This window comes from Pseudomonas sp. GD03862 (assembly GCF_029840855.1).
Lineage (GTDB): Bacteria > Pseudomonadota > Gammaproteobacteria > Pseudomonadales > Pseudomonadaceae > Aquipseudomonas > Aquipseudomonas alloputida.
The window spans coordinates 57,672-110,629 of record NZ_JAOCDI010000018.1 but is presented as its reverse complement, the minus strand read 5'-3'; the positions used below and the strand labels follow the sequence as shown (position 1 = coordinate 110,629).

Below are 52,958 nucleotides of genomic sequence, written 5' to 3'. Positions count from 1 at the left end.
GCAAGGCCGCTCCCACAGGGCTTGCGATATGGCTCACATGCGTGCTTGGCATGGCAACTTCGACCTCAGCCTTGGCCCTGGACCTGACCGACCACGAACAAGCCGGCAAACGCCTTTACCGCGAGGGCGTCTCCAGTAGCGACGCTCAATTGCAAGCCCGGGTCGGCGCCAGCGATATCACAGTCCCCGCCAGCGTGCTGCCCTGCGCCAGTTGCCATGGCAACGACGGCCGTGGCCGTGCCGAAGGCGGTGTGCGCCCCCCCGGCCTCGACTGGCAACGCCTGGCACTTGGTCAGGGCCCGCGCGAGGCCAACGGCCGCCGCTATCCGGCCTACACCGACAGCAGCCTGGCGCGGGCCATCCAGCAGGGCATTGACCCGGCTGGCAATCGCCTCGACCCGGCCATGCCACGCTTCGAACTGACCTTGGCCGACCAGCGCAACCTCACCGCCTATCTCAAACGCTTGGCCGATGAACGCGACCCTGGGGTGGAGGAGGGCATGCTGCGCCTTGGCACGCTGCTGCCTGCGAGCGGTCCGCTGGCCGAAGCCGGGCAGGTGGTGCGTGCCGTGCTGGAAGACGGCGTGGATCAACTCAATCAGCAAGGCGGCATTCACGGGCGGCGCCTGGAACTGGTCGTACTAGACCCAGGTTCCGACCCGGTCAGTGCCGAACGCGCCTTGCAACAGTTGCTCGAGCAAAAGCGGGTGTTCGCCCTGATCGCGCCATTGGCGCCCATGCTCGACCAGCGCCTGACGACCTTGCTGGCGCCACAGAACGTGCCGATGGTCGGCAGCACCCCGCGCAGCGGCGGCAGCGCACAGGTCTTCGACCCGCTACCCGGCTTGCCCGAGCAATTGCTGAGCCTGGCAGAGCACGCCCGTGTGGCGCTGGGCTTGGCCCCGGATGAGTTACGTGTAGTGTATGCCGGTAACGAACACGCCGCGTTGGCCGAGCAGGTGCGCGAACGTTTACGACAGCAGGGCTGGGCGCCACCCGCTATCCAGGCGTTCGACGGCCAGGCGGTGGACGGGCAGGGCATCGTCTTCCTTGGCCGCGCCCAGGCCTTTGCCGAGTTGGCGGCGGCGTTGCAGGTGGCCGGCCGCGAGCCCTACCTGTTCGCTGCTTCCAGTCAGGTAGCCGGCGCTGTGGCGCGCTTGCCGGCGCAGTGGTCGCAGCGGCTGTTTCTGGCCTACCCCTACGTGCCTGAGGACTGGACCGAGCAAGGCCTGGCGGCGCTCGCCGGGCTGCAGCAGCGCCAGGGCCTGGACCCGCGCCAGGCATCGTTGCAGGTCAATACGCTGTGCGCGTTGCGCCTGCTGAGCGAAGCGCTGAAGCAGATTGGTCGGGATGCCAGCCGCGAGCAACTGATCGCTGCGCTCGAAGGCCTGCACGATGTGCCCACCGGCCTGACCCCGGCACTGGGCTTTGGCCCTGGTCGCCGCCAGGGCATGGCAGGTGCCCATGTGGTGGCGGTGGCCCTGCCCGGGCCGCGCTTTACTTCGGTCAGCCCCTACCGGCCAGTGCCGGCCAGCCCTTGAGCGGAGGTTGTCATGCGGATCGTGTGGTTGTGCCTGTTGCTGGTGCTGACCAGGGCGAGCTGGGCCGATGTGCCGGCGGCGCGGGTCAATGGTGTCGAGATCGGGTTGATGCGCCTGGAGCGCTACTTCAGCGAGTACCTGGACGCCCAGGGTAGGGCGGTGACCAGCATCCGCAATCCAGGCCTGTATAAACGCCTGCGCGACCAAGCGTTGGACGAGCTGATCGACAAGGAGCTGTTGTGGCAGGAAGCGCAACGCCAAGGCATTGCTGTCAGCGATGAACAAGTGTCGGCGCAGGTTGGCGAGGTGGAAGCGGCATTTGGCAGCCCGGCGTTATTCGAAAGGCGGCTGGCAGAGGCAGGCTTCGATAGGGCACAGTACACTGAATACACCCGGCATGAGATGGCGGCCCAGCAGGTGTACGCCCTGCTCAGCGCAGTCGACGCGCCGAGCCAGGGCGAAGTGGAGGCATTTTATGATGCCAACCAGGAGAGACTGCAAGGAGCGCAGAACCAAAGTGATAATCCATCGGTCATACGCGAACAGGGCCTGGCGTTGGCCAGGGCAACGCTCATCGGTCAGCGGGAGGCGCAGGCGCGCCAATCCGTGCGCCAACGTTTGCGCGAGTCCGCTAAAGTGGAAATCGCCGACTGAGGCCGTTGAGGGCGCTTCCCCCAATGCTGGGGAATTAAGGTTTGGCAATGTGCCATCATTTTCCCCGGTTGTGGGGAACGGGTTGGGTGTGCCTGTTCAGCGTCTGTCGGTTGCTGGCCGGCACCTTAGTAAAATCAGTGGCTTACAGTGGTGCAACATGACTATTCACGCCTGGCACGAAGCCTGCTCAAGTCTCTACAAGGGCGTACTTCGCAGACCGGGGAACCGGGCAGTACTTGGGAGTCGACCTTGGTGAACAGAGTATTGGTAGTCGATGACGAACAGACTCTTGCGCAGAACCTGCAAGCGTATCTGCAGGCGCAAGGCCTGGAAGTTCATGTTGCCCACGACGGTGCCAGTGGTATCGAACAGGCTGAAAGCCTGGCACCGCAAGTAGTTGTGCTGGATTACCGCTTGCCCGACATGGAAGGTTTTCAGGTTCTGGAGGCTGTACGCAAGAACAGGCAATGCCACTTCGTGCTGATCACCGCCCACCCCACCGTCGAGGTGCGTGAGCGGGCCGCCGAACTCGGAGTGAGTCACGTCCTGTTCAAGCCGTTCCCACTGATGGAGCTGGCGCGTGCGATCTTCGACCTGCTGGGCATCGAGCGCCGGCGCAGGGCCACGGACAACCCGGCCGAAGGGTTCGTCGAACGACGCCAGAACAGGAACGAATCGTTCCCCCTGCAGTTGTACGATGGAAGCTGGGTGTTGGCCGACCGCCGCCGTAACGGCGCCAAGCCACCAGGGCCCGACGACGATCAACTGCTCACAGGGGAATAGCGGCGCCCGCACCCCTGGCCAAGCCAGCCTGCGACGCGCCCCTGAGCGGAGTCGCAGGCCATGCCAGAAGCATTCGATGCAACCCCGGAATCTGCAAAGCCTGCACCGACGTCTTCGCGGGCATGCCCGCTCCCACAGGATGTATGCAGCCCACAGACCTGTGATGTACCTGTGGAAGCGGGCATGCCCGCGAAGAACCCAGCAAAAATTTCCGCCTACCCCCGCGAACTGCTGGCCCAGGCCCGTCTGCAAGCCACTGACGAGCGCCTGCTCGACTGCCTGGAACGCCTGGCCTGCGACACCCCCGACACCTTTACCCAGCGCCTGGGCCTGACCCTGCATTACCCGGTACTCGACAGCCACAGCCTGCTGGCCAGCACCCCACGCTTCGACAAGCTGGCCTTGGCCCAGTGCATCAAGCGCGAATGTGTGCTGATCGAGCAAGGCGGCCAACTGCTGGGCGTGTTCGCCGACCCCTTCGACCCCGCTCGCCTGGCCTGGATCGACGACGTACTGCAAGGCGCGCCGCTTTACCTGGCCCACGCCGCCGACCTGGCCACTTTCCTGGCCCGTCATGAAGAAAGCTTCCACGCAGTCGATGCCCTTGACCACGACGCCGAAGCCAGCAGCGAGGGAGACCCGCTGCAACGCCTGTCGCTGGCCAGTATCAGCGAAGACCAGAGCCGCGTGGTCAAACTGGTCAACTCCACCCTGTACGACGCCCTCAAGCTGCACGCCAGCGACATCCACCTGGGCATGACCGGCCAGGGCCTGACCATCAAGTACCGCATCGACGGCGTGCTCAACGGTGCCGGCAAGGCCAGTGGCAGCGCCTTCGCCGACCAGGTGATCTCGCGCATCAAGGTCATGGCCGAGCTGGACATCGGCGAAAAACGCGTGCCCCAGGACGGCCGCTTCAAGGTGGCCGTGGGCGACCGGCAAATCGACTTCCGGGTGTCGATCATGCCGAGCATCTTCGGTGAAGATGCCGTGCTGCGGGTGCTCGACAAGCAGGACTTGTCCGACCGGGTCAGCGGCGTGCAGCTGCAAGCCTTGGGCTTTGCCGACGAAACCTTGCGCGCCCTGCGCCGGTTGGCGGCAGAACCCTACGGCATGATCCTGGTCACCGGCCCTACAGGCAGCGGCAAGACCACCACCCTGTACGCCATGATCAGCGAGATCAACCATGGCGTGGACAAGATCATCACCATCGAGGACCCGGTCGAGTATCAATTGCCCGGCGTGCTGCAGATCCCGGTCAACGAGAAGAAGGGCCTGACCTTCGCCCGCGGCCTGCGCTCGATCCTGCGTCACGACCCGGACAAGATCCTGGTCGGCGAAATCCGTGACCCCGACACGGCCCAGATTGCCGTGCAATCGGCACTCACCGGTCACCTGGTGTTCACCACCATCCACGCCAACAACGTGTTCGACGTGATTGGTCGCTTCAGCCAGATGCAGGTCGACCCCTACAGCTTCGTTTCTGCGCTCAACGCGGTGCTGGCCCAGCGCCTGATTCGGCTGGCCTGCCCGCACTGCGCCACGCCCTGCGAACACGATGACGACACCCTGTATGGCTCAGGCCTGACCCGCGAGGGGGTGGCCGGCTGGACGTTCGTCCGCGTCAAGGGCTGCGGCCACTGCCGTGGCAGTGGTTACCGCGGCCGCAGTGCCATTGCCGAACTGCTGCACCTGGATGATGACCTGCGGCAAATGATCGTGGAGCGCCGCCCGCTGGCGCAGATCAAGACGCTTGCCTGCCAGCGCGGCCTGCGCCTGCTGCGGGCCTCGGCCCTGGACCTGGTCCGCGATGGCCGTACCACCCTTGAGGAGATCAACCGTGTCACATTCATCTGACCGTTACTGCGCCGTATTGGGCGCCGAGGGTGTCGGCCTGGGTCGCTGGCACAAGAACCACCACCAATGGCTGGGCAGCCGCGCATTCAGCAGCGACGCCACCCAACCGACCTGGGATGCTGCTGTTGACGGGCTGGCCGCACAGCTGGCCGAGCATGCGGTACGTGGCGCCCAGTTGCGGGTGCTGCTGTCGGCCCGCTACAGCCGCTTCTGCCTGGTGCCCTGGAGTGACGCCATCGGCCACCCTCGCGAGCTGGACGCCTATGCCCGCGCTTGCTTCGAAAACCTCTACGGGCAGCCGTTGGACGACTGGCGCATCGTGCTGTCCCCGGAGCCTGCCGGTGCCGCCCGCATCGCCACGGCGCTGCCCGAAGCCTTGCTGCAGCGGCTGCAGGCACTGGGCCGGGAAAGCCGCCTGAGCCTGCGCTCGGTGCAGCCATACCTGATGGCTGCCTACAACCGTTGCTGGTCACAGCTGGAGCAGGGTGACTTCCTGTTCGTGCTGGCCGAGCCGCGCCGCAGTGTATTGCTGCTGGCCGCCGGCGGTGCCTGGCAGCAAGTGCTGGCGCAAGGCTGCGCTGACAGCGACCAGGCCCTGCAAGCGCTGATCGAGCGGACCTGTGAGCTGTACGGCGAGCACCTGCCGCGGGTGTACCTGCATGCCCCGGGCCGCTGCGACGTGCCGCAACTGGCGGCGGTGCAATTGTGCCAGCCAGCCAGCGAAGCCGACCCGCTGTGCGCCATGTGGCGGGCGGTGGCCTGACATGCGCCGCCTCGACCTGGAATTCCAGCCACGGCGCAGCGGCCCGTTGGTTTGGTCGCTGCTCGTCCTTGCCAGCGCCATGGTCGCCGGCCTGGTGCTGCTGCAGCAACGCTTGCAGACCGAGCAAGTGGCGCTGGAAGCCAGCGTCCATAGCCTGGAACTGCAACTTGGCCGGCGCCCGGCCATTGCACAACCCAAGAACAGCGCTGCCAGCCGGGAGCAGGCTGAGCGCCTGGCGCAAATGCGCAGTGTGTCGCAGCAACTGCAACGCCCTTGGCAGCAACTGTTCGCCATGCTTGAAGCCATGCCGCAGGACGACGTCGCGCTGCTCGGCCTGACGCCGGATGCGCGCAAGGGCCAGGTGCGCATTGCCGCCGAGGCGCGCAACCTCGAAGCGATGCTGCAGTACCACCAGCGCCTGGAAGCCAGCGACGAGCTCAGCGACGTGTCGCTGCTCAACCACGAGGTGCTCGCTGCGCGGCCCGAGCACCCGGTGCGCTTCACCCTCACCGCCACCTGGGAGACCGGCCATGCGCGCCCTTGAATCGTTCAGCAGCCTGATCCTCCAGGAGCGCCTGCGTGTTGTCGGCCCGGTAGGCCTGGCTGCCGTAGCCGTAGGCCTGCTCGCCATTGGCGTGGGGTGTGCCGGCGTGCTGCCGCAATGGCAAAGCGTACGCGAGCTGCGTGCCACCGAAGCGCAGGCCAGCGAACAGGTAGGGCGTGTCAAGCGGGGTGAGCTGAAGATTGCGGTCCAGCCCGAGCAGCAGGCCCTCGACAGCCTGCGCCAGCAACTGCCCGGTCAGCCCCAGGCCAGCGAGTTGATCGAGCGTCTGTACCGCCTGGCCAGCGCCGAGCGCATCAGCCTGGCCCGCGGTGAATACGCGTTGGGTATCGACCCCAAGACCGAGCTGGCCCGCTACCAGATCGTGCTGCCAGTGCGCGGCAGCTACCCGCAGATTCGTGGCTTTATCAAGGGCCTGCTCAAGCAACTGCCGACGCTGGTGCTGGAAGACCTTGAGCTGCAACGCAAGCGCATCGGCGACAGCGAGCTCAATGCCCGCCTGCGCATGACCCTTTATCTGTCGAGGTCGTGATGAACACACAACGTGCAGTCATCTGGGCCGGCTTCCTCGGCGTGAGCGCGGCGCTGGCCTGGGCACCGGACCATTGGTTTGGCCAGGACGATGGCGTCGCGGCCTTCACGGGTAAACCCGCTCCTACAACAGAAAGCGCTGCGTCCATTGTAGGCGCGGGCTTGCCCGCGAAAGGGCCGGAACAGGCCTCCCGCGACCTGTTCCCAACCCAGCAATGGACCCAACCCAAAACCCTGGCCACGGTCACCGAACAACCCGTGATGACCGCACCTGTCGTCGCCGCGGCCCCGACGGCCCCGGAACTGCCTTTCCAGTTCATCGGCCGCATGGGTGACCGCGACGACCTGCAGGTCTTCCTGCAGAGCGGCGAAAAACTCTACGTCGTGCGCCAAGGCGACGTGATCGAAGACACCTATCGCCTCGATCGGGTATCGGCCAACGAGCTGAACCTGGTCTACCTGCCTTTGCACCAGTCGCAGACCTTGTCTGTCGGGAGCGCACCATGAAGTCGTCAAAGCTGTGCAAGCCTGCTCCGTTTCTGCTCGTGGCGCTGTGCGTGGCCATTGCCGGTTGCGGCTCCAGTGCGGTTCGCCAGGACAGCGACCAGTTGATGAAAGAGGGCCAGTACGAGGCCGGCATCGCTCGCCTGGAAGAGGCCCTGCGCGAAGACCCGCGTGATACAGAGCTGAATATCGCCCTGGCCCACAGCCGCCAGGCGGCGGTCGAGGCCCTGATTGGCCAGGCCGACAGCGACCGCGTCCGCCATGACTTCGCCAATGCCCGGATGGGCTATGGCCGGGTGCTCACCCTGGAGCCGAACAACCGCCGCGCCCAGGAAGGCATTCGCCAGCTGGAGCTGATCCGCACCCTGGACGAACGCATAGCGCTTGGCCAGGCGGCGCTGCGCCAGGGCGACCTGTTCGGTGCCGAACGCTACATGCGCGAAGTCTTGCGTCTGGACCCGCAGAACCAGAAGGGCATGACCCTGCGCAGCGACATCGAAAACGTGCAGGCACGCACCGCGCAGCCGTACCCGCAATTGCGCAGCAAGCTGGAGCGGCCGGTCACCCTGGAGTTTCGCGATGCCAACCTGAAGACCATCTTCGAAGTGCTGTCGCAGGTGGCCGGCATCAACTTCATCTTCGACAAGGACCTGCGGCCGGACATGAAAGCCACCATCTTCGTGCGCGAGGTGCGCATCGAGGACGCGATAGCGCTGCTGCTGGAACAAAACCAGCTGCGCCAGAAGATCGTCAACGACAACACCGTCATGGTCTACCCCGATTCGCCGCAGAAGACCAAGGACTACCAGGAACTGGTCATGCGCACGTTCTACCTGACCAGCATCGACGCCAACACCGCGTTGAACATGGTCAAGACCATGCTCAAGACCCGCGACGTGTTCGTTGACGAGCGCCTCAACACCCTGACCATGCGCGACACTTCGGACGCGGTGCGCATGGCCGAGAAGCTGCTGCAGTCGCAGGACCAGTCCAACCCCGAGGTGGTGCTGGAAGTGGAGGTGATGGAGGTGGCCACCTCGCGCATCCTCGACCTTGGCCTGCAATGGCCCAACACCTTTGGCGTGCTGAGCGACGATGGCAACCCGGTCAGCGTGCTCGACCAGCTCAAGGGCATCAATTCCAGCCGCATCAGCATTGCGCCGGCGCCGCAGGCCAAGATCAACGCCCAGGACAAGGACATCAACACCCTGGCCAGCCCGGTGATCCGCGTCAGCAACCGCGAACAGGCGCGCATCCACATCGGCCAGCGGGTGCCGATCATCAGCGCCACCTCGGTGCCGTCGACCCAAGGGCCGGTCATTACCGAGAGCGTCACCTACCTGGACGTCGGCCTGAAGCTAGAAGTGCAGCCCACCGTGCACCTGAACAACGAAGTGGCGATCAAGGTGGCGCTCGAGGTCAGCAACGCCACCCCGCTGGAGGCCACCCGCCAGGGCACCATCCCGGTCCAGGTCGACACCCGCAACGCACAGACCAGCCTGCGCCTGCACGACGGCGAAACCCAGGTGCTGGCCGGCCTGGTGCGCAACGACCACAACGCCAGTGGCAACAAGATTCCCGGCCTTGGCGACATCCCGGGCCTGGGCCGGCTGTTCGGCAGCAACAAGGACGACATGAGCAAGAGTGAGCTGGTGCTGGCGATCACCCCGCGCATCGTGCGTAACCTGCCGTACCAGAGCCCGTCGGACATGGAGTTTTCCACGGGCACCGAGTCGGCCATGCAGGTGCGCCAGATGGCGCCACTGCCGCCGATGGACATACCTGGTAATGCGCCGACCACCGATGAACCGGTTGTGGACAGCCAGATGGCGGTCGCCCCGGTCAACGGGAGCCCCCGGCCATGAGCGCCCGGCGTCGCATGCACGGCTTCAGCCTGATCGAGGTGGTGCTGACCCTGGCACTGCTCGGCTTGCTCGCCAGCATGGCCGCGCCGCTGACCGAAACGGTGGTACGCCGCGGCAAGGAGCAGCAACTGCGCGAGGCGCTGTACCAGATTCGCGACGCCATCGATGCCTACAAGCGGGCCTTCGACGCCGGCTACATCGAGAAGCGCGTCGATAGCAGTGGCTACCCGCCGAACCTGCAGGTGCTGGTAGAGGGCGTGCGCGATGTGCGCAGTGCCAAGGGCGCCAAGTTCTACTTCCTGCGGCGCATCCCGCACGACCCGCTGGTGGCGGCAAAGGATGAAGACGAAGGCGGTTGGGGCCTGCGCGCCTACGACAGCAGCCCCGACAACCCGCGCGAGGGCGAAGACGTGTTCGACGTGTATTCCAGGGCCCGCGGCAAAGGCCTGAACAATATCCCTTACGGGCAATGGTGACAGCCATGAAACGCAGCAAAGGCTTCACCCTGATCGAACTGCTGGTGGTGATGGCGATCATCGCCACGCTGATGACCATCGCCATGCCGCGCTACTTCAACAGCCTGGAAAGCTCGCGTGAGGCCACCCTGCGTCAGAGCCTGGCAGTGCTGCGCGAGGCGCTGGACCACTACTACGGTGATACCGGCCACTACCCCGATTCGCTGGAACAACTGGTGGAACAACGTTACCTGCGCAACACACCGGTCGACCCGATCACCGAGCGCAGCGATGCCTGGCAGCTGGTGCCGCCGCCTGAGGGTGTTGCTGGCGGCGTGGCTGACATCAAGAGCGGTGCCACAGGGAGGGCGCGTGATGGCAGCCTCTTCGCTGAATGGTAAGGCCAACGGCGGCTTCACCTACCTGGGTGTGCTGCTGCTGATTGCGGTCAGCAGCGTGGCCCTGGCGGCCACCGGCACGATCTGGGCGAGCGCCGCCCAGCGCGACCGCGAACGCCAGTTGCTGTGGGTCGGCAGCCAGTATGCCCAGGCCTTGCGCAGCTACTACCGCGCCTCGCCAGGGCTGGCCCAGTACCCCCAGGATCTGGCCGACCTGCTGCAGGACAACCGCTACCCGCAGGCCAAACGGCACATTCGCAGGCTTTACCCTGACCCGATCAGCAACAGCGACGAGTGGGGCCTGCTGCGTTCGATCGACGGCCGTATCACCGGGGTGTACAGCCGTTCGGATGCCACCCCTTTCAAGCGCAGTGGCTTCAGCGCCGAATGGAGCGGTTTCGAGGGGATGGAGCACTACAGCGACTGGCAGTTCGTCGCCGAACAGGCCTTTACCGAAAGTGCACGCGGTGTGCAGACGAATGCAGGCCCGGGAGACACGCCATGAAACGCCTGGCTGCGCTGTGCCTGGGCCTGCTGCTGATGGCAGGGGTGACCACCTGCGCCAGGGCGGGTGCTGAAGACGAGATGCAGGGCTTTATCGTTGACAACACCATCTCGCACATCGGCCACGACTTTTACTACTACTTCGCCGACCGCCTGCGTGCCACCAGCCGCCTGGACTTCAACCTGGTGGTACGCGAACGCCCCGATGCCCGCTGGGGCAGCCTGGTGACGGTGGAGTTCGAGCGTGAAGTGGTGTACCGCCGCTTCCTGCCACCCAATACCACCGAGCTCAAAGACGAGGCCGTCGCCGCCGCCGACCTGGTCAAGCAGCAGATCATTCAACGCAAGCTGCAACGCCTGCTACAGGACACCACCGACTTGGAGAGGGACGAGCTATGAACCACCGCATTCCACGTTGCATTGCCGCCTGCCTGCTGGCCAGCGCCTGTGCTGCCCAGGCCACCGAGCTGGTGTACACCCCGGTCAACCCGGCCTTTGGCGGCAACCCGTTGAACGGCACCTGGCTGCTGAACAACGCCCAGGCGCAGAACGACTACGACGACCCGGACCTCAAGGACCGTGCCTCGGCCTTTACCGGCACCACAGCCCTTGAGCGCTTCAGCAACCAGCTGGAGTCGCGGATGTTGTCGCAGTTGCTGGACAACATCAGCAACGGCAACACCGGCAGCATGGCGACCGATGCGTTTCTCATCGACGTCATCGACGATTCCGGGGCCTTGAGCATCAAGGTCACCGATCGTGCCACAGGAGAAATTTCGATCATTGAGGTCAGCGGCCTGAACCCCTGAGAGGGAAGGGCTTTTATGTTGGGGAGAGAACACCATGAAACGTCTGCTGAGCACGCTGCTGATCCTCACCGCCCTGGGCCTGCAAGGTTGTGGCCTGCGCGAACCGATGCCCGCTGAACAGGACTCGGAAACCCCGACCCTGACCCCTCGGGCCTCGACCTACTACGACCTGATCAACATGCCACGCCCCAAAGGCCGGCTGATGGCCGTGGTGTACGGCTTCCGCGACCAGACCGGGCAGTACAAGCCCACCCCGGCCAGCTCGTTCTCCACCAGCGTCACCCAAGGCGCGGCCAGCATGTTGATGGACGCCCTGAGTGCCAGCGGCTGGTTCGTGGTGCTGGAGCGTGAAGGGCTGCAGAACCTGTTGACCGAACGCAAGATCATCCGTGCATCGCAGAAAAAGCCGGATGTAGCGGAAAACATCATGGGCGAACTGCCCCCGTTGCAGGCCGCCAACCTGATGCTCGAAGGCGGCATCATCGCCTACGACACCAACGTGCGCAGCGGCGGCGAGGGCGCCCGCTACCTGGGGATCGACATCTCTCGCGAGTACCGGGTGGACCAGGTCACCGTCAACCTGCGCGCCGTGGACGTGCGCACCGGGCAGGTGCTGGCCAACGTGATGACCAGCAAGACCATCTACTCGGTGGGGCGCAGTGCCGGGGTGTTCAAGTTCATCGAGTTCAAGAAACTGCTGGAAGCCGAGGTGGGGTATACCACCAATGAACCGGCGCAGTTGTGCGTGCTGTCGGCGATCGAAGCGGCGGTGGGGCATTTGCTGGCGCAGGGGATCGAGCGGCGGCTGTGGCAGGTGGCGGGGGATCCAGCTGATGGCAAGGCCACGGTGGACAAGTTCTTGAGCCAGAATCTGCAGCCTTGAAGCAGATTCAACGGCACCTGCGCGGTCGATGTGGGGCCTTGTGTCGCGATAATGCAGCCATCCACCGTTGTTCGCCGTTCGTTCGGGCGTGGATTACGAAGATGCGCTGGTGCACCTGTCCACGCTGCTGAAAGGGGCGTTTGCGACCAACCTCAAGGCGCTGGAACTGGCCAAGGGCACCTGCCGTGATCTGTTGTTGAGCAATGACCATGGGTTGGATTCGGCCAAGGCGGTGGTGGAGGCGTTGCTGGATGGGGTGGAGAGGCAGCAGCTGGCTGGGCGGAAGGCGGCGTCGAGTGCCTGACGGGGCTTGGCTATTGGTGATATCGATCGATATCCCTGATTGACCTCGAGGGCCTCTTCGCGGGCTCGCCCGCTCCCACAGGTACAGCGCAGTCCTCAGGGTTGGTGCGAACCCTGGCAAGCCAGCTTCCACAGGGATTGCGCCAGCTTCAAGTAACCTGGCCAGCTACACCCCAATCCATCCACTACCAGATGACGCCCAGCCATTTCTCCCGCACACTGCGGAAAATTCCCAAGCCCGTACCCCGTCACATTGCGGGGCACAGCCGGAGTAGAAAATGGCGCGACAACTAATAACAAACGCCCACGACCCGCTGCACGAATCCCGCGAGGCCCGCCTGAAGCTGGCCAGCGAAGGCGAACTACCGCTGGGCATGCTGCGCGACGAGATCGACGCTTCCTGGCGCCGCAGCCTGGGCCACGGCCTGGACTGTCTGCAGGGCGAACAGGTCGGCCTGGGCCTGGAACAGGGCCATGACCTGCGCCTGCTGCTGGAGCGCAACCGCCTGCTGATCGATGCCGTTACCCCCGAACTCGACTACCTGGTCGCGCGCCAGGGCAAGGCTGGCATCGTCATCCTCGGCGATGCCCAGGCCAACGTGCTGGCCATCGAAGGCCAGAAGCACGTGCTGCAACGCGAAGGCCTGCGCGATCTGCACCCGGGCAGTTGCTGGAGCGAATCGCTGCGCGGCACCAATGCCATCGGCACGGCCGTGGTCGAAGGCCGGCCGACGCTGATCAACTGCGGCGAACATTACCTTGACCGCCTGAGCCCGTTCTCCTGTACTTCCGTGCCACTGCGCGACCCGCGCGGCGAGGTGATCGGCGTGCTCGACATCACCCGCGAAGGGGTGATGGCGCAACCGCAGGACAGCCTGTCGACCCTGATGCTGGCGGCGGGCAACATTGAAAGCCGCCTGTTTGGCCTGTGCCACCCGGACCAGTTGGTGCTGGCCTTCCACAGCCGCCCGCAGTACCTCAACAGTGCCTGGCACGGCCTGTTGGCCCTGAGCCTGGACGGCGAAGTGCTGGCTGCCAACGACAGTGCCTGCCAGCTGTTGCAGGTGCCGCGTCACGAACTGATTGGGCGGCGCAGCACCGACCTGCTGGGCGAACGTTCCCCGGCCTTTATCGCTCGCCTGTGGCAGGGCGGGGTCAGCAGCGTGCAGACCGCCAAGGGCGAGTTCTATTTCCGTGCCCTACAGCTGCCGCGCCATGGCCGGGTAACCCCCAGCACACCATCCAGCAAGCCGGCCTTGAGCAAACAGTCGCCTGCACTCGATGCTCTGGCCGGTGGTGATCAACGCCTGGCGCGCAACCTGCGCATGGCTCGCCAGGGGCTGGGCAATGGTTTGCCAGTGCTACTGCTGGGCGAAACCGGTACCGGCAAGGAAGTGGTCGCTCGGGCCTTGCACCAGGCCAGCCCGCGTGCCGACAAACCGTTCGTGGCGGTCAACTGCGCGGCCATTCCCGAAGGGCTGATCGAGTCCGAGCTGTTCGGCTACCGTGAGGGCGCCTTCACCGGTTCGCGCCGGGGCGGCATGGTCGGGCGGCTGATGCAGGCCCATGGTGGCACGCTGTTCCTCGACGAAATCGGCGACATGCCGCTCGCCCTGCAAGCACGCCTGTTGCGGGTACTGCAGGAGCGCCGGGTAGCACCCTTGGGGGCGGGTGACGAGCAGGACATCGACGTGGCGCTGATCTGCGCCACCCACCGCGACCTCAAGCGCCTGGTCCAGGAACAACACTTCCGTGAAGACCTGTTCTACCGGGTCAACGGTGTGTCGCTGCGCCTGCCGGCCCTGCGCGAACGTGAGGACCTGGCGGCGATCATTCAGGGCCTGCTGGACAAGGCCGATGCGCGTGGCGTAACCCTCGACCCGGCGTTGACCGCGTTGCTCGAAGGCTTCGACTGGCCCGGCAACATCCGTCAGCTGGAAATGGTGGTGCGCACCGCGCTGGCCATGCGCGAGGATGGCGAGCAGGTGCTGACCCTCGATCACCTTACCGACTGCCTGCTGGACGAACTGGCCAGCAGCACAGCGCCCTCCGGCAGCCTCAAGGACAGTGAACTGGAACAGATTCGCGGTGCTCTGGCGCGCCACCAGGGCAACGTCTCGGCCGCCGCCGCGGCACTGGGTATCAGCCGGGCGACGCTGTACCGCAAGCTCAAGCAGTTGCGCGGCTGACGTGGGCGGCCTGTTCGCAAGGCTGGTGGATTCCAGCGACCCCGTACTCATGCGCCAGGCGTTGGCCTGGCTGTATGGTTTCGTGCGCCCCCATCGGCATGCCATCGGCCTGTTGCTCAGCTTGTCGCTAGGTGCATCGCTGCTGGCGCTGGCGCAACCCTGGCTGGTCAAGACCCTGATCGATGAGGGGCTGCTGGCCAAGGATTACCAAACGCTTTGGCACATGGCGGCAATCATGATCGGCGCGGGCCTGCTGGGCACGGTGCTGGCTGGCGTCAACCGCTACCTGCATACGCGCCTGTCGGGGCGCATCCTGTTCGCCTTGCGCGACGACCTTTACCGCCATCTGCAGCAGTTGTCGCCGACCTTTTACGGGCGGCGGCGTATCGGCGACATTCTTTCGCGGCTGGATGGCGATGTGGCAGAGATCCAGCGCTTTGCCGTGGACTCGCTGTTCTCGGCGGTGTCGGCAGTGATCGGCCTGGTGGGCGCGGTGACGTTGATGCTGATGCTGTCGTGGCAGTTGTCCCTGTTGCTGGTGCTGCTGGTGCCGATCGAGGTGCTGTGGCTGCGCTGGATGCGGCGCAAGGTGGAGCGCGAAGTGCGCAACTTGCGTGAGCGCTCGGCGGATGTGTCGTCTTTCCTGGTCGAGACCCTGCCGGCGATGAAGTTCATTCAGGCGGCCGGCCAGCAAGGCCGGGAAGCAGGGCGCCTGGACCAGCTTGGGCAAGGTTACATGCGTCAGCTGCTGAAGGTGCAGGTGACCGAATTCTTCACCCAGGCCATCCCCGGCACGCTCACCTCGTGGTGCCGCGCCTGTGCGTTCCTGGTCGGTGGCTGGTGGGTGATCCAGGGCACCTGGCAATTGGGCGCGTTGATCGCTTTTTCTACTTACATGGGCATGGCGGTTGGGCCGGTGCAGAGCCTGTTGGGCTTGTACGTGGCGGTGCAGCGCATGGCTGTCAGCCTGGGAAGGGTGATGGAATTGAAGCAGGAAGCGGTAGCGGTACATCAGACCGCCAACCCGCAGCCCATCCCCGATGGCCCCGGCGAGTTGCGCCTGGAGGCGCTGAGCTTTGCCCATGAGGGGCGTCAGGGTGCGGTACTGAACAATGTGCAGGTGAGCATCCCGGGTGGCGTGAAAGTCGCCATCAGCGGTGCCTCCGGGGTGGGCAAGTCAACCCTGATCGACCTGCTGCAGCGCTTCTACGACCCGGACGCCGGGCGCATCCTGCTGGACGGCGTCGACCTGCGCGACCTTGACCTGGCTGCGCTGCGCAGGCGAATCGCCGTGGTCAGCCAGGACATCGTGCTGTTCCGTGGCACCCTGGCGCAGAACCTGGCTTATGGCGTGCCCGAGGCCAGCCGTGATGAACTGGAACGGGTGGTGCGCCTGGCGCGGCTGGACAGCCTGGTCGACAGCCTGCCGCTGGGCCTGGATGGCTTGCTGGGCGAGCGCGGCCAGCAGTTGTCCGGGGGCCAGAAACAACGCATCGCCATTGCTCGTGCAGTGTTGCAGGCCCCCGCGATTCTGGTGCTGGACGAGGCCACTTCGGCGGTGGATGAGGCCACCGAACGTGAAGTGATCGCGGCCATCGACCAGCTGTTCGCCGGCCGCACGCGCATCCTGATCAGCCACCGGGCTTCGACCCTGGCCGATGCCGACCTGCATCTGCAACTGCATGACGGCCAGTTGCAGGTACTGGCGCAGGAGGTGATCAAACATGGGCACTGACGTGCGCGTTGGCATCATCGACAGCGGTTGCTCGCCGGAGCAGGCCAACGGCTTGCTGGACGCCCGCCGTTTCTGGCTGGAAGACGGCCAGTTGCGCGAAGGTGAAATGCTCCCCGACCAACTTGGGCACGGCAGTGCGGTGTTCGCCAGCTTGCAACACCAGGCTGGTCCTGTGTCTGTGTTGGTGGCCCAGGTGTTCAGTGCCCAGGCCAGCACCAGTGCGTTGCAGGTGGCTGCCGCATTGCTGTGGCTGGTGGAGTCGGGAGCCACGCTGGTCAACCTCAGCCTGGGCTTGCAGCAGGACCGGCCCGTGCTGCACCAGGCCTGTGCCGAGGCTTTGGCCGCAGGTGTGCTGTTGTGTGCATCTAGCCCGGCGCAGGGTGGGCCGGTGTTCCCGGCCAGCTACCCAGGCGTCATTCGGGTCACCGGCGATGCCCGCTGTGCACCGGGCCAGTGGTCGTGGCTGGGTACGCGACAGGCGGATTTTGGCGCTTACGTGGGCGCGGGTGAGCGGGCGGGTGCGAGCCTGGGTTGTGCGGCGTTGAGCGGGAAGATTGCCGCCTTGCTGCGTGATGCCCAGGGGATGGACCGCCAGCAGGTGCATGACTGGTTGCGTGAGCATGCGGCCTTCAACGGGCCCGAGCGACGGGGCCCCAGCCATGGTTGAGCCGCGCATTGTGGTGCTGGGTGCCGGCCCTGCGGGTGCCGCCACGGCCATTGGCTTGCGGCGGCTGGGTTACACCGTGACGGTGGTGTCGGAGTGGCGCCGTTTCGCGGCAGTTGAAGGTGTTTCGCAGCGGGTGCTGGAGGGCTTGCGTCACGCAGGCCTGGGCGGGGCCTTGAGCCAGGCGGCCATGCCGGCCACCCGCCAGGTGCACTGGAACGGCCAGCATCTGCAGATGAACCGGGAGTTTTTGCTCGACCGGCAACGTTTTGATCAGGCGCTGCGCGAAGACCTTCAGCGCGCAGGCGTGAGTGTGGTCGAGGGGCGGGTGCGTGAGGTCGTGCAGGGGGGCGGTCATCATGTGCGCCTGGACGATGGGCAGGTGCTGACCGCTGATTTCCTGGTCGAGGCCCGAGGCCGCCAGGCACCCCTGGCCGCAGACCGCCTGCGTGGGCCGGAAACGGTCAGCCTGCTCAATGTCTGGCAGGGTAGCCCCGGTGCGCCTGCGTCGGCGGTGGAGAGCCTGGAGGATGGCTGGGCGTGGATGGCACGGCTGGAAGATGGCCGCTGTTACTGGCAAGTCACCCAGGAGGCTGCCGGGCTGCCGGGGAAAGCTGGGTTGGCAGCTTACTGCGTGACGTTGCGGGGCCGCAGCGCGTTGGTCGCCGAACTGTTCGACGATCAGGCATTGATACCGGCACAGGTGCATGCACGCAGCAGTACCGCCATTCTGGCAGGAGAATGTGTCGGGCAGGACTGGATCCGGGTGGGCGATGCGGCGATGGCCGTTGACCCGCTGTCGGGCAACGGGATTTTTCAGTCGCTCTCTTCGGCATTGCAGGCGCCTGTGGTGATCAATACGTTGCTGCGCAGGCCTGAGCGGGCCGAGCTGGCGCGGCAGTTTCACCAGCAGCGGGTCGAGCAGCTGTTTTTGCGTTTTGCCCGCATTGGCCGGGACTTCTATGCCCAGGAACAAAGCCGGGTGGGGCAACCGTTCTGGGCCCGGCGCCAGGGTTGGCCGGATGCGCAACCCCTGCATGAGGCGCCTGATTGGCAAGCGGTGCGGGTTGAGCGGCGGCCTGTACTGCGTGATGGGCTGGTGGATGCGGCCGAGGTGGTGGTGACAGCGGATCAGCCGTTGGGGGTGTGGCACTTGCAGGGGGTGGAACTGGCGCCTGTGGTGCGACAAATACGCAGTGGGCGGCCTGTTGAGGCGGTGTTGTCGGGGCTTGCGGGTGAACAGCAGAGGAGGGTGCGGCGGTGGCTGGGGGAGCAGGGGTTGGTTTGAGATTGCCGGGGCCGCTTTGCGGCCCATCGCGACGCAAGGCCGCTCCCACAGTCCACAACCACACAACCCAACCATACAACCCTGTGGGAGCGGCCTTGCGTCGCGATGGGCTGCGAAGCAGCCCCAGGATGTCGGATCAGAAAAAGGTCCCGACAATCAATTGCAGGTAAGTCCCGGTATCCCGCCCACCTAGTTGCGTACCGCCATTGGCAGCACTGCGCTCCGGCTTGTAGAACCCCACCACCGGGCTGATCAGCAGGTGGTCGTTGACCATCCATTCCACATACAGGTCCAGCTCGCGCCCGGCAAGGTTGCCCTGGTCGGTGTCCAGCGTGTCGAAGTCGAAGTACAGTGCGCCGACGGTCAGGTTGTCCCGTGGCTTGCCCTTCAGCGCTACATGGTGCACTTGGCTGTTCTTGTTGAACGGCCCGGCATAGTTGGCTGCCACTTCACCCTGGAACCAGGTGCCGTAGCCCCGGCTCAGGCCATAGAACAGCGGGTCGAAGCCTTCTGAGAAGCGGCTGTAGCGGTAGGTGGCGGTAGGTGACCAGGGCAATTGGGAGAAGGTCCAGTTGCCCTCCAGGTACCAGGCATTCTCGCGCCCGCCGGTCTTGTCCTGAGTCACGTACTCGGCGGCCAGCTCCAGGTCTTTCATGCCCAGGTTGCCGCGCCCGCGCAGGCTGGCGGTGTCCATGCCGTCGCGGTGTTCCAGGCCCATGATCTGCGCGTAGCGCTGGTCCACGTCGAGGCCGCGGATCCAGCTCAGGCCGACGGTACCGGTATCGGCGACGTGCTCCAGGTTGGCTACCGCCAGGGAAGTGTCGGCCTGGTAATGGTTGTCGGACTTCAACCACATCAGGTCGCCGCGCCAGCCCTGGTTACCGCCCAGGCGCAGCACGGCGGTGCGGTCGAAGGCCTTGCGCGCGGCCAGGTAGTAGGCACCGCCGCGGTCGAAGTTGGCCCCCAGGTCGACCTTGCCCAGGTTGACCGGGTCACCCTGGATCAGGAAACCATCACCCAGGGTGACGACCTGGCGGCCACCGGAAATGTCGACGCCATCTTCGCCCAGCGCCGGAAACAGGTTGGCCGAGCGCCAGCCCAAATACAGGTCTTCGATGGCGGTGCGACGTTCGTCACCCAGGGTCAGGCCGGCGGCGTCGCCATCGCCCCAGGTGGCGGAACTGAGCAGGCTGAAGGCGCCGTAGAGGGTGCCGCTATCGGCCAGGGTCTGGCTGCCGCTGAGGCCGTATTTTACGTAGCCTTCCTGCCAGGCGGTGCTGCCGGGTTGGCGGTTGCCGGCCTGGTTGAAGCTTTCGTCGCTGTGGAAGACGCCGAACAGGGCTTCGAGGTTGGCGTTGAGGGTGGTGCCATCGTGGTTGTACAGCTCGTAGGCTTGGCTGGCGGGGGCGGTTAACAGCAGGGCCAATGTGCAGGCGAGTGTGTGCCTCATGGGTTTGCTCCATGGTTTTTATTGTTGTTTTTTTGTTGCCTGTGCCGGCCTCTTCGCGGGTGAACCCGCTCCTACAGGGCATGTGATACCTGGTGTAGGAGCGGGTTTACCCGCGAAGAGGCCGGTACAGGAAAAAGATCAGAGCTTGATCAACACCGATTTCAGCTCGGTGTAATGCTCGATGGCCGCTGAACCCATCTCACGACCAACGCCAGACATCTTGTAGCCACCAAACGGCAGTGCCGGGTCGAGCGCGCTGTGGCAGTTGACCCACACCGAGCCGGACTTGATGCGCGGGATCATGCGGTGCACCGCGGCCAGGTCGTTGGACCAGATGCTTGCACCCAGGCCATAGGGGTTGTCGTTGGCCATGCCGATCACTTCGTCGATGTCATCGAATGGCATCGCCACCAGTACCGGCCCGAAGATTTCTTCCTGTACCAGTCGGTGACGCTGGTCCACATCGACAATCACCGTCGGCTTGACGAAGTAACCAGGCCCGAAACCTTCTCCCCCGCAGGCGATGGTGGCGCCCAATTCGCGGCCGAGCTCGATGTAGCCGGTGACGCGGTCCTGCTGCTTGGCTGAAATCAGCGGGCCCATCTGCACCGCCGGGTCCAGCCCGTTGCCCAGCTTCATGGCATTGGCAATTCCGGCGATGTCGGCCACCACATTGTCGAAGTGCTTGCGGTGCACATACAGCCGCGAGCCTGCGCAGCACACCTGGCCCTGGTTGAAGAAGATCGCCGTGGCCGCACCGGCTGCGGCTTCCTGCAGGTTGGCGTCGGGCATGACGATGGTCGGCGACTTGCCGCCCAGTTCCAGGGTGACGCGGGTCATGTTGTCCATGGCCGCCTTGCCGATCAGCTTGCCGACCTCGGTGGAGCCGGTGAAGGTCAGTTTGTCTACGCCGGGGTGGCGGCTGAGCGCGGCGCCGGCGTTCAGGCCGGTACCGGTAACCACGTTGAACACACCGGCCGGGTAGCCGGCCTCGTCGACCAGCTCGGCCAGCTTGAGCACGCTCAGTGGGGTTTCATCGGCAGGCTTGAGCACCACGGTGCAGCCGGTGGCCAGTGCCGGGCCGAGCTTCCAGCAGGCCAGCAGCAGTGGGAAGTTCCAGGCGACGATGGCGCCAACCACGCCCACTGCCTCGCGGCGTACGAAGCCGTGGAACTGGTCGTTGGGCATCAACGGCATGGACGCTTCGACGGTGCTACCCTCGATCTTGGTGGCCCAGCCCGCCATATAGCGCAGGAAGTCGATGGCCAGTTGCACGTCCATCACCTGGGCCACGGCGGCGCTCTTGCCATTGTTCAGGCATTCCAGTTCGGCCAGCTGACGCGCATCGCGCTCCATCAGGTCGGCCAGGCGCCACAGCAGGTTCTGCCGCTCGCGTGGGCGCATGCGGCTCCAGGGCGAGTCGTCGAAGGCCTGGCGTGCAGCGCGCACGGCGCGGTCGACATCTTCGGCCTCGGCGGCCGGCACTTCACCCAGCACTTCGCCGGTGGCCGGGTTGCGGAACGACAGGGTGCGACCGCTGGCGGCGTCCTGCCAGTCGGCACCGATGCGCATCTTCAGCTTGCGTTCGAGAAAGGCGCGGGTGGCGGGCAGGATGGGCAGTTCGGAAAGCATGGGGCTGTGCCTCTTGTCATTGGATGTGACGGGCACTGGCGCAATGGCCGTGCCAACCTGGGCATATGGCCGCAAAGCATTGTGGGCGTTGGTTTTTGCCTGAGCGCAAAGTTGCGATTGCCGGGTTGCGCTGTTGCACATTGAGACGGTGTGAGACGGTGGTGAAACAGTGGCTGTTCGGCCTCTTCGCGGGCCCTGTCTCAACATGAAACACCCTGTCGCGAAATGGCACGCTGCAAATGGCCATCCCGGCTCCTGGCCAAGCCCCGAAAACCGCTTAAAGGGTTGAAAGGGAACGCTTTTACCCTAACTGGCACAGTTCCTGTATCACAACCGTCACATGCACACCTGCTGTACCAAAGCGTGCGAAAACGATAAGAACAACAACCGTGGAGGTCTGACCTTGAAGACGACTCGACTCCGGCGGCATGCGGGCAAACTGGCGCTGGTCGCCGCCGCGCTGCTGAGCACCCAGGCCATGGCGGCCGAGCAGGGCCCGAGCCTGCTGCAGAACAAGTGCATGGGGTGCCATATCCCCGAAGGCAACGACACCTATAGCCGCATCAGCCACCAGCGCAAGACACCGGAAGGCTGGCTGATGAGCATCGCCCGCATGCAGGTGATGCATGGCCTTCAGATCAGCGACGACGATCGTCGCACGCTGGTCAAATACCTGGCCGACAAACAGGGCCTGGCGCCCAGCGAAACCGATGGCGTGCGTTACGCCATGGAGCGTCGGCTCAATACCGTCGAGCACTTCGACACCCAGCTCAGCGAGACCTGTGGCCGTTGCCACTCGGGTGCCCGTGTCGCCTTGCAACGGCGCCCGGCCAAGGAGTGGGAACACCTGGTCCACTTCCACCTTGGCCAATGGCCGTCCCTTGAATACCAGGCCCAGGCGCGTGACCGCGACTGGCTGCCGATCGCCCTGCAGCAAGTGGTGCCGGACCTTGCCAAGCGCTTCCCGATGGACAGCGCGGCCTGGGCCGAATGGCAGAAGGCCAAACCCAAGGCGGACGTACTGCCGGGGCAGTGGGCATTCAGCGGCCATATGCTGGCCAAGGGCGATGTACGTGGGGTGATGAGCGTCACGGCCGGAGAGGGCGATACCTTCAAGGTCGAGGTCAAGGGCGCTTACGCCGACGGTACACCGTTCAACGGCAGCGGCTCGGCCATCCTGTACAACGGTTATGAATGGCGGGGCAATGTGAAGGTTGGCGATGCCAACCTGCGCCAGGTGTTCGCCGCGCTGGATGGCGAAATGAAAGGCCGTATGTTCGAAGCCGATCACGATGAGCGCGGCCTGGACTTCAGCGCCGTAAAAGAAGGCAAGGCGCAGTTGCTGGCGGTACAACCGGCGTTCATCAAAGCCGGAGGCGAAAGCGAAATCACCCTGGTTGGCAGTGGCCTGACTGGCAAGCCGGACCTGGGTGCCGGGGTGGAAGTGACCGAAGTGCTGGAGCAGACCCCGACCCTGGTAAGGGTCAAGGCCCTCGCCGCATCCGATGCCAGGCCAGGCCTGCGCGAGGTGGCGGTAGGTGCGCTCAAGGGCGTGAACCTGGCGGTTTACGACAAGGTCGACGAAGTGAAGGTCGTGCCGGCGTTCTCCATCGCGCGCATTGGCGAGAACGGTGCCTCCGTGCCGAAAGTGCAGGGGCGTTTCGAGGCCGAAGCCTGGGGCAAGGATGCCAATGGCCAGCCGCTGCGTATCGGCTACCTGCCGGCCAGCTGGAAGGTCGAGCCGTTCAACGAGCGTGCTGTCGAGGATGAAGACGTCAAGTTCGCCGGGCAGATGCAGGCCGACGGTGTGTTCGTGCCAGGCGGTGCCGGGCCCAACCCTGAGCGCAAGATGATGACCAACAACGCAGGTAACCTGAAGGTCATCGCCACGCTGGCCGACGGTGGCCAGACCGGCGAAGGGCACATGATCGTCACCGTACAGCGCTGGAACAACCCGCCGCTGCCGTAACGGCAGGCTGCAACGGTTTTCCAACGGATCGATTATCGGGAGGTCGCCATGGGCGTACTACTGAACCTGGTCGAACGCAACCTGCACGAAGTACAGGTTGATGCCGACCGCATGCTGTTCCATATCCCCAGCAGTTCGCTGTTCACCGCTGACGCGGTGACCGGCGGCATCATCGACACCTTGCGCCAGCAAGGCTGCTCGGCCGAGGAGCTGATGCAGCGCCTTGGCCAGCAGTTTGCCGGCGAGGATATCCAGGACACCCTGCGCGAGCTGATCGCGCTGGAGCTGGTCAGCGACGGCTCGCCGCTGACCCCGGAAATCGCCCTCAGGCAAGTCGAGCGCACCGCGCTCAACACCGTGGTGCTCAACGTCAACACCGGTTGCAACCTCAGCTGTACCTATTGCTACAAGGAAGACCTGGACAAGCCTTCCGCCGGCAAGAAGATGAGTACCGCCACCGCCGAAGCCTCGGTGGAGATGCTGCTCAAGGCATCACCCAACGAGCAGCGCTACAGCGTGGTGTTCTTCGGTGGCGAACCGTTGTCCAACCGGCCGTTGATCGAGCACATGGTGGCTTACTGCGAGCGGCGGTTCGCCGAGGCGGGCAAGCAGGTGGAGTTCATCATGACCACCAACGCTACCTTGCTGACCGAAGAAATCATCGATTGGCTCAACGCCCACCGCTTTGGCCTGTCGATCAGCATCGATGGCCCCAAGACCGTGCACGACCGCAACCGTATCACCGTGGGCGGGCAGGGCACCTATGACGTGGTGCGGCGCAAGGCCGACCTGCTGCTGTCGCGCTACACCAGCCGGCCGGTGGGGGCCCGGGTCACGCTGACCCGTGGCATTACCGACGTTGAAACCATCTGGAACCACCTGTTCAATGAAATGGGTTTCGCCGAGGTCGGCTTTGCCCCGGTTACCTCTGGCGACATGGCCGACTTCAACCTCACTGGCGAAGAGCTGGTGCAGGTCTTCGCCAACATGAAGGCACTCGGCCGGCGCTACCTGGAGGCGGCACTGGAGCACCGCAACATCGGCTTCTCCAACCTGCACCAGTTGATCACCGACATCCACGAAGGCCACAAGAAGGCCCTGCCGTGTGGCGCCGGGTTGAAGATGCTGGCGGTGGACCACGAAGGTGAGCTGAACCTGTGCCACCGCTTCACCGGCTCCAGCCTGCCCACCTTCGGTAACGTGCACCAGGGCGTGAAGCAGGCGCAGCTCAACGACTTCCTGTCGCAGCGCCTGGACCGCAGCAACACCGGCTGTGAAAGCTGCCGTATTCGCAACCTGTGCTCCGGCGGCTGCTACCACGAAAGCTATGCGCGCTACGGCGACCCGCAGCACCCGACTTACCACTACTGCGAACTGATGCGCGACTGGGTGGACTTCGGCATTGAAGTCTACAGCCGCATCATGGCCGTCAACCCGGCCTTCATCGATCGCTACATCACCCCGCGGAAGGCGCATTGACATGAAGCACTTGAAGCCCCTGAACAACAAGGCGCGCATCCTGGAGCAGGCCGCCGCCGAAGACCGTGTCGAAGAAGTGATGGCAATGAGCGCGGTGGCAGGCTGCACGGCCACTACCGACCCGGGCTGGGAGGTGGACGCCTTTGGCGGCGTGAGCTCGCTGTGCCAGCCGATGGAGGCTGACCTTTATGGTTGTTCCGACCCTTGCTGGTGGCCGGCCCAGGTGCCGGACATGATGAGCACCTACCAGGACTGGAACGCCCAGGCGTCCAACTCGGCAGAGGACTGGCGCAACCTCGGTACCGTGTTCCCGAAAGACAAGTGACGGCCCAACAAGAATGACAAGGGGAAACCGCATGAAAGCTGGACGCTGCGCGCCATTGGCGCTCACCATCGCCGCCATGGCTTGCGCCGGGCAGGCACAGGCCGACGACACTGGCCCGGCACTGAAGGCTGGCCACGAATACATGATCGTGACCAACTACCCGAACAACCTGCATGTGGTCGATGTGGCCAGTGACACGGTCTACAAGAGCTGCCGGATGCCCGACAAGTTCGGCCCTGGCACCGCAATGATGGCGCCGGACAACCGCACCGCCTACGTGCTCAACAACCATTACGGCGACATCTACGGCATCGACCTGGACACTTGCAAGAACACCTTCCACGCCAACCTGTCCAGCGTAGCCGGTGAAGTCGGCCGGTCGATCTATTCGTTCGCCATCAGCCCAGACGGCAAAGAGGTGTATGCCACGGTCAACCCGACCCAGAGGCTGAACGACCATTACGTGGTCAAACCACCGCGGCTGGAGGTGTTCAGCACCGCTGATGGCCTTCAGGCCAAGCCCGTACGCACCTTCCCGATGCCGCGCCAGGTGTACCTGATGCGCGCCTCCGACGATGGCAGCCTGTACGTTGCCGGGCCGGACATTTACAAGATGGACGTGAAGACCGGCAAGTACACGGTCGCCCTGCCGCTGCGCAACTGGAACCGCAAAGGCTACAGCGCCCCGGACGTGCTGTACTTCTGGCCGCACCAGAGCCCGCGCCATGAGTTCACCATGCTGTACACCATTGCCAGGTTCAAGGATGACAAGCAGGACCCGGCCACCGCCGAACCGCTGTATGGCTACCTGAGCATCGACCTGAAGACCGGCAAGACCCACACCCAGGAGTTCGCCGACCTGACCGAGCTGTACTTCACCGGCCTGCGCTCGCCCAAGGACCCGAACCAGATCTACGGCGTGCTCAACCGCCTGGCCAAGTACGACATCAAACAGCGCAAACTGATCAAGGCGGCTAATCTGGAGCACACCTACTACTGCGTGACGTTCGACAAGAAGGGCGACAAGCTTTACCTGGGCGGCACCTTCAATGACCTGGCGGTGTTCAACCCGGATACGTTGGAAAAGGTAAAGAACATCAAGTTGCCGGGTGGTGACATGTCTACCACGACGCCGCAGGTGTTCGTTCGCTAAACCGGTCTGTGCTTCTTCGCGGGTAAACCTACAAAGGACGGCGCCACATTTGAGGCCGGTGGAGGTTTTTGTAGGAGCGGGTTCACCCGCGAAGAGGCCAGCACAGAAAACACAAGAACAACAAGAGAACGCCCATGCCCCAGCCAAGCTACACCCAGGGCACCCAGGACAAGCCCCTGCTGACCCAATGCATCGGCGACGCCTTCGACGCCACCGTGGCCCGCTTCCCCGACCGTGAGGCGCTGGTGGTTCACCATCAGGCCCTGCGCTACACGTGGCGGCAACTGGCCGACGCCGTCGACCAGCACGCCCGCGCGCTGATGGCCCTGGGCGTGCAGCCCGGTGACCGTCTTGGCATCTGGGCGCCCAACTGCGCCGAGTGGTGCATTACCCAGTTCGCCAGCGCCAAGGTCGGCGCGATCCTGGTCAACATCAACCCGGCCTACCGCTCCAGCGAACTGGACTATGCCCTTGGCCAGTCCGGCTGCCGCTGGGTGATCTGTGCCGACGCATTCAAGACGTCCGATTACCACGCCATGCTGCAGGGCCTGCTCCCGGGCCTGGCCAGCAGCCAACCGGGTGCGTTGATCTGCGAGCGGTTCCCCGAACTGCGTGGCGTGGTCAGCCTGGCGCTGTCGCCACCGCCGGGGTTTCTGGCCTGGCACGCATTGCAGGCCCGTGCCGAGGCCGTCAGCGGCGAGGCCCTGGCCGCACGCCAGGCACAATTGCGTTGCGACGACCCGATCAACATCCAGTACACCTCAGGCACCACCGGTTTCCCCAAGGGGGCCACCCTTAGCCACAGCAATATCCTCAACAACGGGTACATGGTCGGTGAAAGCCTGGGCCTTACCGAGCACGATCGGCTGGTGGTGCCGGTGCCGCTGTACCACTGCTTCGGCATGGTAATGGCCAACCTTGGCTGCATGACCCACGGCAGCGCACTGATTTACCCCAGCGATGCCTTCGACCCGCTGGCCACGCTGCGCGCAGTGGCGCAGGAAAAAGCCACTGCGCTGTATGGCGTGCCGAGCATGTTCATTGCTGAACTGGACCATCCGCAGCGTGGTGAATTCGACCTGTCGAGCCTGCGCACCGGGATCATGGCCGGCGCGACCTGCCCGATCGAGGTGATGCGCCGGGTGATTGGCGAGATGCACATGGCCGAAGTGCAGATTGCCTATGGCATGACCGAGACCAGCCCGGTGTCCTTGCAGACCGGTGCCGCTGACGACCTGGAGCGTCGCGTGACCAGCGTCGGTCGCACCCAGCCCCGGCTGGAGAGCAAGGTGGTGGACGCTGAAGGCAACACTGTTTCGCGTGGTGAGATCGGTGAACTGTGCACCCGCGGCTATAGCGTGATGCTGGGTTACTGGAACAACCCCAAAGCTACCGCCGAGAGCATTGACGTAGAGGGCTGGATGCACACCGGCGACCTGGCGGTGATGGACGAGCAGGGCTATGTGCGTATTGTCGGGCGCAGCAAGGACATGATCATTCGCGGCGGCGAGAACATTTACCCGCGCGAGCTGGAGGAGTTCTTCTTCACCCACCCGGCGGTGGCCGATGTGCAGGTGATTGGCGTGCCCTGCAGCAAGTACGGTGAAGAGATCGTGGCCTGGGTGCGGCTGCACCCGGGGCATGCTGTCAGTGAGGTAGAGTTGCGTGAGTGGGCGAGGGCAAGGATTGCGCACTTCAAGGTGCCCCGGTATTTCCGTTTTGTCGACGAGTTCCCGATGACGGTGACGGGCAAGGTGCAGAAATTCCGGATGCGCGAGATCAGTGTCGAAGAGCTGAAAGCAACAGCCTTGCCCAAGATTTGAACCGCCTGCGCGCTCGCCCGTAGGAGCGGGTTCACCCGCGAAAGGGCCGGCCCTGCTGGCCAGTATCCCTGGCCATTCACCGTCGCAGCCGCCACCGTATTCGCGGGTAAACCCGCTCCTACGCAGATCGGTGGTGGACACGCATCTGGGGTTGGACCCAGGCCGCCGTAGGAGCGGGTTCACCCGCGAAAGGGCCGGTCCTGCTGGCCAGTATCCCTGGCCATTCACCGTCGCAGCCGCCACCGTATTCGCGGGTAAACCCGCTCCTACGCAGATCGGTGGTGGACACGCATCGGGAGTTGGACACAGGCCGCCGTAGGAGCGGGTTCACCCGCGAAAGGGCAGGCCCTGCTAGCCAGTGAGCTACCTGTGGTAGCGGTGTCATGCCCTCAGTCCTGCAGCCGTTCCGGGCTGTTGAAGTTGCTTAGCCGGCGATCACTCTCGGCGCACTCCAGCCCTTGCACCGCCTCGCGCAGCAAGGCCTTCTGCAAACTCCGCTCACCCGCTGCCCAGGCCTGCTCCAACACCGGCAACACCCGCCTGGGCAGTACGCTGAACATCGGCTGCCAGAAACCACCCTGACGCACCATTGCCGCGCTGTTACCGGCCACTGCCAGCCGCAGCAGGCCCTCGATCAATTCGCGATCAACCAGCGGCGCATCGCAAGCCAGCACCACCACCCACGCATGACGTGCCACCCTGAGTCCGGCAATCACCCCCGCCAGCGGCCCGGGGAAGTCGGCTTCTGCATCGCCCACCAACCGGTCGGCGTATGCCTGGTATGCCGCCTGGTTGCGATTGCAGGAAATCACCAGGTCGTCGCTCAGTGGCCGCACCGCTCGATGAACGTGTGCAATCAACGGCTCGCCTTGCCAGTCCACCAGGCCCTTGTCACGGCCGCCCATGCGCTGGCCGCGGCCACCGGCGAGAATGAGGATGGAGCAGGGGGGGAGTGCGTCAGGCATGAAAAAGGGTTCCGGGCAGTCATTGCCGGGAACCCTCCCATTTCACGCGGGGCTTGTCCAGTCAGCTTTCGCGGGGCACGGGTTGCCCGTCGCTTTCATGCGCCTGGCGTCGCCCGGACAGGCGCATCACTACCACGAAGAACACCGGCACGAACACCACCGCCAGGGTGGCGCTGAGCATGCCGCCGATCACCCCGGTGCCAATCGCCTGCTGGCTGGCCGAGCTTGCGCCGCTGGCGATGGCTAGCGGCACCACGCCGAGGATGAACGCCAGCGACGTCATCACGATCGGCCGCAGGCGCAGGCGGGCCGCTTGCACGGCGGCGTCGACGGCGTCTACGCCCTGGTCTACCAGATGCTTGGCGAACTCGATGATCAGGATGGCGTTCTTCGCCGACAGGCCGATCAGGGTAATCAGGCCAACCTTGAAGAACACGTCGTTGGGCATGCCGCGCAAGGTCACCGCCAGCACCGCACCGAGCACACCGAGCGGAACGACCAGCAGCACCGCAGTCGGGATCGACCAGCTTTCGTACAGCGCAGCCAGGCACAGGAACACCACCAGCAGCGACAGCGCCATCAGCAGGGGGGCCTGGCTACCGGACAGCCGCTCCTGCAGTGACAGGCCAGTCCATTCCAGGCCGGTACCGGCCGGTAGCTGCGACACCAGCCGCTCGACTTCGGCCATGGCCTCGCCCGAGCTGTAGCCGGCGGCAGGCTCGCCTGAGATCGATACCGCCGGGTAACCGTTGTAGCGGGTCAGTTGCACCGGGCCGCTGACCCACCTGGCCTGCACGAACGCGCCCAGTGGCACCATCTTGCCGCTGTCGTTGCGCACGTGAATGTTCAGCAAGTCTTCGACCTGGCTGCGCTGGTCACCTTCGGCCTGCACCACCACCCGCTGCATGCGGCCCTGGTTGGGGAAATCGTTGACGTAGCTGGAGCCCACGGCCACGTCCAGCACCGTGCCGATATCGGCAAACGACACACCCAGTGCATTAGCCTGGCGGCGGTCGATTTCCAGTTGCACCTGCGGGCTTTCCGCCAGCGAGGCTTCGCGCACGTTGGTCAGCACCTTGCTTTTGCTGGCGCTTTCGAGCAACTGGTCACGGGCTGCCATCAGCTCGGCGTGGCCCATGCCGCCACGGTCCTGAAGGCGAAATTCGAAACCGGTCGACTCACCGAGGCCGTCAATGGGGGGCGGCAGTACCGAATAGGCAATCGCGTCCTTGAGCTGGGTGAAGGCCATGGTCGCGCGGTCGGCGATCGACTGGGCGCTGTCGTCGGCGCCGCGCTCGGACCAGTCCTTGAGGGTGGTGAAGGCCAGCGCCGCGTTCTGCCCGCTACCGGAGAAGCTGAAGCCGAGGATCAAGGTGGTGTTGCCCACGCCCGGTTCTTCGGCGTTGTGCGCCTCGATCTGCGCGGCTACCTGTTCGGTGCGCATGCGGCTGGCGCCCGGCGGCAGCTGAATGTCGGTGATGGTGTAGCCCTGGTCTTCGGTAGGCAGGAACGCCGTAGGCAGCTGGCTGAAACCGTAGCCCAGCACCGCCAGCAGCACCGCGTACACCAGCAGGTAGCGGCCGCTGCGCTTGAGCGCCTGCACTACCCAGCGCTGGTAGCCGTTGCTCATGCTTTCGAAGCGGCGATTGAACCAGCCGAAAAAGCCTTTGCGTTCATGGTGCTCGCCCTTGGCCACGGGCTTGAGCAGGGTGGCGCACAATGCCGGGGTCAGGCTGAGGGCGAGAAACGCCGAGAACAGGATCGACACCGCCATCGACAGCGAGAACTGCTGGTAGATCACCCCCACCGAGCCTTGCATGAAGGCCATGGGCAGGAATACCGCCACCAGCACCAGCGTGATGCCGACGATTGCACCGCTGATCTGGCCCATGGCCTTGCGTGTGGCGTCCTTGGGCGGCAAGCCTTCTTCGGCCATGATGCGCTCGACGTTCTCCACCACCACAATGGCATCGTCGACCAGAATACCGATGGCCAGCACCATGCCGAACAGTGTCAGCACATTGACCGAGAAGCCCATGGCCAGCATCACGGCGAAGGTGCCCATCAATGCCACTGGCACGACCAGGGTCGGGATCAGCGTGTAGCGCAGGTTCTGCAGGAACAGGAACATGACTGCGAACACCAGCAGCATGGCCTCGAACAGGGTGTTGATGACCTGCTCGATCGACACCTTGACGAACGGCGAGGTGTCGTAGGGGATGTCGTACTTGACGCCTTCCGGGAAGTAGCGCGCCAGGTCCTGCATCTTCGCTCGTACCAGGGTAGCGGTTTCCATGGCGTTGGCGCCGGGCGACAACTGCACGCTGAAGGCCGTGGCCGGTTTGCCGTTCAGGCGCGTGCCGTACTGGTATTCCTGGGCACCGATTTCAACTCGGGCGACATCCCCGATGGTGACCGTGGAGCCGTCCGGGTTGGCGCGCAGGACAATGGCAGCAAACTCTTCGGGGCTGCTCAACTGGCCTTTGACCACCACGTTGGCGGTGATCTCCTGAGTGCTGCGGCTGGGCAGATCGCCGATGCTGCCAGGGGCGACCTGGGCGTTCTGCGCAGCGATGGCTTCGGCTACATCGTTGGGCGTGAGGTTGAAACCGATCAGCTTGCGCGGGTCGATCCAGATGCGCATGGCCCGTTCGGAGCCATACAACTGGGCCTTGCCGACGCCCTTGAGGCGACGGATCTCGTCCATCACGTTACGTGCAAGGATGTCCGACAGCGCTGTTTCATCGAGCTTGCCGTCTTCGGAGGTGAGGGTCGCCAACAGCAGGAAGCCGGTGGACACTTTCTCCACCTGCAGGCCCTGCTGGGTGACCGGGCGCGGCAGGCGCGACTCGACCACTTTCAGGCGGTTCTGCACGTCGACCTGGGCCAGGTCCGGGTGGGTACCCGGGGCGAAGGTGGCGGTGATGGTGGCGCTGCCCAGGCTGCTCTGCGACTCGAAGTACAGCAGGTTGTCGGCGCCGTTGAGCTCCTGTTCGATCAGGCTGACCACGCTTTCGTCCATGGTCGCCGCCGAGGCGCCCGGGTACACGGCGTAGATTTCCACCTGCGGCGGTGCCACGTTGGGGTACTGGGCCACCGGTAGTTGCGGGATGGCCAGCGCGCCGGCCAGCAGGATGAACAGTGCGACCACCCAGGCGAATACCGGGCGATCGATGAAGAATTGCGGCATGAATCAGGCCCTCACTGGCCGGTATGCTGTGCGATGGGTGGTGCAGCGGGCGTGTTGTCGACCTGCACCTGGTCACCGGCCTTGACGTGCTGCAGGCCCTCGACCACCACCCGCTCACCGGCCGCCAGGCCCTCGCTGACGATCCAGCGGTCACCCTGGGCGCTGCCCAGTACAACCTGGCGGTCGCTGACCCGGGCGTGCTGGTCTACCACCAGCACCTTGGGCACACCGGCGCTGTCGCGCAGGATGGCGCGTTGCGGCACGCTCAGGCCCTTGGGTTGCACCGCTTGCTCCAGGCGTACCCGCACGTAGCTGCCTGGCAGCAGGTCGAGGTCCGGGTTGGGGAACTCGCTGCGCAGGGTGATCTGGTTGGTGCTGGGGTCGACGCTGATGTCGGAGAACAGCAGCTTGCCCGGCAGCGGGTAGGCGCTGCCGTCATCCTGGATCAGCGTGGCGCGTGCCTGGCCGTCGCCCACCTGCTGCAATTCGCCGGCGCGCAGGGCGCGGCGCAGGGCGTTGAGCTCGCGGGTAGACTGGGTGACATCGGCATGGATCGGGTCCAACTGCTGGATGGTCGCCAGCGGGGTGGTTTCGTTTTGCCCGACCAGCGCGCCTTCGGTGACCTGGGCGCGGCCGATTCGGCCGGAGATCGGCGCGGTCACGGTGGCATAGCCGAGGTTCAGCCGGGCGCGCTCCAGCGCCGCCCTGGCTTCGGCCACTTCGGCATCGGCCTGCAGGAAACTGGCCTTGGCGTTGTCGTATTCCTGGCGGCTGACGGCTTTGTCGTCGACCAGCTCGCGGTAGCGCTGCTCTTGCAGGCGCGCCTGGTACCGGGTGGCCTCGGCCTTGGCCAGCGTGGCGCGGGCGCTGTCGTGGTCGGCCTTGAACGGCGCCGGGTCGATCAGGAACAGTACATCACCCCGCTTGACGTCGCTGCCTTCGCGGTACACCCGCTTGAGCACCACACCTGCGACCCGCGCACGCACTTCGGCGGTGCGTGGCGCGAGGATACGGCCGCTGAGTTCACTGCTGATGGCCAGTGGCTGCAGTTGCAGGGTTTCCACGCGCACTTGCGCAGTGGGGGCCGGTTCGTCTGGCTCGGCGCTGTCGCTGCAACCGGCCAGGGACAGGCTCAGGAATGCCATGAGCGCCAACGGGCGCAGGCACGGGGAGAGGGTAGTAGGCATGCGGATCTTCCGATGATGACCGTGTACATGCTAAGGCAGACGCTGCCTGGGCGGCTGTTAATACCTGTAGGGCGAGTGTGAAAAAGTGTGAAGAATGATCCTGTCGAGTGGTTGGGTTCTATATTCTGCATGCGCCTGTGCTGGCCCTTTCGCGGGTGAACCCGCTCCTACGGGGACCTGCAGCAGCGGGTTTACCCGCGAAGCACTCGCCACAGGCTTACTTCAACCCAGACGCCCAAGCACCTATGCCGAACATTTTCCTGGTCGAAGACGACAGCGCCCTGTCCGAGCTGATCGCCAGCTACCTGCAACGCAACGACTTCCATGTCCAGGTGATCGCCCGGGGCGATCATGTGCTGGACGAGTACCGTCGGCAAAGGCCTGACCTGGTCATCCTTGACCTGATGCTGCCGGGCATCGATGGCCTGCAGCTGTGCCGGCTGCTGCGCCAGGAGTCGCAGAGCCTGCCAATCCTCATGCTGACGGCCCGCGACGATAGCCATGACCAGGTGCTAGGCCTGGAAATGGGGGCCGACGACTACGTGACCAAACCCTGTGAGCCACGCGTGCTGCTGGCCCGGGTGCGCACGCTGCTGCGCCGCAGCAGTGTCAACGAACCGCGCCTGGACAACGACCTGATCCTGATTGGTGGCCTGCGTATCGACCTGGCCGAGCGCACGGTGAGTTGGCGCGGCGAGGAGGTGGAACTATCCAGCGGCGAGTACAACCTGCTTGTGGTGCTGGCGCGCAATGCTGGTGAGGTGATGAACCGCGACCGTATCCTGCAACAGCTGCGTGGCATCGAGTTCAATGGCACCGATCGCTCCGTTGACGTGGCCATTTCCAAACTGCGGCGCAAGTTCGACGACAACGCCGGCGAAGCGCGCAAGATCAAGACCGTGTGGGGCAAGGGCTACCTGTTCAGCCGTGTCGAGTGGGAGTGCTGATCGGCCATGCTCAAGATCCTGGTGCGGTTGTACCTGGTGATCATCGTCGCCTACGCCGGTGCATTGCTGTTCATCCCTGACACCATCGTCGGCCTGTTCCGCGACCGGTTCATGGCCTACAACCTGGACCAGGCCAAGGGTGTACAAGCGTTGATCGTGCGCCAGTTCCGCCAGGCCCCGCGCGAGCAGTGGCCAGCGGTGGAGCAGGAACTGGCCAGTGATTTCGCGCCACTGGAACTGCAGCTGCTGCGCAGGGATCAGGCCGGTTTGAGCGATGAGGAGCAGGCGCGCCTGGAGCATGGCCTGTACGCAGTGCGCATTGCCGAGTGGGGCTATTACGAGACGGTGCTGGCGCCGCTGGACAAGGAGTGGCTGGTACGCCTGCATTCCCCGCCAGACCCGCTGGACATCAACGTGCTGTCGTGGGGCGTGACCGTATTGATTGGTGCAGCCATGCTGGGTTGCCTGCTGCTGTGGGTTTGGCCGCACTGGCGTGATCTGGAGCGCCTCAAGGAGACCGCTCGGCGCCTGGGCCAGGGGCAGATGGCCGAGCGTACGCACATTTCGCCTCACTCCAACATTGGTGAACTGGCCGGGGTATTCGACACCATGGCCAGTGACCTGGAACGCCATGTCAACCAGCAGCGTGAACTGCTCAATGCGGTATCGCACGAGTTACGCACGCCACTGACCCGGCTGGACTTCGGCCTGGTGCTGCTGTTCGACGAAGTGCCGCCAGCCAGCCGCAAGCGCCTGCTGGAGCTGGTCGGGCATGTGCGCGAGCTGGATGAACTGGTGCTGGAGCTGCTGTCCTATAGCCGGTTGTACAACGCCGACCAGGCGCGGGAGCGGGTTGAGGTATCGCTGCTGGAGCTGGTCGACAGTGTGCTTGGGGGCTTTGCCGAGGAACTCGATGGCCGGGGTATCCAGTGGGAAGTGCGGGCCGAGGGTGAGTTGCCGCGCTTTGTACTGGACCCGCGACTGACGGCGCGCGCGGTGCAGAACCTGGTGCGCAATGCCATGCGCTATTGCGATGAAAGCCTGTTGCTGCGCTTGCGCCTGGAAGCCGATGGCGCCTGCCTGCTGACGGTGGAGGATGACGGGATTGGCGTCCCTGTGGAGGAGCGCGAGCGGGTTTTCCAGCCGTTCTACCGTCTGGACCGCAGTCGCGATCGCAACACCGGTGGTTTTGGCCTGGGGTTGGCCATCAGCCGGCGGGCGATCGAGGGGCAGGGTGGCACCTTGACCCTGGCGCAGTCGGCGCTGGGTGGGGCGCAGTTCAGGATTCGTTTACCCGCCGGCGGATAGGGGGCGCTGAAATCGCGAGAGACGGCCCTGCTAATCCTGCTCTGCCAGCTCGCTGGACCACGACACAAAGCGGTCCTTGCCAGTGTGCTTGGCTTCATACAATGCCTGGTCGGCGCGGACCAGCGCGGTGGTCAGGCTCTCTCCCCGGTCGACCTTGGCCAGGCCAATGCTGATGGTGACCGGGTGCTCGCCAGCGTCCTCGCGCACGCGCTGGCACAGCGCGGCCACTCGCTGCTCGGCCCCTTGCTGATCCAGCCCTTCGAAGAAGATCGCAAACTCTTCACCTCCCAGCCGGGCAAACGCCTGATCGGCCATGCTTGTCTTGATATGCAGGGCCACGCGCTTGAGCACTTCATCGCCCACGTCATGGCCGAAACGGTCATTGACCCGCTTGAAATTGTCGATATCGATCATGGCCAGGTACTGCCCGGACGTCGCCATCCGCAGCTGGCGGTCGGCCTGGGCCATGAACGAGCGGCGGTTGGGAATGTCGGTCAGGGCATCGACGTAGGCCTGCTCCAGCAACACCTTGGACAGGTAGAAATTGTGCAGCTTCGCCTTGCGGATCTGCAGGTAGCTGTAGCTGACCAGGCCGCTTAGAAACACGGCATAGCTGATCAGCATGGCGCCTTCGAGCGCATGGGGCTCGATGCGGGTGTGGTAGAACGGATTAAGCATCACCCAGGTGATGACCATGGCGCAGAAGAATGACCAGCGCCGCACCGGTAGCACCGACATGGCATACAGCACGGTGGACACCCCGAGCACCAACCACACCGGGCGCAGGGCTATCGGGATGCCTTCGATCACCAGGCGCATGCCCAGGGTGATGACGGTAATGAACAGCAGGTTGAGCACGTCGAAGTGATGGCTGCGGCGAGTGAAATGCAGCACTACGATCAGGCTGCCGAGCAGGGCGATGAACAGGAAGGACAGCCAGGTGAAGCCTTGGTCGCCGAGGAAGCTGACGATCAGGTCGAAGACCAGCCAGATCAGGACGCTGATCGAGAATACCAGCAGGCAGAACGAGCGCATGGACTCGAATTCGTGCTGGCGGAACTCGGCGCGCAGGGCGGCGGGCGCGACCTGCTGGCGTACGTGGGCTTCGATGGTCTTGAACATCGGTGGGCTCCTGAGGCTACTACTTTTTCAGGCTTGGACCTTTCGCGGGTAAACCCGCTCCTACAGGGACCGTACGGTGTGGGGGCCCTGTGGGTTTATCCGCGAAGAGGCCGGCCCTGGTAATTCATTGCTGTGGCAAGATACCTCGGGCCCAGGGCCGGTAGCGCAAGGCAAACACTGCCTCGGCATGGCACCCGCTACCCAACCGGGGCTCGGCGGGCTCCGCCCGAAACGCCTGCTCCGGCGCGCTCACCTGGCGGAACGCCTCGCGCACCACACCCACCCGGCACGGCAACGCCTGCTCGTAACCCTGACGCACCAACGCCGGCAAACGCCCGGTGCCGGCGCCATCCTGCCACCACACAGTCAAGCCCAAGCCGGCCAGTTGATCCAGCCAGAGGGCATTGACCCGCGGCGTCAGCTTGCCTGTGCTGAAGGCGCTGATATGCAACGGCTTGTCCAACTGGCGGTTGAAGGCCTGCAACTGGCTGTACAGCGCATCGCGCCGTTCGGTCTCGCGCAGATGCTGGTCGTCCAGCTCCATGGGCAGGTACCAGCCGTCCACTGGCAACTGCCAGGCCTGGCGCAGTTGCTGGTACTGGCTGAGCGACCGCCCCAGCTGCGCTTTCCAGTAGCTGTTCAGGCCTTCGCCATCCAGCTCGTCGAGGCGCTGGTAGTAGGCCGGGTCCATGTACAGCCCCAGCACCAGTTGCAGGCCTTCGGCACGCGCCGTGCGCAGGCTGTTGGCCAGCCAGCCTTTGGCTCCGCCGAAATCGCTGTCGCCATAGGCACTCCATTGCACGATCAGGGTTTTGCCACCTTGGGCCGCGGTGGCTTGCCACAGTTGCTGCCACTGGGCGGGTGTGACGCTGGCATCGCGGTTCAGGGGTTGGTAGAACAGGCGCTGGTCAGCGGTGGCCGGTAGGCACAGGGCCAGCAGGCAGAAGGCGATGAGCGTACGCATCAGAAGGTCATCTCCGCACCGACCAGCACACCGTTGGCGCGCTCGTAGAGGTTACCGCCCAGCGATTGCTGGTACTCGGCACGCACTTTCAGCGAGCCGCGGTAGGCGTTGTAGCGGTCGTCGTCGAACCACCATTGCCAGCGCACGCCAACCCCGGCGCGGGCGTCCTGGCGCCAGTCGTTGCTGGGGTCCTGGCTGGAGAACTCGACAAAGCCGTAGGGCATGAGCGTTTGCGGCGAGCTGCCCGGCAGCTTCCAGGCGTGGCCCTGCTGGTAGCGCGACAGCCAGGCATGGTCGCCGGCGCGGGTCCACCAGGCAGCATCGAGGTAGAGGAACCGTTCGTTCCAGTCGTCCTCATCGATGCGCCAATCGTTGCGCCAGCCTCCCTGGTCGAGGAACGAGGCGGTGGCGCGCAGCAGCAGGTCATTGCTCGATTCGGCGTGGTGGCGCAAATCGCCCCAGTTGCCGCCGACCTTGGCCGGGCTCAGCAACTGGCCAAGGCTGAGGCCGCGATAGTGTGCTTCGTCGATCTGCCGCTGGTGGTAAAGCTCGGCATACAGGTTGAGGTTGGACTGGCCGAGCGGCTTGTAGCGCAGGCCGACACCGGTTCCCATGCTCTGGGCATAGTCGGTGCGGCTTTGGCCACCGAACAGTACCCGGCCATACACTGACAGGGTGCTGCCATTGCGGCTGGGCTCCTCGCCCAGGGCATGGTCCCACATGGCCAGCTGCACGTTCTGCGATTGCGCCCGGCGCGAGCTGCCGCTGCGCTGGCCATTGTCGAGAAACTTGTCGTTGGTCGAGGTGCCGGCCGGCGACCAGGTGCTGGCCAGGGTAATGGTGTCGCGCCGTGACAGGCTCTCGTGGGCGCGGCGCTGGCGGTACTTGCGGGCCTCCAGGCTGCCGTATTCGTCATCACCGTCGACCAGGTTCTGCTCTACGTCGAGAATGCGGCGCAGTTCGCGGCGTGCCGCAGCGCTGTCGGCATGTTCGTCATAGCGCAAGGCGAGTGTTTCGCCAAGGCGGTAGTCCTCGGGGAAGTCGTGAGTGGCGCGTTCAAGGTAGGGAATCGATTGCATGCGCTGAGCCTTGTCCGTCGAGCCAGCCAGGCGCATGCCGTAGTCGGCGCGATAGCGCGGCTGGTTGGGGGCCAGGCGCACGGCTTCGGCCAGCCAGGCGGTGCTCTGCGCACTGTCGCCGGCCAGTTGTGCGGTGCTGGACGCGGCGTAGTAGTGGTCGGGGCGCGGGCTGTGCGCCAGAGCCTGGCGCTGGAAGCCCAGCGCGGCCTGCGGGTCACCTTGGCGCTGGGCGATGGCGGCGCCCAGCGCCCAGTCATCAGCGCTCTGGTGCGCGGCAGCGTCCCAGTAGCGGCGTGCTGCATCGGCGTCGCCTGCATTCAGCGCGCCGCGGGCAGCGGTGAGGCGGGCATTATCGGTAAAGGCGCTGTCTGGCAGGCTGCGCCAGATGGGCTGGGCGGTTTCGGAGTCGCCGGCCGCTTCGAGTGCGTAGGCCAGCGGTAGACGGTTGCCAGGGTCGCCCAAACGCTCGGCAGCCTGGTAGTAGACCACCGCCGCACCCGGTTGGTCGGGCATGGCGCAACGGCCGAGGGCGCGGTACTGGCCCGGTTCGCTCGGGGTGGCCGGCACTGCCTGGCGCACGGCATCGCACTGGCCGGCCTCGGCCAGCCGCCCGAGCAACTGGGCGCGGGTGTTGGCGTTGACCCGGGGTATCAGGCCGAGCATGCGTCGGCTGTCCAGGGGCCCGTCGTCACGGGCATACAGGTTGGCCAGACGCTGTAGCAGCGATGGGCCGAGGCGGCCCTGGCGGCGGTCGTAGGCTTGCTCCAGCAAGTGCCGTGCGTGATCGCCGTCGCCCTGTTCGGTCAACAGGAAGGTGGTTTGTTCCAGGGCTGCGAGGTCGCCGGTCTGCCGATAGCGTTGTTCCCATTCTGCGGCGGTGCGCGGCTGCGGGGGCGGCTGCGGGGCGCCATACAGGCGCTGCTTGAGCACGGCATAGGCCCGAGGGTCGGCGCTGGCGGAGCAGGCCTTGAACTGTTCCCGGGCCAGGTCCGGGTCTTGATGTGACAGCCAGTCGACCGTTTCAAGGCAGGGGCGCTGCAGGTCGTTGCTCAGGCGCCGCACCAGCGCTGCATCGTCGCCTTCGCGGGCCAGTTGCCAAAGTTGCTGGCGCTGCTCGGGTTGCTGCAGTTGATCAGGCGGTAGCGACTGCAGCCAGCGTTGGGCCTGCTGGTGGTGGCCGACGGCAATGGCGCGGTTGGCCATGGCCAGCCGTGTCTGGTTGGCCGCTGCGGGGGAGGGGGCGTGGGCCAGCAGCGCAGTCAGGCCCTTTTCGTCGACTTGCTGGATATAGGCATTGGCCAGGCGTTGCCAGTCCTGGGCAGGCAACTGGCCTGTGTCGGCCAGCGGCTGCAGTTGCTCGATGGTTTCTTTCCAGTTGCGCAGCTGTTCGGCGAAGGTGGCCCGGGCCAGGCGCAGGACCTGGCCGTCCCCACCGGGCGGCAGTTGGTTGAGCCAGTCCAGTGCTTTGGCGGCGCCACCAAACTTGGCCAGGCTCAGGCTGTAGGCCTGCCACAGCTGTACCCGGTGGTTGCCGTCGCTGGCGGCCAGCCATTGTTCCACCTGGCTGGCCGGTGGCGGGTCCTGCTCGATCCAGGTCAGGCGCAGCTCCAGCAGCGCGTCGGCATATTCGGGGCTGTCGCCTAGCTGTTCAGCCAGCGCTTGGGCCTCCTTGTAACGGCGCTGGTGGGCCAGGGCTTCGACCAGCAGGGCGCGGGCTTCGTCGTTGTTCGGTACCCGGCCCAGCACATGGCGGGTCAGGCGCTCGACTTCAGCCCAGTTGTCTTTCCTGGCCTCGCGATAGCTGCGGTCCATGAACGGAAAGCTGGTGAACCGCTGGAAGTCGGTCATCGGCGCCGAAGCGGCAACGGGCAGGGCGGCGGAGCACAGCAGCAGGCCAGTGAAAGCAAGGGAAAAACGCGGCTTCATGCCACCTCCCGGGTCAGATCAATCGCCACTTGTTGTTCACTGGCCTGTTCGATCAGGGCCTGCTCCAGCACCTGCCTGGTGATGATGCCGCGGGCAATCAGGTGCTCGCCGAGGCTTTGGTGTTCGGGGTCGAAGTCGATCAACGCCTGGTTGAACAGGGTGACAGGGACCATGCCGCGCACCTGCAGTAGCGCGCCTAGCATGACTTGGTGATGGCTGACCCGCTCCAGCAGCGCTTCGTCGTCCTGGTGGCGTTCAAGCACGGCCAGCATGTCTCGGGTTTCTTGATGCTGCCAGGGGCTTGGGTAGTGGTAGCGAAGGCCCAGCGTGACCCGGCCCTGGGGGGCCAGGCGTGCCTTGACCGGGCGTTTCAGCTGGCGGCTGATCACACCCAGCGACACCTGGCTGACCGGGCTTTCACTGGCCAGGATCAGGGTGTCGCCGTCTTCGTCCACGGGCAGTACGCCGTAATGGGTGGCCAGCTTGCGCGGTAGTTTGGCGATCAGTTGCGGGCTGAGCTTGAACGGGTTCAGCGGTGCCCAGGGCAGGTCCAGTTGTTCGGCCAGGGTGGCCACCAACTGCTCACTGTTCAGCCAGCCACGCAGCAGCAACTCGCGGCCCAGGCGCCGACGAACCGGGCTGGTGATGGCCTGTTGCAACTGTTCGTCGGTGATCAGGCCCTTGGCCACCAGGCGCTGGCCCAGTGGTGTGCGAGCCGGGGTGGCGATGGCGGGGAACTCGTGGGTGGTCTTGTCCCAGGCCACGCGCCGCGAATCGCCCATTTCCATTACCTGGCGCAGTGCACGCAGGTTGGCGAAAAAGTTGACGAAGTTGCTCCACATCATCCGCGGTGCCGACAGCAGGCCCTCGCCGATGCCATAGAAGCGGGTGACGAACCAGGCGCGCTGGAACAGCCGGTTGAGCAGCATCAGGCCGTTCAGCCACAGCAGGGTCGACAGCAACCAGCTGTCGCTGAGGATCGACATGAAGCGCCACGACTCCGGCGCAATCACCGTGACTAGCCACATGGCCAGCAACACCAGCAGTAACAGGTTGACCAGGAAGCTCAGCAGGTAGGCGAACAGCCCGCGGCGGTCACGCCAGAGGAAATAGTTGAGCGCGCCCTTGCGGCTCCAGCCGAGGTTGCTGGTGCCCTGGAACACGATGCCGACGATCCAGCGCGACTTCTGCCGGATGGCATGCTGCCAGTCACGCGGGAAGTGCTCGCGCACGCAGATCACCTGGGAGAATTCCCGGCTCATGCCTGGGCGCCATTCCTGCTTCAGGGTCAGCGCCGGGTCGGTGATGGAGTAGCGGGCGAAAATGCACTTCATGCCTTTTTGCTTCAGGCGAAAGCCGATGTCGTAGTCTTCGGTCAAGCTCTGTACGTCAAAGGCAATGCCGTCACCGTCCTCGAGCAGTGCGCTGATGGCGCGGCGGCTGAAGCAGGTGCCGACGCCGGCACTGGGCACCTGGCCGGTCAGCGCTTCGCGCACGATCACGTCCTTGCCGTGGTTTTCGGCAAACTCGTCGACATAGTGGCCGGCAGTAAAGCCCTTCCACTCCGGTGCGTAGGGATACACCGGGATCTGGATCATGTCCTTGCTCGGCAGCAGGTAGTTGAACAGGCGCAGCTCCATCGGCGAGATCACGTCTTCGGCGTCATGCAGGATGAAACCGGCGAACTCGATGCCGGCGTCCTGCTGGAAGCGCAGCAGCGCGTCGATGATGTTGTTCAGGCAGTCGGCTTTGCTGGTGGGACCGGGGCGGGCGCAGACCACTTTGTGCACGTTGGGGAAGTGCAGGCACACCGCGTCCACGTCAGCCTGGGTTTGCGGGTCGTTGGGGTAGGTGCCGACAAAGATCTGGTAGTTCTCGTAGTCGATGGTCGAAGCGGCCAGGCGCGCCATTTCACCGACCACGCCGACTTCGTTCCAGGCGGGGACCATGATGGCCAAAGGTTTTTCCGGGACTTCGTACAAGCGCTTCTCATCGGCCCTTTCGAACTTGCCGTAGATGCGAAAACGCCGGATCAGCGTGCGCCCCCAATAGCACAGATCGATGAACAGGTCGTCCAGGCCCAGCAGGAACATCAACGAGGCAAGGGTGATCGCCAGGAGCTTCAGGCCGAACAGCAGGTAAGTGAGAAAATCGATGAATACCAGGCTCATGTGTCAGCCACCGGCAGGGCAGAGTGGGCCATCGTCTTATCCTCGCTCGTTCCCTCGACGAAGGTGCAGGAGATGTCACTGTCATGTACGGAATAGATACAAGCAGCCGAACGCGGGATTGTCCAAATTTCGGGCTGTTTCTTGCGGGCTGCATCTTGTAGCTTTACAGGTCGTTCATTCAGGGAGCTGAACATGCAAGGTAAGGCCCGCAAGATCGTCCAGGCCATTCTCTATGAGGCCATCGCCGTCGCCTGTGTAGCGCCCGCACTGGAGCTGGCGTTCGGCGCCGGCATGGCGCAGTCGACCGTGCTGTCGGTGCTGATGTCAGGCATCGCGATGAGCTGGAACATGGGTTACAACTGGGTATTCGAACGTTGGGAAGCGCGCCAGCCCAAACGTGAGCGCACCTTCCTGCGGCGCCTGCTGCATGCGCTGGGCTTCGAGGGTGGGCTGGTGGTGATCCTGTTGCCGCTGGTGGCGTACTGGCTGGACGTGAGCCTGTGGGCCGCACTGCTGACCAATCTGGCGTTGTTCGTGTTCTTCTTCGTTTACGCCTTTGTCTTCCAGTGGGGCTTCGACAAGGTGTTCGATGTGCCGCTTTCGGCGCAGCAGGCCAAGTGTTGACTTTCGGCTGCGAGGCAGGCTAAGTTCCTACCCCATGAATACATTCCCGCACGTGAACGCCATTATTATTACCGCCATTATCAGCTTGGCGGGCTAGCGCGTACGTGCACCGAACCCGCCCTGGAGGCGGGTTTTTTCTCTCTGACTCCTGGGCAACGTAAAAATAGCCAAGGAGTCATCGATGACCAGCTTCAGTGTCCCTCGTACTACCGTCACCCCCCAGCAACTGCTGTCGGAGCAGGTGCGGCGCATTCTTGCGGCGCCGGTGTACGACCTGGCCATTGAAACGCCCCTGCAAGCGGCCCCGGCCTTGTCTGCCGCCCTGGGCAACCAGGTGTTGCTCAAGCGCGAAGACCTGCAGCCTACGTTTTCGTTCAAGATCCGGGGTGCCTACACCCGCCTGTCGCGTCTGACCGATGTGCAGCGTGAGCGCGGGGTGATCACCGCTTCGGCGGGCAACCATGCCCAGGGCGTGGCCTTGGCCGCATCGCATCTGGGTATGAAGGCAACCATCGTCATGCCCACCACCACGCCATCGTTGAAAGTGGAAGGCGTGCGTTCGCGCGGCGGGCATGTGGTGCTGCATGGCGAGAGCTTCCCGCATGCGCTGGCCCACGCGCTGAAGCTGGCCGACAGCGAAGGCGCGACCTTCGTGCCACCGTTCGATGACCCGGATGTGATCGCCGGGCAGGGTACCGTGGCCATGGAAATCCTCCGTCAGCGCCCGGGGGCGCTGGACGCGATCTTTGTGCCCGTGGGCGGTGGCGGCTTGATCGCCGGTATCGCCGCCTACGTGAAGTACCTGCGCCCTGACGTGAAGGTGATCGGCGTCGAGCCGGTAGATTCCAACTGCCTGCAGGCTGCCATGGCCGTCGGCGAGCGCGTGATCCTGCCGCAGGTCGGCACCTTTGCCGATGGCGTGGCGGTGGCGCAGATCGGCGCCCATTGCTTCGAGCTGTGCCGCCACTTCGTCGACGAGGTGGTGACGGTGAGCAGTGACGAGCTGTGCGCGGCGATCAAGGATATCTACGACGACACCCGTTCGATCACCGAGCCGTCCGGGGCCTTGGCCGTGGCCGGTATCAAGAAGTACGTGGCGCGTGAAGGTGTGCAGGGGCAGACCCTGGTGGCCATCGACTCCGGGGCCAACGTCAATTTCGACCGCTTGCGCCATGTGGCCGAGCGGGCCGAGCTGGGTGAGCAGCGCGAGGCGATCATCGCCGTGACGATTCCGGAACAGCCGGGCAGCTTCCGGGCCTTTTGCCAGGCACTGGGTAAGCGGCAGATCACCGAATTCAACTACCGCTTCTACCCCGGCAAGGAGGCGCGCCTGTTCGTTGGCGTGCAGACCCACCCGGTGCACGACCCACGTGAGCAGTTGCTGGCCAGCTTGCGGGAGCAGGGGTACAGCGTGCTGGACCTGACCGACAACGAGCTGGCCAAGCTGCATGTGCGCCATACCGTCGGCGGGCATGCCGCGTCAGGGGCTGATGAGCGGGTACTGCGCTTCGAGTTCCCCGAACGGCCAGGGGCGTTGCTGGGGTTTCTGGAGCGGTTGGGCAAGCGTTGGAACATCAGCCTGTTCCATTACCGCAACCATGGTGCGGCGGAGGCGCGGGTGTTCGCTGCCTTGGAAGTGCCAGCGGACGAGTTGGCGGGCTTGCCGTCGACGCTGGACGAGATGGGGTACCGGTACTGGGACGAGACTGACAACCCGGCGTACAAGCTGTTCCTGGGCTGACGCGTCTGTGCGGCCAATGCACCCTTGTCTAGCCGCTTGCCGCCTGTGTTCGCTGCGTGACCGCCCCGCCCGAAGGGCAGGGCGATCTCCTGCAGGGAACTGCGCGAGCCAATTTCAACGCTCGCGCATGAAAAAGCCGGCAACGAACTTGCGGAACGTTTCCAGGCTTTTGAAGTCGGCGTAGCGCTTGAAGTTCTCGGTATCCGGCTCGGGGCCGATGGGCTGTTCCAGCAGCGACACTGACAACACCCGGTCCTGGTCCGAGGTCAGCACCAGCTCATCCATCACCTGCCCACCGATCACAGGGCGACGCATCTGCACTTTCACCCCTTTACTGGCCATCCAGTCGATCAGCGACACCAATGCCTTGAGCGGCTCGCGCTCTTCATCGCGGTACACCGGGAACAGGTGCGCGCGCGACAGCACGGGCACACTGGCCACATGGATCAGCTCATAGAAATGGCTTCCGGCGCTGGTCGGCGAGTAGATCATCAGCGCCAGCAACGGCCCGGTGGTGCGGCTCCCGCCCCAGTACAGATGATGCCCCTGGAAGTCGAAGCCGTCCTCGCTGCGGTTGTTGAACAACTTGCGCCCTTTGATCTGGTCGACGCAGTCCAGCAGCAGGCCATGGCGGCGATGGTTGCCGAACACAGAGGCTTCGCGCAGGCGGGACTTGAGCATCATCATGTGCTTCATGTCCAGGCGGGTTTCCAGGTAGTTGCTGGCGGGCACCCGCTCCAGCAGCGGATAGCGGCTGGCCACGCTGCGCAACTCGGCAAACTGCGTGGTCAGGTCTTTTTTCAAGTGGGTGGCGTAGAGGTTGAGCCCGCTGGTTTCAATCCAGGTCAGCAGCAGTGACAGCAAGCGCTGCTGTTCGCGTTTGTCGTTGCCATCGCCGGCGCCACCGACCGTGCCAGCACGGAAGTCGCTGATCAGGCGCAAGGGGGTGTCGGGTGGCAGCCAGGCGGCGGGTGGTGCGGGGTCGTTTTCACGTTCGGCGGCTTCCCGCTCGTCCTTGGTGAACGGGCAGCCAGGCGCGTGCTCGGCGGTGCCCGGGTTGTTCTTGAGGAAAAGTGTGCCGGTGCTGCCGTTGAGGGTGACATTGAGCACCGGCAAGGCATCGTTGCGGCAGTCGCAAGCCAGCCACTGGTTGGCGTTGCGTACTTTCATCAGTAGCTGGTTGGCCTGTAGCAGGCGCGGGCCGGCGAGGCTGCCGGTGGCAAAGCCGACCAGCAGTTCCTCTTCAGCGGGGGTCAGGCTGCGCACCTGGGTGGCGGTTTTGTCGATGATTCGCATGAAGCAGCTCCAAGCTACGAGCCTCAAGCTTCAAGCAAAGTCGCGCGGCTTTCAACTCGTCGCTTGGCTACCGCCGAACATCTTCGCGGCACGGGCGCGAATCTCGTCGGGGGTCAGGTCCTCTTTGTGGGTGGACACGAACCAGATGTTGCCAAACGGATCTTTCAGGGTGCCGCTGCGGTCACCGTAAAACTGGTCGGTCAAGGGTTGTAACTGGATGCCCCCGGCGGCCAGGGCCTGGGCGTAGACCTTGTCGCAGTCTTCAACATACAAGTGCAGGCCTACACCCGCACCGTTGAGCTTCTGGCTGGCGGTGAGGCCGCCTTCCATGTTGCAGGGGTCGCCCAGCATCAGCGACGAATCGCCGATTCTCAGTTCGGCATGGCCAACGCGACCGCCTGGGGCATCGAGACGGAACATTTCCACCGCCCCAAAGGCTTGCTTGTAGAACTCGATGGCCTTGGCGGCGTCGTTGATGGCCAGGTAGGGCGTTATGCTGTGCTGGCCTTCGGGGATGGGTTTGACTGCCATGTTCGACTCTCCTGTGCAATGGGCGCCGAAAGGCGCCCTGTTGCTTAGAGTCGTTCGCCCAGATGGAAAATCGACAGTGACGCTAGATCGATTGTCTATAAGCGCGGCGGTCAGAAGATGTAGTCGGTGGTCAGGAAGCTCGACTGGCGGTTGCGAATGATCTCGCTGATCAGCGCTTTGTTGGCCTCCTGGAAGCGGGTGGCGACCAGCGTCCGGATGGAGAACACACGCAAAGCGTCATCCACCGAGAGCGTGCCCTCGGCGCTGTTCTTGCGGCCGTTGAACGGGTAGGTGTCAGGGCCGCGTTGGCACTGAGCGTTGATGTTGATGCGCCCGACCTGGTTGGCGAAGATGTCGACGAGGCTGCCGATGGTGGCCGGGTCGTTGCCGAACAGGCTCAGTTGCTGGCCGTAGTCGGAGTCCAGCACATAGTCGATCACTGTCTGCAGGTCGCGGTAGGGCACCACCGGTACCAGCGGGCCGAATTGCTCCTCGTGGTACACGCGCATTTCCCGGCTGACCGGGTACAGCAAGGCCGGGTAGAAGAATGAGCCGCGGCTGTGCCCGCCATGTTCGTTGAGCACGCGCGCGCCCTTTTCCGTCGCATCGGCAACCAGGCCATCGAGGTAGTCGACCTTGCCAGGCTCGGGCAACGGTGTCAGCGCCACGCCAGGTTCCCACGGCATGCCGGGCTTGAGCGCCGCCAATTTGTGCTGAAACTTGTCGAGGAAGGCCTCGACCACATCCTCGTGCACGAACAGGATCTTCAGTGCCGTGCAGCGCTGGCCGTTGAACGACAACGCCCCGGTGACGGCCTCTTCGACAGCGTTGTCGAGGTCGACCTGGGGCAGCACGATGCCCGGGTTCTTGGCGTCCAGGCCCAGTGCGGCGCGCAGACGATGCGGGCGTGGGTGCAGTTTCTTCAGGTCGCTGGCGGCCTTGTGGGTGCCGATGAAGGCGAATACATCGACCTTGCCGCTGGCCATCAGCGCGCTCACCGTTTCCCGGCCGCGTCCATAGATGACATTGATCACGCCTGCCGGGAAGCTGTCGCGGAACGCTTCGAGCAAGGGGCGGATCAGCAGTACGCCGAACTTGGCCGGCTTGAACACCACGGTGTTGCCCATGATCAGCGCCGGGATGAGCGTGGTGAAGGTCTCGTTCAGCGGGTAGTTGTAGGGCCCCATGCACAGGGCCACGCCCAGCGGGGCGCGACGGATCTGGCCGAGGGTGCCTTGTTCCAGCTCGAAGCGGCTGGAGCGGCGGTCCAGGTCCTTGAGGGCGTTGATGGTGTCGACGATGTAGTCGCAGGTGCGGTCGAATTCCTTTTCCGAATCCTTCAGGTTCTTGCCGATCTCCCACATCAGCAGCTTGACCACGGCCTGGCGCTGTTCACGCATGCGGGCAAGGAAGGATTCCACATGCTGGATACGCTCGGCCACGCGCATGTTCGGCCAGGCGCCACGGCCTTTGTCATAGGCCTGTACGGCGGCATCGAGGGCGGTAAGCGCGGTCTCGGCATCCAGCAGCGGGGCGCTGCCCAGTATGACCTGATGCTCTTCGTCGCCTTGCTTGAGCCACACCGGGCTACGCACCGTGGCCAACGGGCCGTCCCAGCGCCTGAGCTCACCGTTGACCAGGTAGTCGCGTTGTTCCAGTGGGGCTCCCAGGCGCCAGGTTTCCGGGATGTTCTCGGCGCTGGGGAAGAGTGAATCGAGCAAACGGTCCATGGGTACTGCACCTCACATCAAAGGGCGGTTTTCAAGTCAGTTGAATCGTTTCAGCTACGAGCATGCACTGGCTGCAGGAAAAACACCAGTCTGGTTCAACATGGCCGCCAATGCCTGTCCGGCAAGCAGTCAGCGAACTGAAAGACGTTGATGCAAAGTAGGCGTCAAAGGTTACTCATTGATAGCGAAGTAGCCAGCGGACGCTCGATGGGCATGGTTATAGCAAAAGTTGTGTTGAGCATTGGTTTGATGCGGGGAATTTGACGCCATGAAACTTGATCAAAAGTCAGCCAGAAGCCGCTTGCCAAAGCGTTTGCAGGCATCTTAAATTGTTACTGAATGTGATAGTAAAGTTTCAAGTAAAACAATAAAAATCAAAGTATTAAGTGTTTTTGCCGGGTTTTTTCTCTTGTTCCGATTGGCCAACAGTGCACTTCAAAGGACGTCGAAGAAGAAATGAAAAAGACCTTGACGACTGTGGCGCGCAAGCTCCTGTCGCCCTCCCTGCGCTACGAAATCAGGCTGCTGGCCAGCAAAGTGCGAGAAATGTTGGCGCGTGCCTGTCTCTGGCGTTGGGAAGTCGCCAGGTTCCGCCCGCAACAGGAGAGCCCGTACGAAATCCTCTACATCGGTCGCAAGCAGCAACGAGAAATGGCCAAACTGCTGATCGGTGGCAAGGGCCAGGGCAGCGCATCGATCGTGGACGGTGCAAGTGCCACGGCGGCTGCCAGCCACGTCGTGGTCATCAGCGAAATGCCCACGTCGGGGTCGCTGTCAGTGCCGCACTACCTGAGCGCCGTGGTGCCGCTGGGGCGCCCTCTGGAAGACATAACTGCTCGCTACGACAGCGAACTGCGGCGCAGCATTCGCAAGAACCGGCCGCTTTATCACATGCGCCAAGCCCTTTCGGACGAAGAAATCGCCATGGCCGACCGGGATCTGCTGCGCCCTTATGCTTCGGCCCGGCAGGGCATTCATGCCGCGCAGTTTCCTACCGAAGAGGTGTTCCGTATTGCCAAGAGTGTCGGCCGGCTTGACTTGATCATGCTGGGCGATGAGGTGATTGGCTGCCACCTGGGGTGTGAAGTGGTACGCAGCGGCAAGCGTTACTGGAGCACGTTGCGCTTTGGCTATTGCGAGGCGGTGTTTTCCGATGCGAAGAAATTGCGCGAGGTGAATTCGATCACCACTTTCATGGCGCTTGAATGGGCACTGGAACAGGGCTTCGATTATTACGACATCGGCCTGTGTCTGGCGCGCCCGGACGACGGCCTGCTGAAGTGGAAGCGCCGCCGCGGTGGTGATATCGACTCGCTGGGTAACCATGCGTACCTGTTTGTCCGCCTGCCCAAGACCGGTACGGCAAAGTTCCTGTGGGACACGCCGATGTTCGCGGTCGAAGGCGACAAGCTGACGTTGCATCTGGGGCTCCCGGATGGCCCAAGCGATGAGGAAGTTGCCAGCCGCTATCACGAAATGGTGTTTGGTGGCCTGCACAAGATTTATCTCTACGGAGGCAGCGGGGCAGGCGAACCGTTTGTGGAAACATTGCGCAGCCGTTACGCCAGCTTGCAGTCACCGCCCACCATGGAAAGAGTCACGAGTAGTTGAGTAACTGCCAGGGATGCTTTGATCTGGCGCCGGGCGCCGGGCTCCAGTCTTCGTCATCAGGGGGGGACGCTTCATGGGAAGCGACATCTCGCAGTTCAGTGCATCGCCCGCAGCCAGGCAACACACCTGGACCTTGGCCGCCTACCGATACATGGCGCGCAAACGGCTGGGTGGAAAAACGGCGATCGATCTCAAGAGCGTCGCCACCAAGAGTTGGGACATTGCCCCGGGCGAAGCCACGGTTTCACCGCCGGCCATTTTCCTGCCTGGCCAGCTGGATCGGGTGACGGGCTGGGAAGGCAAGCGGTTTTACCCCTACGTGCACCCGGCGCAGACCATGGCGGGAGGTATCCACACGTTGCAAGGGCCAACCCGTGGCTACCTGATCAAGGATGTATGGCTGGTCGATGGGGCATTGTACAAGGGCAAGGCCAGCCACTGGCTGTCACAGAAGCCGAGTACCTTCCCGACCATCCTCATCGACCATGAAATCGACCGCGCTGCGATCTACTGCACGCTAAACGGTAACGCCTGGTTCGGCACCTGGCTGATGGAAGATTGCCCGACCTATGCGCTGGCCTGCAACGAGGGCATCCCGGTGACCACCGCCCCCTCTGCCAGGTATCCGCTGTTCACCCAGGCACCGGCCTATGAAGACTGGCTCGACATGAAGCCTTTGCGCCTGCGCAGTGCGTTCTTCCGTGAGCTGGTGCTGTTCGATGACCAGAGCAACAACCGCAGCCGGCATGCTCGCTACCGAGCCATGGGTGACAAGCTGCTGTCGCATGTGACGCACACGCAGCACCCGGGGGTTTTCCTGTTACGGGGCGGTGATGGTGACCTGCGCCTGTTGCGCAACGAGCTGGAGCTTGCCGAACACCTGCGCACGACCCGCGGTTTTCGCATCGTCAACCCGCTGAAGTCCGATGTGCCGAGCATTGTCGCGGCCTGCGCCGGGGCTAAAGTGGTCATCGGGGTGGAGGGTAGCCAGTTGGTGCATGGCGTGAATGTGCTGCAGGCGGGAGGCTGCCTGCTGACTTTGCAGCCGCCGAACCGTTTCGTCAGTTACTACAAATACCTGACGGATCGTGATCACCAGCATTTCGGCTTTGTGGTAGGCCTACCGGAAGGCGATGGTTTCCGGATCGATATTGACGAGGTGGAGCGCACGCTGGATCTGTTCCCTCGATAAATGTGTAGTATCCGTGCATGGATCAGCGGCGGGCAGGGCAGTAGAGGATGATCGAAGTATCACGGTTCTGGCGCGACCCTGCCTTGCCGTTCGTCGAAGCCCGACGGGTAGGGGACGGGCGCAAGGTGTGCTACGCCGCGCACTCTCACGAGAGTTTCTCCATCGGGGTGATCACGGGGGGACGTAGCACTTACATCAACAGTGACCAGTGCGTTGAGGTTGGGGCGGGTACCACGGTGTTGATGAACCCGGGTGTGGTGCATACCTGCAACCCTGTTGCCGGGGAACCCTGGTCTTACCTGATGCTGTTCGTCGATCAGCCTTGGTTGCAGGCAGTGGGTTTTACCCTGCCCACGCAGACCTGGAGCCGCTCGCCTGTGTTGTATCGGCGGCTGTTGCAGGCCTTTGCCGACCTGTTCGATGCCAGGCTGCCTGATCGCGAAGCCCGCCTGGCGGCCCTGTTTCACGAGTTGCCGGGCATGCTTGGTGGTAATGCCAGCGAGGGTGGCGAGGGCAACCCACGGCTGGATGCAGCGGCAGCGTTCATACGCGCCCATCGCAGTGACCCGCTCAGCCTCGAGGACATCTGCGGGGCTTGCGGCCTGTCTCGGTCCTACCTGATTCGTGCCTTTCGCCAACGCTTCGGCCTGACGCCGCATGGCTACCTGCTAGACCAGCGCGTGCAACTGGCCCGGGCGCAGTTGCGCCAGGGCCGCTCAATTGCTGAAGTTGCACAGGAGGCCGGGTTCGCTGATCAGGCACACCTGCAGCGGGCATTCAAACAGCACCTGGCGGCGACACCGGGGCATTACAGAAATGCCGTCGCTAGCCTGGGCGCTCCTGCAGGAGCCGTGCAAGCCTTAAAAAATCAGGTAAACCGCGCTGACGACCAGTAACACGGCCAGGCTCCGATTAAGCATGCGCAGGTGACGTGGGTTGTCCAGGTACTGGCGAATCACGCTGCCGGCCCAGGCCCAGCAGGCCACCGAGATGAAACAGATCGGCCCGTAGATCCAGGTAAACAGCCACAGCAAGTGCTGTTCACCGCCGGTGTAGGCACCCACCCCGGCAACGGCTGCCAACCAGGCTTTGGGGTTCAGCCACTGCATCGCTGCGCCGTGCCAGGCTGAAGGGGCTTGGGTAGGCTGTGCGTTGTTCAGGTTACCGTCGTCACTGGCCAGCTTCCACGCCATGTACAGCAGAAACGCTACACCGCCCCAGTGCAACATCAGGCCCAGCAAGGGCCAGCGCAACA

The 52,958-nt window shown here is 64.2% G+C and carries 45 protein-coding genes (1 of these 45 only partly in view); 32 read left to right on the top strand and 13 right to left on the bottom strand.

What is annotated here, in order from left to right:
* Positions 1-50 precede the first annotated feature (50 nt).
* The 20 genes from N5D53_RS14170 to N5D53_RS14075 all read left to right on the top strand — a co-directional run bounded on the left by N5D53_RS14170 (position 51) and on the right by N5D53_RS14075 (position 18,288).
* A complete protein-coding gene (locus N5D53_RS14170) occupies positions 51-1,541 on the top strand; it encodes an ABC transporter substrate-binding protein (RefSeq protein ID WP_279840472.1) in 1,491 nt (496 codons plus the stop codon).
* A gap of 12 nt (positions 1,542-1,553) precedes the next feature.
* Entirely contained in the window at positions 1,554-2,195 is a 642-nt protein-coding gene (locus N5D53_RS14165) for a SurA N-terminal domain-containing protein (RefSeq protein ID WP_129933438.1), read from the top strand.
* Between the two features lie 249 nt (positions 2,196-2,444).
* On the top strand, positions 2,445-2,978 hold the full coding sequence (locus N5D53_RS14160) for a response regulator (protein ID WP_019437656.1): 534 nt from the start codon (positions 2,445-2,447) through the stop codon (positions 2,976-2,978).
* A gap of 183 nt (positions 2,979-3,161) precedes the next feature.
* A complete protein-coding gene (locus tag N5D53_RS14155; RefSeq protein WP_064493391.1) occupies positions 3,162-4,835 on the top strand; it encodes a GspE/PulE family protein in 1,674 nt (557 codons plus the stop codon).
* Complete coding sequence (locus N5D53_RS14150; protein WP_279840471.1) at positions 4,819-5,598, top strand: hypothetical protein; 780 nt, start codon at positions 4,819-4,821, stop codon at positions 5,596-5,598. Before N5D53_RS14155 ends, N5D53_RS14150 begins: the two co-directional genes overlap by 17 nt.
* A gap of 1 nt (position 5,599) precedes the next feature.
* Positions 5,600-6,142, top strand: a complete 543-nt coding sequence (locus N5D53_RS14145) for a pilus assembly protein (protein ID WP_104961533.1) — start codon at positions 5,600-5,602, stop codon at positions 6,140-6,142.
* Complete coding sequence (gene pilO, locus N5D53_RS14140) at positions 6,129-6,692, top strand: type 4a pilus biogenesis protein PilO (protein WP_104961534.1); 564 nt, start codon at positions 6,129-6,131, stop codon at positions 6,690-6,692. The genes N5D53_RS14145 and pilO overlap by 14 nt, the downstream gene beginning before the upstream one ends.
* Positions 6,692-7,198 (top strand): hypothetical protein, encoded by a 507-nt coding sequence (locus N5D53_RS14135; RefSeq protein WP_121161598.1) that lies wholly within the window; start codon positions 6,692-6,694, stop codon positions 7,196-7,198. The genes pilO and N5D53_RS14135 overlap by 1 nt, the downstream gene beginning before the upstream one ends.
* Positions 7,195-9,060, top strand: coding sequence for a secretin N-terminal domain-containing protein (locus N5D53_RS14130; protein ID WP_121161600.1), 1,866 nt, complete (start codon positions 7,195-7,197; stop codon positions 9,058-9,060). Before N5D53_RS14135 ends, N5D53_RS14130 begins: the two co-directional genes overlap by 4 nt.
* A complete protein-coding gene (locus tag N5D53_RS14125; RefSeq protein WP_104961537.1) occupies positions 9,057-9,536 on the top strand; it encodes a type II secretion system protein in 480 nt (159 codons plus the stop codon). Before N5D53_RS14130 ends, N5D53_RS14125 begins: the two co-directional genes overlap by 4 nt.
* A 5-nt stretch (positions 9,537-9,541) precedes the next feature.
* A complete protein-coding gene (locus N5D53_RS14120; RefSeq protein ID WP_003247965.1) occupies positions 9,542-9,916 on the top strand; it encodes a type II secretion system protein in 375 nt (124 codons plus the stop codon).
* Positions 9,891-10,418, top strand: coding sequence for a type II secretion system protein (locus N5D53_RS14115; protein WP_014590787.1), 528 nt, complete (start codon positions 9,891-9,893; stop codon positions 10,416-10,418). Before N5D53_RS14120 ends, N5D53_RS14115 begins: the two co-directional genes overlap by 26 nt.
* A complete protein-coding gene (csgE, locus tag N5D53_RS14110; protein WP_010954337.1) occupies positions 10,415-10,816 on the top strand; it encodes a curli production assembly/transport protein CsgE in 402 nt (133 codons plus the stop codon). The genes N5D53_RS14115 and csgE overlap by 4 nt, the downstream gene beginning before the upstream one ends.
* Positions 10,813-11,226 (top strand): curli assembly protein CsgF, encoded by a 414-nt coding sequence (locus N5D53_RS14105; protein ID WP_003247970.1) that lies wholly within the window; start codon positions 10,813-10,815, stop codon positions 11,224-11,226. Before csgE ends, N5D53_RS14105 begins: the two co-directional genes overlap by 4 nt.
* Before the next feature lie 34 nt (positions 11,227-11,260).
* Positions 11,261-12,109 (top strand): CsgG/HfaB family protein, encoded by an 849-nt coding sequence (locus tag N5D53_RS14100; protein WP_020191117.1) that lies wholly within the window; start codon positions 11,261-11,263, stop codon positions 12,107-12,109.
* 67 nt (positions 12,110-12,176) lie between these two features.
* Positions 12,177-12,413: a hypothetical protein gene (locus N5D53_RS14095; RefSeq protein ID WP_029380666.1), complete on the top strand. Its 237-nt coding sequence runs from the start codon at positions 12,177-12,179 to the stop codon at positions 12,411-12,413.
* 277 nt (positions 12,414-12,690) lie between these two features.
* Positions 12,691-14,601, top strand: a complete 1,911-nt coding sequence (locus tag N5D53_RS14090) for a sigma-54-dependent Fis family transcriptional regulator (RefSeq protein ID WP_190869179.1) — start codon at positions 12,691-12,693, stop codon at positions 14,599-14,601.
* Between the two features lies 1 nt (position 14,602).
* Positions 14,603-16,336 (top strand): ABC transporter ATP-binding protein, encoded by a 1,734-nt coding sequence (locus tag N5D53_RS14085; RefSeq protein ID WP_279840469.1) that lies wholly within the window; start codon positions 14,603-14,605, stop codon positions 16,334-16,336.
* Positions 16,326-17,003 (top strand): S8 family serine peptidase, encoded by a 678-nt coding sequence (locus tag N5D53_RS14080; protein ID WP_190869181.1) that lies wholly within the window; start codon positions 16,326-16,328, stop codon positions 17,001-17,003. Before N5D53_RS14085 ends, N5D53_RS14080 begins: the two co-directional genes overlap by 11 nt.
* Positions 16,996-18,288 carry a tryptophan 7-halogenase gene (locus tag N5D53_RS14075; RefSeq protein ID WP_190869182.1) on the top strand — a complete coding sequence of 431 codons (1,293 nt, stop codon included), beginning with the start codon at positions 16,996-16,998 and terminating at the stop codon, positions 18,286-18,288. The genes N5D53_RS14080 and N5D53_RS14075 overlap by 8 nt, the downstream gene beginning before the upstream one ends.
* A 136-nt stretch (positions 18,289-18,424) precedes the next feature.
* On the opposite strand, the gene N5D53_RS14070 is transcribed toward N5D53_RS14075, so the two are convergent.
* Complete coding sequence (locus N5D53_RS14070; RefSeq protein ID WP_279840468.1) at positions 18,425-19,738, bottom strand: hypothetical protein; 1,314 nt, start codon at positions 19,736-19,738, stop codon at positions 18,425-18,427.
* A 138-nt stretch (positions 19,739-19,876) separates the two neighbouring features.
* Entirely contained in the window at positions 19,877-21,370 is a 1,494-nt protein-coding gene (locus tag N5D53_RS14065) for an aldehyde dehydrogenase family protein (protein ID WP_020192690.1), read from the bottom strand.
* A gap of 403 nt (positions 21,371-21,773) precedes the next feature.
* On the opposite strand from N5D53_RS14065, the gene peaA reads away from it, so the two are divergent.
* The 5 genes from peaA (at position 21,774) to N5D53_RS14040 (ending at position 28,119) form a co-directional block, all read left to right on the top strand.
* Positions 21,774-23,339, top strand: coding sequence for a quinohemoprotein amine dehydrogenase subunit alpha (gene peaA / locus N5D53_RS14060; RefSeq protein ID WP_104961549.1), 1,566 nt, complete (start codon positions 21,774-21,776; stop codon positions 23,337-23,339).
* 48 nt (positions 23,340-23,387) lie between these two features.
* Complete coding sequence (peaB, locus tag N5D53_RS14055) at positions 23,388-24,818, top strand: quinohemoprotein amine dehydrogenase maturation protein (protein ID WP_190869184.1); 1,431 nt, start codon at positions 23,388-23,390, stop codon at positions 24,816-24,818.
* Between the two features lies 1 nt (position 24,819).
* Positions 24,820-25,143, top strand: a complete 324-nt coding sequence (gene qhpC / locus N5D53_RS14050) for a quinohemoprotein amine dehydrogenase subunit gamma (RefSeq protein WP_004375838.1) — start codon at positions 24,820-24,822, stop codon at positions 25,141-25,143.
* Positions 25,144-25,174: 31 nt separating this feature from the next.
* A complete protein-coding gene (gene peaD, locus N5D53_RS14045; protein ID WP_020193817.1) occupies positions 25,175-26,296 on the top strand; it encodes a quinohemoprotein amine dehydrogenase subunit beta in 1,122 nt (373 codons plus the stop codon).
* 134 nt (positions 26,297-26,430) lie between these two features.
* Complete coding sequence (locus N5D53_RS14040; RefSeq protein ID WP_190869185.1) at positions 26,431-28,119, top strand: fatty acid CoA ligase family protein; 1,689 nt, start codon at positions 26,431-26,433, stop codon at positions 28,117-28,119.
* Positions 28,120-28,508: 389 nt separating this feature from the next.
* On the opposite strand, the gene mobA is transcribed toward N5D53_RS14040, so the two are convergent.
* The 3 genes from mobA to N5D53_RS14025 all read right to left on the bottom strand — a co-directional run bounded on the left by mobA (position 28,509) and on the right by N5D53_RS14025 (position 33,461).
* Positions 28,509-29,084, bottom strand: coding sequence for a molybdenum cofactor guanylyltransferase MobA (gene mobA, locus N5D53_RS14035; RefSeq protein WP_266024969.1), 576 nt, complete (start codon positions 29,082-29,084; stop codon positions 28,509-28,511).
* A 61-nt stretch (positions 29,085-29,145) separates the two neighbouring features.
* The gene (locus tag N5D53_RS14030; protein ID WP_190869187.1) at positions 29,146-32,274 is read right to left on the bottom strand and encodes an efflux RND transporter permease subunit; all 3,129 of its coding nucleotides are present in this window, start codon (positions 32,272-32,274) and stop codon (positions 29,146-29,148) included.
* A gap of 11 nt (positions 32,275-32,285) precedes the next feature.
* Positions 32,286-33,461, bottom strand: a complete 1,176-nt coding sequence (locus tag N5D53_RS14025; protein ID WP_104961553.1) for an efflux RND transporter periplasmic adaptor subunit — start codon at positions 33,459-33,461, stop codon at positions 32,286-32,288.
* A gap of 245 nt (positions 33,462-33,706) precedes the next feature.
* Between N5D53_RS14025 and N5D53_RS14020 the strand changes: the two genes are divergently transcribed.
* Together N5D53_RS14020 and N5D53_RS14015 are read left to right on the top strand one after the other, a co-directional pair.
* Complete coding sequence (locus tag N5D53_RS14020) at positions 33,707-34,408, top strand: response regulator transcription factor (RefSeq protein WP_104961554.1); 702 nt, start codon at positions 33,707-33,709, stop codon at positions 34,406-34,408.
* Positions 34,409-34,414: 6 nt separating this feature from the next.
* The gene (locus N5D53_RS14015) at positions 34,415-35,716 is read left to right on the top strand and encodes an ATP-binding protein (RefSeq protein WP_104887717.1); all 1,302 of its coding nucleotides are present in this window, start codon (positions 34,415-34,417) and stop codon (positions 35,714-35,716) included.
* A gap of 30 nt (positions 35,717-35,746) precedes the next feature.
* Here the strand turns inward: N5D53_RS14015 and N5D53_RS14010 are convergent, their stop codons facing one another.
* The 4 genes from N5D53_RS14010 to nrfB all read right to left on the bottom strand — a co-directional run bounded on the left by N5D53_RS14010 (position 35,747) and on the right by nrfB (position 42,978).
* The gene (locus N5D53_RS14010) at positions 35,747-36,838 is read right to left on the bottom strand and encodes a GGDEF domain-containing protein (protein WP_020193450.1); all 1,092 of its coding nucleotides are present in this window, start codon (positions 36,836-36,838) and stop codon (positions 35,747-35,749) included.
* Positions 36,839-36,962: 124 nt separating this feature from the next.
* Positions 36,963-37,802 carry a DUF4434 family protein gene (locus tag N5D53_RS14005; protein ID WP_104961555.1) on the bottom strand — a complete coding sequence of 280 codons (840 nt, stop codon included), beginning with the start codon at positions 37,800-37,802 and terminating at the stop codon, positions 36,963-36,965.
* On the bottom strand, positions 37,802-40,807 hold the full coding sequence (locus tag N5D53_RS14000; RefSeq protein WP_190869188.1) for a phage receptor: 3,006 nt from the start codon (positions 40,805-40,807) through the stop codon (positions 37,802-37,804). The genes N5D53_RS14005 and N5D53_RS14000 overlap by 1 nt, the downstream gene beginning before the upstream one ends.
* Positions 40,804-42,978, bottom strand: coding sequence for a cyclic di-3',5'-guanylate-activated glycosyltransferase NrfB (gene nrfB, locus N5D53_RS13995; protein WP_020192081.1), 2,175 nt, complete (start codon positions 42,976-42,978; stop codon positions 40,804-40,806). Before nrfB ends, N5D53_RS14000 begins: the two co-directional genes overlap by 4 nt.
* Before the next feature lie 192 nt (positions 42,979-43,170).
* Between nrfB and N5D53_RS13990 the strand changes: the two genes are divergently transcribed.
* Both N5D53_RS13990 and ilvA read left to right on the top strand, forming a co-directional pair.
* Positions 43,171-43,602, top strand: coding sequence for a PACE efflux transporter (locus N5D53_RS13990; protein WP_010954313.1), 432 nt, complete (start codon positions 43,171-43,173; stop codon positions 43,600-43,602).
* A 181-nt stretch (positions 43,603-43,783) separates the two neighbouring features.
* Positions 43,784-45,343: a threonine ammonia-lyase, biosynthetic gene (gene ilvA, locus N5D53_RS13985; RefSeq protein WP_266024974.1), complete on the top strand. Its 1,560-nt coding sequence runs from the start codon at positions 43,784-43,786 to the stop codon at positions 45,341-45,343.
* A gap of 114 nt (positions 45,344-45,457) precedes the next feature.
* On the opposite strand, the gene N5D53_RS13980 is transcribed toward ilvA, so the two are convergent.
* The 3 genes from N5D53_RS13980 to N5D53_RS13970 form a co-directional block, all read right to left on the bottom strand.
* Entirely contained in the window at positions 45,458-46,639 is a 1,182-nt protein-coding gene (locus N5D53_RS13980; protein ID WP_190869190.1) for a hypothetical protein, read from the bottom strand.
* Between the two features lie 51 nt (positions 46,640-46,690).
* Complete coding sequence (locus N5D53_RS13975; RefSeq protein ID WP_129932227.1) at positions 46,691-47,170, bottom strand: VOC family protein; 480 nt, start codon at positions 47,168-47,170, stop codon at positions 46,691-46,693.
* 110 nt (positions 47,171-47,280) lie between these two features.
* A complete protein-coding gene (locus tag N5D53_RS13970; protein ID WP_190869191.1) occupies positions 47,281-48,900 on the bottom strand; it encodes an NADP-dependent glyceraldehyde-3-phosphate dehydrogenase in 1,620 nt (539 codons plus the stop codon).
* Between the two features lie 456 nt (positions 48,901-49,356).
* Between N5D53_RS13970 and N5D53_RS13965 the strand changes: the two genes are divergently transcribed.
* The 3 genes from N5D53_RS13965 (at position 49,357) to N5D53_RS13955 (ending at position 52,599) form a co-directional block, all read left to right on the top strand.
* A complete protein-coding gene (locus N5D53_RS13965) occupies positions 49,357-50,511 on the top strand; it encodes a hypothetical protein (RefSeq protein WP_104887713.1) in 1,155 nt (384 codons plus the stop codon).
* 73 nt (positions 50,512-50,584) lie between these two features.
* Positions 50,585-51,703 carry a glycosyltransferase 61 family protein gene (locus N5D53_RS13960; protein ID WP_010954306.1) on the top strand — a complete coding sequence of 373 codons (1,119 nt, stop codon included), beginning with the start codon at positions 50,585-50,587 and terminating at the stop codon, positions 51,701-51,703.
* Positions 51,704-51,750: 47 nt separating this feature from the next.
* The gene (locus N5D53_RS13955) at positions 51,751-52,599 is read left to right on the top strand and encodes an AraC family transcriptional regulator (RefSeq protein WP_190869192.1); all 849 of its coding nucleotides are present in this window, start codon (positions 51,751-51,753) and stop codon (positions 52,597-52,599) included.
* Here the strand turns inward: N5D53_RS13955 and N5D53_RS13950 are convergent.
* On the bottom strand, positions 52,564-52,958 hold the 3' portion of the coding sequence (locus N5D53_RS13950) for a LysE family translocator (RefSeq protein ID WP_190869193.1). It continues 187 nt past the right edge of the window; the window shows 395 of its 582 coding nt (coding positions 188-582); the start codon falls outside the window, past its right edge — the gene reads right to left on this strand; the stop codon is at positions 52,564-52,566. The two genes, N5D53_RS13955 and N5D53_RS13950, sit on opposite strands and share 36 nt — an antisense overlap.

What these genes read in the sequence shown, in the direction of transcription:
- N5D53_RS14170 (WP_279840472.1), top strand. Translation starts at nt 51, where the DNA reads ATGGCAACTTCGACCTCAGCCTTGGCCCTGGACCTGACCGACCACGAA.
- N5D53_RS14165 (WP_129933438.1), top strand. Translation starts at nt 1,554, where the DNA reads ATGCGGATCGTGTGGTTGTGCCTGTTGCTGGTGCTGACCAGGGCGAGC.
- N5D53_RS14155 (WP_064493391.1), top strand. Translation starts at nt 3,162, where the DNA reads ATGCCCGCGAAGAACCCAGCAAAAATTTCCGCCTACCCCCGCGAACTG.
- N5D53_RS14145 (WP_104961533.1), top strand. Translation starts at nt 5,600, where the DNA reads ATGCGCCGCCTCGACCTGGAATTCCAGCCACGGCGCAGCGGCCCGTTG.
- pilO (WP_104961534.1), top strand. Translation starts at nt 6,129, where the DNA reads ATGCGCGCCCTTGAATCGTTCAGCAGCCTGATCCTCCAGGAGCGCCTG.
- N5D53_RS14135 (WP_121161598.1), top strand. Translation starts at nt 6,692, where the DNA reads ATGAACACACAACGTGCAGTCATCTGGGCCGGCTTCCTCGGCGTGAGC.
- N5D53_RS14130 (WP_121161600.1), top strand. Translation starts at nt 7,195, where the DNA reads ATGAAGTCGTCAAAGCTGTGCAAGCCTGCTCCGTTTCTGCTCGTGGCG.
- N5D53_RS14125 (WP_104961537.1), top strand. Translation starts at nt 9,057, where the DNA reads ATGAGCGCCCGGCGTCGCATGCACGGCTTCAGCCTGATCGAGGTGGTG.
- N5D53_RS14120 (WP_003247965.1), top strand. Translation starts at nt 9,542, where the DNA reads ATGAAACGCAGCAAAGGCTTCACCCTGATCGAACTGCTGGTGGTGATG.
- N5D53_RS14115 (WP_014590787.1), top strand. Translation starts at nt 9,891, where the DNA reads ATGGCAGCCTCTTCGCTGAATGGTAAGGCCAACGGCGGCTTCACCTAC.
- csgE (WP_010954337.1), top strand. Translation starts at nt 10,415, where the DNA reads ATGAAACGCCTGGCTGCGCTGTGCCTGGGCCTGCTGCTGATGGCAGGG.
- N5D53_RS14105 (WP_003247970.1), top strand. Translation starts at nt 10,813, where the DNA reads ATGAACCACCGCATTCCACGTTGCATTGCCGCCTGCCTGCTGGCCAGC.
- N5D53_RS14100 (WP_020191117.1), top strand. Translation starts at nt 11,261, where the DNA reads ATGAAACGTCTGCTGAGCACGCTGCTGATCCTCACCGCCCTGGGCCTG.
- N5D53_RS14090 (WP_190869179.1), top strand. Translation starts at nt 12,691, where the DNA reads ATGGCGCGACAACTAATAACAAACGCCCACGACCCGCTGCACGAATCC.
- N5D53_RS14080 (WP_190869181.1), top strand. Translation starts at nt 16,326, where the DNA reads ATGGGCACTGACGTGCGCGTTGGCATCATCGACAGCGGTTGCTCGCCG.
- N5D53_RS14075 (WP_190869182.1), top strand. Translation starts at nt 16,996, where the DNA reads ATGGTTGAGCCGCGCATTGTGGTGCTGGGTGCCGGCCCTGCGGGTGCC.
- N5D53_RS14070 (WP_279840468.1), bottom strand. Translation starts at nt 19,738, where the DNA reads ATGAGGCACACACTCGCCTGCACATTGGCCCTGCTGTTAACCGCCCCC.
- N5D53_RS14065 (WP_020192690.1), bottom strand. Translation starts at nt 21,370, where the DNA reads ATGCTTTCCGAACTGCCCATCCTGCCCGCCACCCGCGCCTTTCTCGAA.
- peaB (WP_190869184.1), top strand. Translation starts at nt 23,388, where the DNA reads ATGGGCGTACTACTGAACCTGGTCGAACGCAACCTGCACGAAGTACAG.
- qhpC (WP_004375838.1), top strand. Translation starts at nt 24,820, where the DNA reads ATGAAGCACTTGAAGCCCCTGAACAACAAGGCGCGCATCCTGGAGCAG.
- peaD (WP_020193817.1), top strand. Translation starts at nt 25,175, where the DNA reads ATGAAAGCTGGACGCTGCGCGCCATTGGCGCTCACCATCGCCGCCATG.
- N5D53_RS14040 (WP_190869185.1), top strand. Translation starts at nt 26,431, where the DNA reads ATGCCCCAGCCAAGCTACACCCAGGGCACCCAGGACAAGCCCCTGCTG.
- mobA (WP_266024969.1), bottom strand. Translation starts at nt 29,084, where the DNA reads ATGCCTGACGCACTCCCCCCCTGCTCCATCCTCATTCTCGCCGGTGGC.
- N5D53_RS14030 (WP_190869187.1), bottom strand. Translation starts at nt 32,274, where the DNA reads ATGCCGCAATTCTTCATCGATCGCCCGGTATTCGCCTGGGTGGTCGCA.
- N5D53_RS14025 (WP_104961553.1), bottom strand. Translation starts at nt 33,461, where the DNA reads ATGCCTACTACCCTCTCCCCGTGCCTGCGCCCGTTGGCGCTCATGGCA.
- N5D53_RS14020 (WP_104961554.1), top strand. Translation starts at nt 33,707, where the DNA reads ATGCCGAACATTTTCCTGGTCGAAGACGACAGCGCCCTGTCCGAGCTG.
- N5D53_RS14015 (WP_104887717.1), top strand. Translation starts at nt 34,415, where the DNA reads ATGCTCAAGATCCTGGTGCGGTTGTACCTGGTGATCATCGTCGCCTAC.
- N5D53_RS14010 (WP_020193450.1), bottom strand. Translation starts at nt 36,838, where the DNA reads ATGTTCAAGACCATCGAAGCCCACGTACGCCAGCAGGTCGCGCCCGCC.
- N5D53_RS14005 (WP_104961555.1), bottom strand. Translation starts at nt 37,802, where the DNA reads ATGCGTACGCTCATCGCCTTCTGCCTGCTGGCCCTGTGCCTACCGGCC.
- N5D53_RS14000 (WP_190869188.1), bottom strand. Translation starts at nt 40,807, where the DNA reads ATGAAGCCGCGTTTTTCCCTTGCTTTCACTGGCCTGCTGCTGTGCTCC.
- nrfB (WP_020192081.1), bottom strand. Translation starts at nt 42,978, where the DNA reads ATGAGCCTGGTATTCATCGATTTTCTCACTTACCTGCTGTTCGGCCTG.
- N5D53_RS13990 (WP_010954313.1), top strand. Translation starts at nt 43,171, where the DNA reads ATGCAAGGTAAGGCCCGCAAGATCGTCCAGGCCATTCTCTATGAGGCC.
- ilvA (WP_266024974.1), top strand. Translation starts at nt 43,784, where the DNA reads ATGACCAGCTTCAGTGTCCCTCGTACTACCGTCACCCCCCAGCAACTG.
- N5D53_RS13980 (WP_190869190.1), bottom strand. Translation starts at nt 46,639, where the DNA reads ATGCGAATCATCGACAAAACCGCCACCCAGGTGCGCAGCCTGACCCCC.
- N5D53_RS13975 (WP_129932227.1), bottom strand. Translation starts at nt 47,170, where the DNA reads ATGGCAGTCAAACCCATCCCCGAAGGCCAGCACAGCATAACGCCCTAC.
- N5D53_RS13970 (WP_190869191.1), bottom strand. Translation starts at nt 48,900, where the DNA reads ATGGACCGTTTGCTCGATTCACTCTTCCCCAGCGCCGAGAACATCCCG.
- N5D53_RS13965 (WP_104887713.1), top strand. Translation starts at nt 49,357, where the DNA reads ATGAAAAAGACCTTGACGACTGTGGCGCGCAAGCTCCTGTCGCCCTCC.
- N5D53_RS13960 (WP_010954306.1), top strand. Translation starts at nt 50,585, where the DNA reads ATGGGAAGCGACATCTCGCAGTTCAGTGCATCGCCCGCAGCCAGGCAA.
- N5D53_RS13955 (WP_190869192.1), top strand. Translation starts at nt 51,751, where the DNA reads ATGATCGAAGTATCACGGTTCTGGCGCGACCCTGCCTTGCCGTTCGTC.